The organism is Alkalimonas cellulosilytica, from assembly GCF_036325985.1.
Lineage (GTDB): Bacteria > Pseudomonadota > Gammaproteobacteria > Enterobacterales > Alteromonadaceae > Alkalimonas > Alkalimonas cellulosilytica.
The window spans coordinates 1-56,861 of the sequence record NZ_JAUHLI010000018.1; the positions used below are offsets into that span (position 1 = coordinate 1).

Sequence of the window (56,861 nt, forward strand, 5' to 3'; positions counted from 1 at the left end):
TAACCCAAGATACGGCAGCATGACTCAAACAAATCCGCCTCCGAATTTACCGGTACGATTCATAAAACCCTGAAAGGTATCAAATGGTACAAGGTTTACAACGCCACCTGTTGCATCGGCTCCGTAAAGGGCAGACGCACCATCCCGCAATACTTCAATACGTGAAATTGCTGACGAAGGGATGCTGTTGACATTGTAGAGTATGGATGGGACCCCATTTTTATTTTCAAAAGTTGGGTGTACCACCATTCGCCGCCCATTTAACAGAGTAAGGGTATTACCTGTTCCTAAACTACGAAGGTTGACGCCAGCAACATCTCCACGGGCACCATTTGTCCCTGTATTGGCATCGTTGAACTCAAAGTCACCAACTGACGGAATAAAAGAAAGTAGATCTTGCATATTGGTAACACCTAATGATGCAATCTCATCGCTCGACATAATCGATACCGGAAGCGCGTCCTCTGCTAACCCCTGAACACGTGAACCCACCACGGCAATTTTTTCAATTTTCTCCTCTTCTGCTGTGATGGCTCCAACTTCCTCTGTAATGCCTGGCATTGCTGCCATAATCAGTGATACTGAAGTGAGAACTTTAAAATTGGCTCTTTGTTTTGATTTTTTCGTCATTGTTGCCTCCGCCGCCAAACCTGAGTGAGTGTCTGAAGTTTTAAGCTGAAAAATGGCTAATTTTTCTTCAGCTTTTCCAGATAAACAGAAGATTTTTCTATTTGCAATAAAAAAAGCATTTCCATAATCTCAGGTTATGGAAATCGATAAAATGAGTATGGCTATCTTTATTTACGCAGATTCTGGCTCAATAAAGCGTTGATCGATGCTTTAACGCAATCAACGAAGTATCGCATCGGATAAGAGAGGCTTCGTTTTTGGGAAAATACTGCGGTCACAGGTAACAGGTGACTGGAGGCGAGCTCAAAAATAGCAATTTGATTGTCTTGATTGCCGATGCTGTTTATTACCAGTCGGTCCAGGATGGCAAACCCAATCGCATTATTTACCAGTGATGCTGCCATGTGATGATCATGCACGCGCACAACATTATTAGGCGATCCGCCCGAGGCAAGCCATGCCGAACGTGCTCGTTGTCCTAAGGGTTCATTTTCATAAAGCTCAATAAAAGGCAGCTCCTGTAACTGCGCAAGGTTTACTTTTCCATCCGGTCCAATCGCTTTGGATACTTTGTTAAGCCACTGTTTTGGGATAGCGCAGACAATCGGTAATTCTGTAAGTAAGATTGAAGCTATGCCATCCAAGCCATCCTGACCAAAGGTAAATCCCATATGGTAGGCGGTAGGTCGTTCATCCAGATTTGAAAGAATGACCGGTGAGTGCTCTGATGAGATATCAAATGTAAAGCTTTTATGGTGTTGCTGGAAAATTGTGATGGCGGCAGGCAATACGCGTTGGCAGATAGCAGGTGTAGCTGCTATGCGTATATGACCAGCTGCGCCATCCTTTAAGCGATGGCACAAGCTTTTTACTGCAACAAGGGAATCATGAGCACGGTTTACCTCTTCAAACAGGACTCTGGCTTCGGCGGTCGGTGACAGTCTGCCACTTACTCTCGAAAACAAAGCAAACCCTATTTCTTCTTCCATTTGTTGAATGCTGGTTGTGACCGACGGTTGTGAAACCGATAGTTTTTTTGCTGCTTTGGTGACTGTCCCTGAAGTCATTACTGCATGGAAAATCTCTAACTGTCTGAATCTCATGCGATTTACCTTTGTGCTTTTCTTAAGTATAGCCTGTGATTATTTTTAAGTAAAATAAAACAATTTGACTTATACCATGAAAGTGCCAAATATGTCGAAAAAAACGGCAATAGGATTCGGTATGTCACAGGTTTTTTATCGTTCACCAAAAACGAGTTATCCCGTAGCTGTCAGAGGTGATGGTGTTTACTTGTATGATGAAAAAGGCAAGGCATATTTAGATGCTAGTGGTGGTGCAGCAGTTTCTTGCTTGGGGCATCAACACCCTTATGTGATTGATGCTATAAAGTCACAGCTCGATCAACTCAGTTTTGCACATACGGCATTTTTTACTAATGCTCCACAGGAGGCCTTGGCTGAACGATTATCGGCCCGTTTTCCTGAAAAAAACTCACGGGTATATTTTTTATCTGGCGGTAGTGAGGCGAATGAAACAGCCATTAAGTTGGCCCGGCAGTTCTGGGTTGCTGGCGGAAAACCAGATAAATATCTAATAATCAGCCGTGAGCAAAGTTATCACGGTAATACATTAGGCGCTTTGTCATTAAGCGGAAATCCACAACGTCGTAAAGTATACCAGCCCATGCTTTTCGATTGGCCCCGAATTGAGCCTTGCTATGCATACCGACATCAGTTTTCCACTGAGACTGAGCAAGACTATGGCGAACGGGCCGCTAATTATTTACAGCAAGAAATTGATCGTGTCGGGGCAGAAAACGTGGCGGCCTTTATTGCTGAACCTGTGGTAGGAGCGACCCTTGGGGTTGTTCCAGCTGCAAAAGGGTATTTTGAGCGGATTCGTGAGATTTGTAATAAAAATAATATTTTGCTTATTCTGGATGAGGTGATGTGTGGTGCTGGTCGAACAGGCCATTATTTTGCTTTTGAAGCGGATAACATAGTACCCGATATTGTGACACTTGCAAAAGGCTTAGGAGGAGGGTATCAACCCATTGGTGCTGTGATTTGTCGAGATCATATTCATAACCAAATTGTTGACGGTTCAGGTAGTTTTGCCCACGGACACACCTATATTGGTCATGCAACAGCATGCGCTGCTGGTTTAGCGGTTATGGATGTAATTGAGGCAGAACATCTACTGCAAAAAGTTAAAACATCAGGTGAAGTGATACGCACAGATTTAGCTGCAGCTTTTGGGGAACACCCTTTTATTGGTGATATCCGAGGGAGAGGCTTGTTTATTGGCATTGAGTTAGTGCAGGACAAAGCAGATAAAACGCCTCACGCCAACGGCGGGAAAGTTGCAACTTCGATAAAGCAGCGTGCTATGTCAGAAGGTTTAATTTGCTATCCAGGGAGTGGGGGAGCCGATGGTATAAATGGTTGTCATATTCTGCTCGCTCCGCCTTTTATTTATACCTCTTCACACATTGATGAGCTGGTTACCAAGCTTAAGCGAGTTTTACATGTCACACACTTTTAAACAAATGCCTGATAATAAACTGATTCTGATGTCGGCACCAAATGGTGCTCGACGACTTAAAGGAGATCATAGTGCGCTCCCTGTGAGTCCGAAGGAACTGGCTGAGTGTGCCAAAGGCATTGTGCAGGCGGGGGGCTCAGTGCTTCATCTCCATGTACGCGATAGCGATGGGCATCATAGCCTCAATCCGTTGCACTACAACGAAGCAATACAGCGCATTAAGTTGTCGGTGGCAGATGAGCTGATTCTTCAAATTACCACAGAGGCAGTCGGTATTTATAGCATTGACGAGCAGGTTTACTGTGTTAAAGAGGTAAGGCCTGAGGCGGTTTCTATAGCTTTGCGTGAAATTTGCCCGGATGAATCCAGCCTTGTAAAAGCTGAAGGGTTCTTTTCATGGTGTGCTCAAGAGGCGATATGGGTGCAAATTATTTTGTATAGCCTAGATGACATTCATCGTTATAAAGAGCTAAAACAGCGTGGAGTTCTTTCAGGCTTAGTGCCCAGCGTCTTGTTTGTTTTAGGACGTTACAGTCAAAACCTATTAGGAGACCCTAATGATTTACTGGGTTATTACAATGCGTTAGGTAATGACGTTCAATGGGCTTGCTGTTGTTTCGGGCAAACTGAGCTTGCGGCAATGGCCATTGCCGCGGAGCTTGGAGGACATGTCCGAATTGGATTTGAAAATAATCTTTGGCTTCCGGATGGGACACGTGCACACGATAACATTGAACTGTTGAATCATTTCGTTGGCAGCTGCTTGCCTGGAAATAGGACGCTGGCAACTGCCGATGATATCAGGCAATGGCTTCATGCAAATCAAACGTCGGTAGGGAGCAGCTAATGGCAGGGTTTAATAAAGTCTTAGAGAGTTACGAAGCAGCGATGGCAGGGCTGGAAGACGGCATGACGGTCATTGCCGGTGGTTTTGGCCTGTGCGGTATTCCGGAAGGCTTGATTGCCCAAATCAAAACAATGGGTACCCGGGAGCTGACGGTGGTGTCCAACAACTGCGGGGTCGATGGTTTTGGCCTGGGCATTTTGCTGGAAGATAAGCAAATCAAGAAAATGGTCGCCTCCTATGTTGGTGAAAACGCTCTGTTCGAAAAGCAGCTGTTAAACGGTGAGCTGGAAGTTGAATTGACGCCTCAGGGCACCCTGGCAGAAAAAATGCGGGCAGGCGGTGCCGGTATTCCGGCCTTTTTCACCGCCACCGGTTACGGCACCCCGGTCGCCGAAGGCAAAGAGACCCGTGAAATTGATGGCCGCCATTATGTGCTGGAACCTGCCATTACAGGCGATTTTGCCATCGTCCGCGCCTGGAAAGCCGACCGTTACGGCAACCTGGTGTTCCGCCACACTGCGATGAACTTCAACCCAATGGCCGCCACCGCTGGGAAAATCACCGTGGCTGAAGTGGAAGAAATTGTCGAGCCGGGCGAGCTGGAACCCAGCCAAATTCACACCCCGGGTATTTATGTGCAGCGCGTGATCAAAGGCAACTTTGAAAAACGCATTGAACGCCGCATGGTTCGTCAAGGTTAAGGAGGCAGCAATGGCTTTATCACGTGAACAAGTCGCTATGCGAGTGGCGCAGGAACTGCAAGATGGCTTCTACGTAAACCTTGGCATTGGTATCCCTACCCTGGTCGCCAACTACGTACCAGCAGGCATTGAGGTAATGCTGCAATCAGAAAACGGCTTGCTGGGCATGGGCCCTTACCCAACCGAAGCAGAAATCGATGCCGATATGATCAATGCCGGCAAAGAAACCGTGACCGCAGCGACCGGTGCCGCTATTTTCAGCTCGGCCGAAAGCTTTGCCATGATCCGCGGCGGCCATGTCGATTTAACCGTATTGGGCGCGTTTGAAGTCGACCAACACGGCAACATCGCCAGCTGGATGATCCCGGGTAAACTGGTCAAAGGCATGGGCGGCGCTATGGATTTGGTAGCCGGTGCCCAGAACATCATTGTCACCATGACGCACGCCGACAAACACGGCAACAGCAAGCTGTTACCGGACTGCACCCTGCCCCTGACCGGCGTGGGCTGTGTGAAGAAAATCGTCACCGATTTGGCGGTACTGGAAGTGCGCGATGGCGCTTTCCATCTGCTGGAGCGGGCGCCTGGCGTCTCGGTTGAAGAGATTCAGCAAAAAACTGCTGGAACGCTGATAGTTAGTAAGCAAGTACCTGAAATGGAAATTTAATTTATGGTTTTAAACACAAGCGCTGCTATTTCACTATGGAAAAAGTACTTTTGGCTCTCAGTGCTGTGTGTCGTTTCTACTGATGTTTTCGCGAGGCAAAGCTGTGAGTTTGAGAAGACTTCTTTTGATTCAAATTTTCCTGCTGGACGCTTAACAAGTTGTCAGAAATTGTCAGAGCAAAACTATCGTCTGATAATATCACCAGCATTTAGCCCGGTAAATCCAAGCGCCTGGTATGCATTCAGGGTTCGAGCTAAAGAAACAATTGAGTTGGATATTGAAATTGTGTTTAGTACGGGTTTTGCTCGCTATTCACCAAAGTTATTGATGAGTGATCAAAGTTGGAAGGTACTTCCGTATCAGAAAACTGAGCGTACTATCAGCTTCAGTTTAACTGTACCAAAAGAGCAGAGCCAATACATTGCAGCCCAGCCGATTCTCGATAATGCCTATTACGAATCATGGTTAGAGCACGTGTCAGCAAGTACAGATGCTGAGATTTTTTCAGTGGGCTTTTCTGAACAAAACAATGAGTTGAAAGCCTTGCAGGTATCCCCGGAAAGCGCACTTTTATTTCTGATCATTGGAAGACAACATCCACCTGAGGTGACCGGTGCTTTAGCATTATCAGCATTTGTGGAGCGTTTATTCGAGAGAGAGCCGCTTGCAGAGCAATTCAGACAGTTTGTGAATATTGTAGTTATTCCGCAGGTTAACCCGGATGGCGTTAAAGCGGGTAAGTGGCGGCATAATAGTCATGGTATTGATTTGAACAGAGACTGGCACCAACGATCTCAGCAAGAAACACAGAGCATTCATGGATTTATTAAAGAGCGCTACGAAAGCGGTCAGCAGTTGGTTTTTGCACTAGACTTTCACTCAACGAATAGAAATGTCTATTACACGATGCCTGCAGAGAAAGAACTTTATTGGCAAGGGCTTACCCAGGAATGGTTGGCCGATCTTACCGCACGAATTTCTTATGACGTAATTGATGCACCTAGCGATCGCCCTGGAAATGGCGTATTTAAACAATACATTGCAGATTATTTCCATGTGCAGGCGGTTACCTACGAAGTAGGGGACGAGACTCTGATTGAGGAGATTAAAAAAACTGCACATGCAGCGGCAGAGGCGCTTATGATTCAGGTTCTGAGCAGAACTACTGGTGAAAAGTTTTAATTTTATGTGTGAAGTTTTATTGCTGATTCGAGAATCAGTTTTAAGCTCTCGGTATTATCATATCTCTTCCTTTGAATTGACAATTATCAGTCTGCTGATGACTGCTATCCAGTAAGATAGAGATAAATTTGCAGTCCGTTGCAAGCGTCCAACGATGATTACGAGGTGTCCGGTGAGCCAAGCCATTTTAGCCAATTGGGATGATATTTTGCTGCTGAATGATCAGCTGAACGAAGATGAGCGGATGATCCGCGATATGGCGTATGACTTTTGCCAACAAGAGTTGATGCCTGGCATTTTGCAGGCCAACCGGCAGGAGCATTTTGACCCGGCCATTATGCGCAAGTTTGGTGAAGTCGGGCTGTTGGGTGCAACCATCAAAGAGTACGGTTGCTCCGGGGTGAATTACGTCAGTTATGGCCTGGTGGCGCGGGAAGTCGAGCGTGTCGACAGTGGTTATCGCAGTGCCATGAGTGTGCAGTCGTCCTTGGTGATGCACCCAATTTATACCTTTGGCAGCGCGGCGCAAAAAGAAAAGTACCTGCCAAAGCTGGCAACCGGCGAGTGGGTTGGCTGCTTTGGTTTAACCGAACCCGATTCAGGCTCTGATCCGGCCAGCATGACAACCCGCGCCAAAAAAGTGGAGGGCGGTTATCGCCTGACCGGCAGCAAAATGTGGATCACCAACTCACCCATTGCCGATGTGTTTGTGGTCTGGGCTAAGAACGAAGCCGAAGACAATGCCATTTGCGGCTTTGTGCTGGAAAAAGGCATGGCCGGTTTATCGGCGCCGAAAATTGAAGGCAAATTGTCGCTGCGCTCGTCCATTACCGGCGAAATCGTGATGGACAATGTATTTGTGCCCGAAGAGAATATGTTCCCAGAAGTACGCGGTTTAAAAGGCCCGTTCAGCTGCCTGAATATGGCGCGCTATGGCATTTCCTGGGGCGCTTTGGGTGCGGCAGAGTTTTGCTGGCACGCTGCCCGGCAGTATGGGCTGGATCGCAAGCAGTTTAACCGGCCACTGGCACAAACCCAGCTGTACCAGACCAAGCTGGCCAATATGCAAACGGAAATCACCCTGGGTCTGCAAGGGTCATTGCGGGTGGGCCGTATTATCGACAGCGGCAGCTGGGATCCGACCATGATATCGTTAGTCAAACGCAACAACTGCGGCAAGTCGCTGGACATTGCTCGCATGGCGCGCGACATGCACGGTGGTAATGGCATTGCCGATGAGTTCCATGTTATTCGTCATATGATCAACCTGGAAACCGTCAATACCTACGAAGGCACCTACGATGTGCATGGCCTGATCTTGGGGCGCGCTCAGACTGGTCTGCAGGCTTTTTTCTAACTTCACCGTAAACCTTTCCCCGCAGCAGCCTTATCCTCAGATAAGGCTGCTTGCTTTTTATCAATGGCGCCCCCGACCGCTTGCGGCATAGTGAAAACCCTTCTTTTTTGGAGTTTTTCTCATGCTTCGTATTAGATTTATTTCAGTTGTTCTTACCTATGGTCTCTTTACCAGCGCCATGATTAATGCGGCGCCAGTGCCCGACAGTGACCGGTTGCCGGTAGATATTCGACGTACCACCTTTATTGTTGAAGACGTTGACACGTCATTGGCACTGTATCGCGATGCTCTGGGGTTGCGGGTGATTTACGATCAGGTGTTGGTCTCCCCGATGGACAATGGGGGCGAACGTAAGCGTCGCCTGGTATTGCTGCAGGCGAATGACGATTTTATCGGTGCGGTTGGGTTACTGGAGTACATGCATCCGCGTAAACCTCAACGGCAAGAGCATTTTTCCGAGCCAGTACCAGGTGATCCTATCGTGGTGATCAATGCACAGGATTTAGACAAGCGTTGGGCCAAAGTGGCAGCATCCAAAGGGGTGCAGGTGATTACAGCACCGCATTTAGTGCATTACCCGCGGGCCGATGGTGGCCAGATTGGCGTGATGATGTCGATGATTCGTGATGCGGATGGCTATTGGCTGGAAATTAATCAGCTGTTGGATGCACCTGCACGGGCTGAGGATGCCTCAGACGCGCAGTAACCGACTGCAGGCCTTAGCAGGCCTGTACCAGCTCGATCAATTCACCGGCGCTGCCTTTTAACAAGATGGCCCGACTGGCTGGGTAGTACGGATCATCCAGTGAATGAATGGTTGCGTTCATCCGTTTGGCAATGCCATCAAGATCCCGGGTGATACAGCTTATCATCGCGATACCAGATGGTAGTTGACCCGTTGCCGTTTGCAGCGGTTCGGCTTCAGGCAATTGATCAATTTCAAACAAGGAGTTGCCAGCCAGCTGCAAGGTAGCCACCGGGTACTGATGCTCTATCGGGCGTTGCCAGGCCTTATTCAGTACAGTGATCTTGGTATCAAACAGCAGGGCAGGTTCGGCCTGGTTCAGTTGCTGGTAAAAATCGACCGCCTGCTGGCGATCCGGTACCGCTAGTACTGGAATAAACAGGCTGCCGCTAAAACTGTTGGTTTGCGGCAATTGGAATGGTGGCACTGGCCTTTGCACTTCAGTCAGGTAACTGACTTCCTCTGCCGGGCCTATCAGCTGCATGGCTTTGATGGCATCACTGATTTGCAGGTAAGCAGGCTCACCGATGATAGCAAATTCATCGGTTTGAATGGTATGTCGTACTGCTTCGACATCGGCAACATTGACCTCCAGAGCCATCCAGCCCTGACGTTTTAGCGGCTGGACTGGTTGGATATCTTGCTCCGATGGCATCTGAATTACCCGCAGCCAGGCATCGCCATTGGCGGCTGCTAAAATCAACATCGGTTGATCAGCACAAGCGGGTGCTTGCCAGAAATCAGCTAGTTGCGGGCTAACCCTTGCTTCACGTACCAGGCTAAACCCCAGTTGCTGGCAATAGGCCTGTCGAACCCGCTCTAAATTTGCGGTCACCAGGGTTGCGCCCAGGATAGGGCCCAGCTGAGGCCCCGATAGGTTTTCAAGCTGACTACTCACGGGGTTGCCTCGTAGTTTTTGCCAAGTTCCAATAAGGCATTGGTGCCCAGCAGCTGGTTCAAGCTGGTTAAATCCAGCATCCGATCGCGCCAGCTGGCAGTATTGCCATGGGTTTTCATATCAGCCAGAAATTGCTGCGCCATAAAGGTGTAAGCCCGTACCATGGCTCCAGGGAAGATCACCATCTGGTAGCCCAGCTGCTGCAAATCTTTGGCCGATTGCAATGGGGTACTGCCACCTTCAACCATATTGGCCAACAATGGGATTTTTTTCTGGAACTGGCTGTTCATATGCTGCATTTGCGCCAGCGACTCCGGCGCTTCGATAAAGAGCACATCGGCGCCGGCCTGGTAATACTCATAAGCCCGGTTCATTGCAGGTTCGAAGCCTTCGACCGCTATTGCATCGGTGCGGGCGATGATCAGGGTGTCCGCGCTCTGGCGGGCATCAACCGCCGCTTTAATTTTACCGACCATCTCGGCGCTACTAACCAGCGATTTACCTTTCAGATGACCGCAGCGTTTCGGCATTTGCTGATCTTCCAGCTGAATGGCCGAGGCGCCCGAGCGTTCAAACAGCCGCACAGTGCGCTGCACGTTTAACGCATTGCCAAAGCCGGTATCGGCATCGACGATCATCGGCAGGGCAGAGCGCTCGCGAATGAGGCTAATGGTTTGTGCCACTTCGTTCATCGATACCAGGCCGATATCCGGTCGGCCCAGCCGGGTGTAGGCGATGCTGGCACCCGACAGGTACATCGCCTGAAAGCCGGCCATTTCAATGAGTGATGCACTTAACGCATCAAAGCCGCCCGGTGCAAAAAGTATTTCCGGGGCCTGAATCAATTCTTTTAACGAGGCTGCTGCCATAAAAGAGTCCTGAGCTGTCATTGTTTAAAGGAAGTGTGCGCCTTGCTGATTGCGCACTGTCGCTATAATATCCGAGGCCGAAGCACTCCAGATGGCCTGGCCGCTGAGATAATCCAGCAGCTGCTCCAGATAGCCAATCCGGTGAGGCTGGCCCAGCAGCCAGGGATGAATGTTCAGTGCCAGCATCCGGCCGCCTTGCGTTTGGGCCTCCTGCAACAAAAAGTCACAGCTGTCACTAACTTGCTGCACATAGGAAGCTTCACTGTGCAGGTTGTTGCCTAAGATGAAGGCATCTTCCAGCTCGGTCGAGAGCGGCATCGCCCAAATCGGTTGGCTTTGGGTCTGCATTGGGTAGGGCAGGTCATCATTCACCCAGTCGCACAGATAGTCGATCCCCTGTTCGGCCAGTAGATCCGGCGTGCGGGCGCTTTCATTGCGCGCCGGGCTAAGCCAGCCGCGAACGGCCTGACCGCTCAGGTTGCGCAGTGTATCGAGCGAGCGCTGAATCAATTCACGCTCGTCCTGTTCACTTAGGCCTCCGTAATGCAGGCTGTCCATATTCCAGCCATGGCAGATGATTTCCTGCTGTTGCTCTTTCAGCACATCCACCAGGTAAGGAGTGCGCAGCGCCAATTCGCTATTCACCGCAAAGGTGGGGGTAATGTGGTAGCGATCCAGGGCTTTTAATACCCGGAACAAACCTACCCGGTTGCCGTAATCGCGCAAACTGTAGTGGCGCAGGTCCGGGTAGGGCATGGTCATGCCGCCGGGTACCTTGTAGGGCTTGCCCTGTTGATTCAGCGGGAAAAATTGCAAGCAGACATTGACCCACAGCGCCAGCGGCTTGCCGTTTGGCCAGCTCAGTTTGGGCCGGTCGGTCAGCATCGACCAGCGGTAGCGCTCATGGTCCATGCCGTAGCCACGTTTCGGGTAGTTTAAATGGGTCGGATCAAGCGCCATCAGACACCTCCTGCTTTGCTGGCAATGTCGGCTTGCACGGCATCGTAATAGTGGCTGCGAAAGTAATCGGCAATCTCACGACCTGTGGTGACCCAAACATCCGGATGACTGGTGATGTAATCCAGCGCCTCTTCAAAGGCTTTCATCCGATGTGGGCAGGCCACCTGATAATTGTGGGTGGGGATGCACATAATGGTGCCGGATTCCTCACCTTCCTGATACAGCCGGTCAAAGTTGTCTTTTAGCATCTGGCCATAGCGTCTGGGCTCGACTTTATTCACCACATAGGCGATGGTGTCGTTCATTTCCAGCGAATAGGGGATCGAGACAAAGCGCTTGTTGCTGCGCAGCGCTATCGGCGTAGGCTGGTCGTCGTGAAACAGATCGCAGGTGTAAAAACCGCCGTCTTCGCCAAACAGCTCGCTGCCAACCTCGGCAAATAAGTCCAGCGTCAGCTCCGAATGCGATAGCGCCGGTGCCAGATAGCCAGCACACTTTTGGCCGGTATGGCGGTAGATGGTTTCTATTGAGTCGCGGATCATCGTCCGCTCTTGCTGCTCCGACATGCCATAGGTGTAACGGGTGTTGTAAATGCCGTGGCTGAAAAACTCCCAGTTGCGCTCTTTGCACATGGCAATGATTTCAGGGTGGTGCTCGCATAGCGCGGTGGACAAACTGACCGAACCGCGAATGCCGTATTTATCCAGCAGCGCCATCTGGCGGCTATGGCCCACTCGGTTGCCGTAATCGCGGATGCCGTAGCCCTGAATGGCCGGGTAAGGCTGAGGCCAGGCTTTTCGATGCGGGTTCTCCGGCGGATCCAGTTCGTAGAACTCAATATTCGGCGCCACCCAAAATGCCAGCTTTTTGCCATCGGGCCAGCGGATTTTCGGCCGGTCTTGATAGGGCCAGTACTGATAAAACCCGGGATCTGCTTTCATGCACGGCTCCTTAGTCGCTTTGCTGCGCTGCCAGCCAGCCGATGACTTCATCGATATCCAGCACATCGGCGTACTTCAGCGCCAGATCGGTCAGGTTGGCGTAGTGGTAACTTTCGTGTTTATCGGCCACGCACTGCTCCGGTACTATGGTGCGGTAGCCGCGCGACAGCGCATCCACTGCGGTGGCACGAATGCAGCCAGAGGTAGAACCGCCGGTAATGATCACGGTATCGACCTGATGCCAGACCAACAAGGACTGCAGCTGTGTTTCAAAAAAGGCCGAGGGCATTTTTTTGCAGTAAATGATGTCGCGCTGCCGGTCGATAACAAGCCGCTCGTCAAACTTGGCCCGCTCGGAGCCAAATTTGATGTTTTGCAATGAGTCTGGGGTGTTGGTGCGGGTGCCCCAGATGCCGGCATCTTCGCCGGACTCCATGTAAGCAACATGGGTCCAGACCACCGGCCAGTTCAAGGCGCGAAAACGCTCAGCCAGCTGATTGGTGTATTCCAGCTGTTTCGGATCGGTCTCGTAAGCCGTGGCAAACTGGCCAACGGCGGTGTAGGCCTTTTGCGGGTCGACATTCACCAGCACGGCTTTGCGGCCAAAACCAAAGCGCTTGCGGGCCGGGTTGTTTTTCACATCGAAGTAAATTTCTTTGGCGGTTTTCGTGGTGGTTTCCATGCTCTGCTCTCTTGTTGCGGATGGTGAAGCACCCAGGTGTTTGGTTAGCCTAGTAAGCTTCAATCATGTTGTCTTTGACGAAAAGCATTTTGCTGTTAATGCCCTTGCTATTGGCCCGGTAGGGCTGCGTAATAGGCTGCCAGTAAGGCAATATCCTGATCCGATAAACTTCTGGCCTGAGGTGACATCAAGGCATTGACCTTTTCGCCACTGCGGTAGGCAAGCATCGATTGCAGCAAATGGTTTTCATCCTGTCCCGCCAGAGACGGATACATCGGATTATTTGAGATCCCCTGTGGGCCATGGCATGCCGCGCAGCTGGCGGCACGAATACGGCCTTTTGACAGCAGTTCTTGCTGTGCCGCGGCAACAGGATCCAGTGGTTCACTGCTTGCACTGGTCGCAGTTTCCGGCTCAGCACAGCCGCTCAGTAGTAAGACGCCGCTGAGGCTGCAAGCAGAAATCAAGGCTTTTAGTTGGAAGGCTGCTTTGGTGAGCATAAAGTACCCCTGTGGTGATGTTTCAAACACCTTTACGTTAGCATGGCTCTACTGGCAGGTAGACCATTATCCAGCTGTAGTTTTGACATCCATCAATAAGCGTCAGTAAGGCAGTGTTGTAACCGGAGCTTGAATAAACTCACGCATTGCTTGTGGAACTATCGGCTGATAAGGAACGCTGTAACTGAAATTAAACAGTTCTTCTGTCCATACATTGATATGAGCACCTCCGACAAACCGAATCAGACTGAAGCTACCACCTTTGCTGCCATAAGGGCCGTGGGCGATGCCTGGAGGACGCCAAAAGTAAGCCCCAGCTTGCATGGTTCCATATTCCCCGGTTAGATCTCCGGCGATCAGAAAGGCTTCTTCGGGTGTTGGGTGCATCTCCTTCGGCCCTCGCCAGTTTACCGGGTGAGTTTGAGGCGAGGTCATAAACAGAAAGGTTCGCTGGCCCGTAATGGGGTCCTGCCGCAGATTTTTCCGTCCAAGCCCCAGGTGAGCGAGTTTGATGTCATGAATGTGCCTGTCCCATTGCATTCTGTAGGTATCAAGAAAAGGAATGGCTGGCAGATGAGCTGCACGCTGAATCGCATCATCTTGTTCTTCAAATGGCAGCGGTGCACTGTCAAACATTCGCAGAACAATGGTATCCTCCATCACGATGCAGTTCGTTCTGGGGTATCCTGCGGGCAAAAAGGCATAACAACCAGCGGCATACTCGAATCCATTGAGATGAAAGCTACCAGCCAGTACATAAAACTCTTCATTGGCTGTGATGGCATGATTCTCCAGCCATTGCTGTCCGTTACGAAGACGGTGCAATGTTGTATAAGCGCAGCTTTCAATGTCCCTGCTGAGTAATCGCGACTCTATGTCGTTAAAATACCTGTCTTGTTGCCATGGTAAGCATTGATTCTGAATAAACTCAATGTGATCCCGGGTCATGTCTGTATGTCGCTCTTTGAAAAACGCTGTTGTAAGAAGGGCATGAGCCCGCCAGCTGCCAGAATACCCATCAGCTCTTCTGGGATGGGCTCACATTGAAACTCCTCACCGTTGCTAAGGTTATGCAACAAGCCGCTGCTTAGATCGAGCTGCAATTTGTCGCCGGGTTGAATGGTGCCAAGCTCTGGACAGAACAGCACCGGCAGGCCGAGGTTTAACGCATTGCGGTAAAAAATACGGGCAAAGGATTTTGCAACAATGGCCGAGACACCCAGCTCGACCAGGGCCTGGGCGGCCTGCTCGCGCGAGGAGCCTATACCAAAAGCATCGCCGGCAATCATGATGTCGCCTGGTTGCACCTGACTGGCGAAGTTCGGGTCGACTGCTTCCAGGCAATGCGCGGCCAGTTCGGCGATGGAGCCCTTCATGTAGGCACCGGGTGCCAGCACATCGGTATCAATGTTGTCCCCAAAGACCCAAGCGGCACCGGTTAGACTGTGTTTCATTGGCTGCTCCCTGCTAAAAATTGGCGTGGATCGGTGATTTCACCGGTAATGGCGGCGGCGGCCACGCTGTAAGGCGAGCCTAAATACACGTTGGAGTCGGGCGAACCCATCCGGCCTTTAAAATTGCGCGATGTTGACGACAGGCAATTCTCGCCATTGGCAATGGCACCGGCCCCCATGCCGGCACAGGCGCCGCAGCCGGTCGGCAGTAAAATGGCGCCGGCTTCGGTTAAGGTCGCCAGAGTCCCGTCTTTGGTGGCGGCTTCGGTGGTTTTCACTGAGGCTGGCGCAATCAGCAAACGGGTACCGGTCTGCACTTTGCGGCCTTTTAACACCTCGGCAGCCATATGCAGATCCGACAGTTTGGCACCGGTACAGGCCCCAATGTACGCCTGATGAATGGGTGTCCTGGCAAACTCGGTCACCGGATGGGTATTCTCCGGGCTATGCGGTGCGGCGATTTGCGGCACCAGGGTGCTGGCATCAAAGTCATGCACCGCCTCGTAAGGGGCTGCCGCATCGCTTTGCCAGCTGAGGGCATCCCCGGCCACTGGCTGGCCGGTCTGGCGGATCCAGTCGGTAGTGGTTTGATCAGCGGCAATAATGCCGGTTTTCCCGCCCAGCTCCGCCGACATATTGCACAGCACCATCCGCTCGTACATCGACATGGCGGCAACGGTGCTGCCGCCAAACTCCATCACTTTATAATTATTGTTCATGCCAAGGCGGGCACAGAGGAACAGCATAATGTCCTTGGCGCTGCAGCCATGTTGCAGCTCGCCATGCCAGTTGATGTGAATGGTGTGCGGCACTTTGATCCAGATCTCGCCGGTGGCCAGCACGCCGGTCATTTCGGTGGCACCAATGCCGACCATAAAGGTGCCAAAAGCGCCGCCAGTGGGCGAGTGCGAATCACCGCCAACCAAAAACATACCCGGCTGCAAATGGCCTTGCTGCGGCAGCATCACATGGCAAATGCCCTGCATGTCGTAAAAATGGCCAATTTGCTGCTCTTTGGCCCAGCGTCTGGTCAGCGCCAGGATCTCTGCACTTTCCGGATCGGTGGCCGGCACAAAGTGATCGCTTACCAGCACCACTTTGGAGGGATCGAACACCTTAGCGCCCAGTGCTTCCAGCCGGCTTTTTACCCGGCGTGGACCACTGGAGTCGTGCATCAGCACCAGATCCACCTGACAGGTGACAATCTGGCCGGGTTCAACCCTGGGCTGCTGACTGGCACGGGCGATGATTTTCTGGGCCAGAGTTTGGGGTGCGATTTGAGCTGGGGTCATGGTTTTTCCTGTAGCCTGCAACTTGCCTTTTGGCATACTTCTACACGGCCAGACTTGTCGCAGACCGTGAATGCGTGCTATCACAATAAAAGAAAAGTGCGGCCGATGGTATGGAGCCAGAGCGCTAATTTGGGCTGGAAGCCTTGTCAGATATAGGAATTTTGATAAATGTCAACTGTGAAACTGAGCGTGGATGGTGCGGTTGCCACCCTGTGTATTGATCGCGCCGAGAAACGCAATGCGCTGAATCAGGCCATGTGGCAGCAATTGTCCGATCACTGCGATGCCTTGCAACAGGACATCAAACCGAAACTGGTGCTGGTGACGGCTGCCGGGGAGCAGGCGTTTTGTGCCGGGGCAGATATTCAGGAATTGCACCAGCTGCTTGAAGATAGCCAGGCGCTGGCCGCCAATAATCAACTGGTGCAACAAGCTCAGCTGAAGTTGCAACGGCTGCCGTGCGCCACCATCGCAGTGATCAATGGCCTTTGCGTCGGGGGTGGTTTGGGCATCGCCCTGTGCTGCGATTTCAGGCTGGCGTTGCAGGACGCCAGATTTGCCATTACGCCATCGAAGCTTGGCTTGTTGTACAGCATTGAAGATAGCCGCCGTTTGGTCAATCTGGTAGGTGAAGCCCGTGCTAAGCAGCTGCTTTACACCGGCGCCATGCTGGATGCAGAGACCGCGCTGAAGTGGGGGCTGGTGCATCAGATCACGGAGCGCGCCAACTTAGCTGCCTGTGTGCGTGACTGGCAGCAACAACTGCTCGCAGTAAGCCGGGTGTCGATAACAGGTATCAAGCAAACCATAGCGCATTTGGGGGGAGATCCTGAGTTTGGAGAGGCTAAGGTCCGCCCCTTATTCGATGCGGCGTTTCAGCAAGCAGACTTTCAGCAGGCTGCCGCTGCCTTTATTGCAAAGCAACAGGTGGTTTTTTCATGATGGAAGTGAAGGGTTTTATTCGCTGCGATCAAGACAGCGGTTTTAGTGCGCACATTGGCCCTTTCTACCAAAAGCCGCAGGGGGAGGGCTTTGTTCGTGCGCTTCAGCTTGGAGACATTCATTTAAACCCGGAAGGGGTGGTGCATGGCGGCGTGCTGCTGTCCTTTGCCGATTATGTTATTTACCGCGCCATTGGCGATATCACTGGCCATCAGATGAAGTTTGCCACCATTCAACTGAACAGCCAGTTTCTGGCCGCCGCCAAAGCCGGTGAGGTGCTGCTGGGGGAGGGGCGTATTGTCCGGCAAACCCGGAGTGTGATCTTTGCCGAAGGCCGTCTCTTTACGGAACGCCGCGAAATTATGGCTGCCAACGGTATCTGGAAAGTTCTGGGAGCCTGAAATTCGTTTTTGCCAGTAAGTCGATGTTGGGTTGATTTACGCTTCTTGACAAAGATCAACGCATTGATACTTTGGCTCAGCCACTATCGGGTTATGAAATCCATAACTAGATAAGGGGTATGGCATCATGAAGCATCGGACCATACGCGGCACCATCCGTTACACCAGCAAAAAACCTGAGCGGCTGGATCAGGAACGAGGGCGTGAGTTTTTTTCGCTCACCCGACAATTTGATGGCTGCATGGTGTTGCAGGCGCACTGCGAAATTGATGACGAGCCCAATGTGATTCGTGATGTGGTGCTGGCGATGCAGCCGGATGCCAGCCCAATTGATTGCAGCGTACGCCTGACAGTAGGTGACAAATACGAAGGCAGCGGCTGGATGCGTTTTGCCAAAGGCTATGTCGAGTGTGAAAGCCACAATCAGCGTGACGGCCGCATCCGACAGCAGGTAGAGATTGATGCCCCAGTGCGCTGGCTGCAGGCGCATCCGATAGTCGGCGATGCACAGCTGTTGCGGATGTACGATCTGACGCAAGGCCCTGGCAAAACTTTCTTCCCAAACCTCTTTCTGACCTCCCCCGATCACCGCGGTGCCACCGGCCCCTTGCTGTTTAAAACCGGCTTTGGTCTGCGCTATGTTGGTGAAGAAGCCATCACTGTTGCGGCAGGCCACTTTCAGGCACGCCACTTTCAGCTGGTCGATACCGCCGGTAACTTGCCCGAAGAGCACCCGCCTTACGATCTTTGGTGCACTGCGGATGACGACTACCTGTTTTTAAAAGGCGGCGTCGCTGGATACATGCAAACACATTACGAGTTGGTGGACTATCAAATCATTGAACGGGGGCTGTCATGAGTGCACTTAAAACCTTACCTTCCTGGCAAGCATTAACTCAGCATGCGGTTTTTCCAAAAGCCAATCATGATGAGGTAGCACGGATGAATGTGCTGACCCATCTGAATTACCATTTAAGTGCCAGAGTGTTGCCTGGTGTCAAACTAAGTTATGAGCAGCGGGTCAAGCCTGCCTTTGTCAAGAGCCAGGGCCGTGAGCCAGCAAGTCGCCACGAAATCCGACAGGCGATGTTGCAAGACTCTTACTTTCAGTTTTGGAGTGCGCTGCGTCGTAACACTATGGAAATGCGCCATCAGGCAGGGCGTTCCATGGTATTGCGACAAATTGATCGCATAGTCGACCAAGTTGATGCGTTAAATCAACACGCATCAACATTGCAACTGAATGACTCCATTGAGGTTCCGCACAATATTTCCGATGTGGATATACATTGCCAACCGGGTTGTTACTACACGGAGTACTTTGAAAATGATGTCACTGTAGCGGCCAGTTATGATGCCGGACTTTTTGTTACCACAGCCGGCCTGTTGGGCGCGCTGAGCGATGGTGGTGGCCAAGGCATTGCCAATTGGCTGGCAACAGAGCACCCGGATTTTAAACCTCGCCGGATCCTGGACATTGGCTGCACCATCGGACACAACGTAGTGCCGTTGGCGCAGGCGTTCCCGGATGCTGAGGTGATTGCTGTTGATGTGGCCAGGCCCAGTTTGCGCTATGCTCATGCCAGAGCTAAAGCGCTTGGAGTCGATAATATTACTTTTGTGCAGGCTAATGCTGAGCAGCTGCCGCAGTTTGCCAATGAGAGTTTCGATCTGATCACCACGGCTATGTTCTGGCACGAAACCTCGCACCGGGCTATGCCAGCTATTTTAAAAACCATTCAGCGATTGCTTAAACCCGGCGGCTTAACTCTGCATCTGGAACAGCCTCAGTATCAGGGAATGGGCCTTTATGAGCAATTTATCCGCGATTGGGACACCTATTTTAACAACGAGCCCTACTGGGGGCCGATGCATGACCTGGATTTAACCGCAATGTTGGCTGCAGCAGGCTTCAACGCAGAGGATTTGTTTGAAATCGGCGTGGTGTCCAAAGTAGATGAAACCATTTTTGGTAAGCGTGAAGCGGGCGATTCTGGTGAGGATTATGGTCGGGCACCGGTCTGGAATGCTTTTGGGTTATGGAAAAAATAACGAAGCGGGGTGAGTCATGAAACAACAAAGCATTGACGCGATTGATTTGGCCGGTACGAAAGCAAAAGGCACACGGCCTTGGTTTTTGGCTGATCAGCAGACAGAGCAGGTACTATCCATTGCTATGGCACTGGCAACTGAACTGGCAGTGACGCGTGAGCGGCTAACCACACTGGAGGCGATTTTGGTACAGCAACGCGTGCTGTCCAAAGATGCTATTGAAGAATACCGTCCTTCAAAGCAGGAAACTGCAGAGCGCAGTGCGGCCATGCAAGAGTACCTGGCGCGCATTCTTCGTATTGTTCAGCAAGACAAAGAAAGCATTGGTGCTCAGGATAAAAGCATGGAGCAAATCCAGGCCGAATTGACCCGAAGCTAGTCCTATGTCCATGCTATCAGGGACTAGCCTGACAGAGCAACTGGTGACAGCTTTACTGGCGAAGCCTGTTCAACAGGAAGATCGTCTTCGGGCCTGTTATCACTTGCTGGACTGGCTGGGCTGTGTTGCGGCCGGCAGTCCATCGGAGGTGGCCGGGATTTACCGCAGTTTGCTTGCGAGCGAATCCGGCAGTAGTACGGCGTTATGGCAAGGCCAGAGCAGTTTTGATACGGCGCTGGCTTACAATGCAGCTCTTGGCAATGTATTGGAAATGGACGATGTGCATCGTCGCTCTATTCTACATCCTGGCCCTGTGGTGATCCCAGCTGCCTTAGCCGTGGCCGAGCAGCAGAGTGCTTCGCTGGAGCAACTGCTGGATGCCATAATAATAGGGTACGAAGTCACCATTCGCATTGGATCAGCCATCGGTCGCAGTCATTATCGCTTTTTTCACAATACTTCCAGCTGTGGCGCTTTTGGGGCAGCCATGGCCGCAGGGCTTTTGTGGCAATTAACCCCGGCACAATTGGTGGCGGCCCTTGGCAATGCCGGCAGCCGCACCGGTGGTTTGTGGCAAATGCGTCATGAAGGGGTGCACACCAAGCAATGGCACAATGCTGAAGCGGCCAAAAGCGGTGTGGCTGCCAGCCGCTTGGCCAAAGCGGGCATGACCGGGCCGGTGGCTATTTTGGAAGGGCCCCAGGGGCTCTTTGCTGCCATGTCGGACGATGCTGTGCCTGAACGGGTGCTGGATGACCAGCCGCACTGGTTGCTGCATGACTGCACCTTTAAACCCTGGCCAGCCTGCCGTCATGCCCATCCGGCGCTGGATGTGGTGAGCTCTGTGTTGGCAGAGCACGCTGTGACAACCGCTGAGGTGCAGCACATCCTGATTGAAACCTATCAGGATGCGCTGACTTTTTGCGATAAGCCTATGCCTGTCACGGCTGCCGAAGCACGTTTTAGCATTCAGCATGCGGTTGCTGCACGAATGATTTGGGGCGAGCCAGAGCTCTGGCATTATCAACCCGCACATCTGGCTGAGCCTGCTGTTGCCGCCTTGCGACAGCGTATCCGGCTTCAAGTGGCCGACGATTTGGAGCAGGGCTATCCAATGCATTTCGGCGCCCGCTGCCAGCTTACCCTCATCGATGGGCGCACTTTAACCTACCAATTGGACGACACCCTGGGCGATCCGGAGCGGCCTTTATCGACCGAACAGCTGGTGGCCAAAGCCCGACGTTTGTTTGCTGTGGCAGGACTGTCAAAAAGCTGTATCGACGATTTAACGTCCTTAGGCTGGGCGAAAACATCAGAACTGTCGACTTTATTTGGTTTGTTACAACAGGAGCCGTGCCATGACTAGTGCCATGAGTAGCGCTGCGAGTACTGTCAACAGCAGCGCCATTGACGCCATTTTGGATCATCTGACTAGCGTCACTTATGAACGACTCCCCGACAGCAGCATCCTGGCTGCCAAAGTATTTTTAAAAGACAGCTTTGCTGTGGCGCTCAGCGGCAGTCGGGTACCGACTGTTGCGGCGGTGAAACAGGCGGTGCAAGGCTGGGGGCAGGGGCAGCAGGCGCAGGTCTGGGCCACCGGCGAATGGTTGCCTGCCGGCAATGCGGCCCTGATCAATGGTTTTCAAATCCATAATCAGGAATGGGATGCGGTGCATGAAAAAGCGGTAGTTCATCCGATGGCTACTATTGTTTCTGCCTTAGTAGCTTATGCCCAGCAGCACGAGCTAACCGGCAAGCAGCTGCTGCTAGGGTTGATTTTAGCTGTGGATGTGGCCACCCTGATTGGTAGTTGTGTGACCTCTGGTTTGCGTTTTTTTCGCCCAGCCTGTTGCGGTGCTTTAGGGGTAGCCGCTGGCATCAGTGCCATGCTGGGGCTAAGCCGTGAACAAACCCATCAGGCGCTTGGCATTGCCTACAGCCAGCTCAGCGGCACGATGCAGGCCCATGTTGAAGGCTCACCAATGTTGGCGATGCAAATTGGTATCAATGCCAGGGCTGCAATGCATGCAGTGGATCTGGCCAGAGCAGGCTTTACCGGGCCGAAAGATATTCTGGAAGGGCCTTTTGGTTATTTTAAGTTGTATGAGCAAAGCTATCAGTTGTCCGAGCTATTTGATCGTTTAGGCCGGCAGCATCAGATTGAACAAATCAGTCATAAACCTTATCCAACAGGTCGGGCCGGTCATGGCGCGGTCGATGCCATTCTGACGCTGCAACAGCAGCATCGCTTTTCTGCAGCGGATATTGAGCAGATCTATATTACGGCACCACCGCTGATCCTGCGCCTGGTCGACAGACCCGTGCGAGCGGATATGGACAGCAGCTATGCCAAACTATGCCAGGGGTATATTGCAGCCTGTGCCTTGCTGCATGGCCAGGTTAGTGTCACTGATTTTGACGAAGCGGCACTGCGTGACTCAGAGCGCCTGGCCCTGGCTAATCGGGTATCCATGGCATTAAGCGATTGCTCGGATCCAAATGCATTGGCGCCGATTGATGTAAAGCTGCGGCTGAAAGGTGGATCGGAGCTCGGTTTGTTCCTGCCAGCGGTGTTGGGCCATCCACAACGGCCATTATCGCCTGACCAGCAGCAGCAAAAATTCCTGGCGGCTGTTGCCAGCTGCGTTGTGCCGTATTCGCCACAAGACTGGCAGCAATTGATAAATGCCATAGACCAGCTGGAGCAGCTCGCCAATAGTAGTGACCTTGTTTCCTTATTAATTAGTCCGACACACAGGTAAATTCATGCAAGCATCTTATCCAACCTACTTTGAATCCTTTGATTATCGGGCCATGCTTGACGAGTATCCACTGGGGCCAGCGTTATTAACCCACTTTCAGCAAATGTCAGCTGAAGAGCTTCGGGTATTGCAGAATCAGCGGTTTATGAAGGTGGTGGCTCGGGCCTGGCAAATTCCGTTTTATCAGCGGATCTGGGGGAGTGCGGGCATAACTCCAGCCGATATTCAAAGCCTGGACGACCTTCAGAAGCTGCCACTGATCTCTAAAGCCGATATTATGGACAGTGTCGAAAAGTTTCCACCCATTGGCGATTTCCATGGGCTGGATTCGATCCCTAAAGAGCAGCGCCCACCCCTGGTGTTTCACACCACCAGTGGCACCACTGGCACGCCGCAGCCCTTACTCTTTGGGCCCAAAGGCCGGGAAGTCCAGTCTTTGTTGGTGGCGCGTAGCTACCGCTTTATGGGGCTTAAGCCGGCCGCCACCATTCAAAGTTGCTATGGCCACGGCATGATCAATGGTGGTCATTACATCCGTGAAGCCGTGACCCGTTACACCAATGCCATTTTTCTGTCGGCTGGCACTGGGGTCGAAACCCGCTCGGCCCAACAGGTGCAGTTGATGAAAACCTTTGGTGTGAATGTACTGGTGGGTTTTGTGGATTACATCAAACGGCTGGCCGATGTTGCCATGGATGAAGGTTTGGTGCCAGGCAAAGACATCAAGATTGATATGATCATTGGTCATCTGGGTATGGAAAGCCGCGACAGCATTGCCAAAGCCTGGGGCAACCCGGAGCTGTTTGACTGGTATGGCGTCGGTGATACCGGCTGCATTGCGGCCGAAGGGCCAGATCACGATGGCATGCATGTGTGGGAAGATGCACATTTTCTGGAACTGCTCGACCCAGACACCAATCAACCGGTTGCAGTGGGCGAGCGGGGTAATATGGTGGTGACTTGTTTGTACAAAGATGATGTCTATCCCATTATCCGTTTTAATACCCATGATTTAACGGAACAATTGCCTGGTGAGAATAAGCTTGGCTTGCCGTTTAAGCGCATTCGTGGCTTTATGGGGCGCTCCGACAACATGGTAAAGTTGCGCGGCATTAATATTTACCCGCAAGGCGTTGGTCCGATGCTGGATGAGCGGCCGGAGTTTTTGGGGGAGTTTATTTGCAAGGCGGTGCGGGATGATACTGGTCGGGATGAAATGATCGTCTTAGTGGAAGTCAGCAGCCCGCCGGCGCAGCGCTCAGAGCTGCTGGAGATTTACCAAAGCCTGTTGAAACGGAAAATAGGGATTGAGGTGCAGGTTGAGTTGGTTGGAGAGGGTGAGTTAACCCCGCTGACCCAGGTGGATGTGCGGCAAAAACCGATCCGCTTACTGGATCAGCGCTTTGGCGGCTAAAGCGGAAAAAGCGGATAGAAGGAGCGAGCTGTGAAGCTGGATACGGAGGTGCTGGCTGCGGATTTTTGTCAGCAGCGACAGTGGATAGAAGCCGGAGCGCTGAGCGCAGCGGAATTGTTGCAATGGCAATGGCAGGCTGCCGGGCAGCTCAATCCAAAGCTCAACTGTTTTACCCAGCTGGCAGCGACGGCGCCTGAGCCTCAGCCGCACGGTGCTTTGGCCGGGCTGGCATTGGCGGTAAAAGACAACATTGATGTGGCCGGCTTTGCCACCACAGCCGGGCTGGAAGTACGCCGGCACCACCAGCCCGCGCAGAATGCTTTTGTTATCGAGCAGCTCAAAGCCGCCGGTTGTAGCATCATCGGCAAGCTCAATATGCATGAAGGTGCGCTTGGTGCCAGCAACCACAACAGCCATTTTGGCGATGCCCACAATCCGCACCGTTTGGGCCATACCCCGGGCGGTTCGTCCGGTGGTTCAGGCTCAGCCGTGGCCGCGGGGCTGGTGCCGATAGCGCTTGGAACTGATACCATGGGATCGGTACGGATCCCGGCCTCTTATTGTGGCGTTTTTGGTTTTAAACCGAGCCGCGGTGCAGTCAGCAATCGAGGCTCGGTGCCCTGTGGCCGCAGCATGGATACCATAGGGCCGCTGGCGCGCTCGGCGAGGGATTTAAGCCTGGTCTATCGGCTGATGGCCACTTTTGATGCCAGGAGCCCGGAAGCCATTCGCTTGCCGCCTGAATCCACCACCGACAACCAGCACATCAAAACCCTGCGGATTTTAGTGCCGGAGGCGCTGGATACTTTGGGGGTGGATGACGCTATCCTGCGCGATTTTAACAACAACCTTCAGCTTTTTCGTGAGCTCGGCTGTACGCTGCAGTCCTTTTCCTTTGGCGATTACCCGTTCGCGGCGGCGCGCCGGGCCGGGCTTTTGCTGTGTGAAACCGATATGCGGCTGGAATACCAGCAGGAATGGCAAAACCAGCAGGCTCTGTTTTCCGACTATCTGCGTGCTTTGCTGGCCTACCCGGATCGCAAGAGTCCGCTGGATTACAGTGCGGCGCTGCTGGTGCTGGAGCAGGCTGTAGTTTCTGCCCGGCACTGGTTTACGCAGGGGGATCTGATCTTGCTGCCGACCACACCGCAGCGGGCATTTTCATTAGCTGATCCGGTGCCTGCCAATCAGGCGGATTTAACCAGCCTGGCCAACCAGGCCGGGCTGCCGGCGCTGAGTTTACCGATGCTGAGCGATCAGGCATTGCCGGCCGGCATGCAGCTGATTGGCCCAGTTGGTAGCGACTGGCAATTACTGGCACTGGCCGAGCTGTGGCAACAAGCCAGTGGTTTTCGATATCGTTTGCCTGCTATGGTAGATGAGATAGCGTAACGAGGTGACAGAATGGCAGGTCCGTTAGCCGGGGTTAAAGTATTGGATTTAAGCCGTATTCTGGCAGGTCCCTGGGCAACCCAGGTGCTGGCTGATTATGGCGCTGAGGTCTGGAAGATTGAAAAGCCTGGTGAAGGGGATGATACCCGGCGCTGGGGGCCACCGTTTTTGCACGATGAAGCCGGGCAGAATACCGGTCAGTCGGCCTACTTTTTGTGTGCCAACCGTGGCAAACGCTCTGTCTGCATTGATATCACTACTGAGCAAGGCCAGCAGCACATCAGACAGTTGGCTGTCCAGGCCGATGTGCTGGTTGAAAACTACAAAGTCGGTGGCCTGGCCAAGTATGGGCTGGATTATTCCAGCCTGGCGGCGCTAAATCCCCGACTGATTTATTGCTCGATCACCGGTTTTGGCCAGACGGGTCCTTATGCTCAGCAGGCCGGTTACGATGCGATGATCCAAGGGTTGGGTGGCTTAATGAGCATTACCGGCGAGCCGGATGATAAACCCGGTGGTGGTCCTCAGAAAGTGGGCGTTGCGGCTGCTGACTTGATGACCGGTATGTACGCTGTCTCGGCCATTTTGGCTGCCTTGCATCATCGCAACCAGACCGGCCAGGGCCAATACATCGATTTAGCCTTGCTGGATACCCAGGTGGCCTGGCTGGCCAATCAGGCCTCCAATTATCTGGTCAGTGGGGAGGTGCCACAACGTCTTGGCACAGCCCATCCGAATATCGTGCCCTATCAGGCGATGCAATGCCGCGATGGCTTTATGCTGCTGGCGGTGGGCAATGATCGCCAGTTTCGTAGTTGTTGCACCGTGCTGGGCTGCCCTGAGCTGGCCGATGATGCGCGTTTTATCAGCAATGCGTTGCGGGTACAGCATCGGGATGCACTGATCCCCTTGCTCGCCGTTCAGCTGTTGCAGCATGGGGTCGGGCATTGGGTTAAAGCATTGTCCGAGCAGCATGTGCCTTGCGGGCCTATTAATAATCTGGAGCAGGTGTTTGCCGATCCGCAGGTCCAAGCCCGCAGCATGCACATTCAGGCCAGGCACAGCAAAGGCTATCAGGTGCCTATGGTGGCCAACCCAGTGAAGTTTTCTGCAACTCCGTTGTCGTTTGACCAGGCGCCGCCAGAGCTTGGTGAGCATACCGATGCTGTTTTGCAGCTGCTAAAAGGCCGTTAACCTCTTTTAGCAGCCGTTTTTCCCCACCTTTTGTCAATTGTCAATTTCCGCTGCCAAGGCGCATGGACTAGGGCAGTCAGGCCCGTTAGATTTGTCCGTACAACTTGATAAAGGAGTGGGCTATGACAACGCTAGTGGTCTTGTTTAATCTGAAATCCGACGCCGATCAGCAGGCTTATGAGCAATGGGCCAAAACAACTGATTTACCAACAGCCGGCGCTTTGCCTTCGGTCGATGCATTCAACCTCTACAAATCGCAAGCGCTGCTGATGAGCGATGAGCGGCCACCTTACCAATACATCGAAGTGATCAAGGTGAATGACATGGCGCAGTTTGGTCAGGATGTGACCACAGAAACCATGCAAAAAGTTGCCAGCGAATTCCAAAGCTTTGCGGATAACCCGCTGTTCATTTTAACGGAACAAATCTAAGGAGGGGGTATGGCACAGTATCCGGATCTGGCAGGCAAAGTCGCGGTGATAACCGGTGCCGGTCGTCGTCAGGGATTGGGTGAGGCGATGGCCAAACGCTTGGCTGCAGAAGGCTGCACCGTAGTGATTACCGATCTTGGCCAGGGGCAGGGAGAGCACTTGCCAGACAGCGCCATTGGAACCACGGATGAAATGCAGGGCATCGTGCATGACATAGAGCAGGCCGGGGGAAAAGCTGCTGCTTTTGTTTGCAATGTGCTTAACCCAGATGAGGTCGCGTCAGCCGCGCGTTTTGCCGTGGATACTTTTGGTCGGCTGGATATTTGGGTCAATAATGCCGGCGTCGGCTACCTGATGAAACCCATTTTAGAGATGAGCGTTGAAGAATGGGATACGGTGCTGAACGTCAATCTGCGCGGCGCTTTTTTGGGCACCAAGTACGCCGCAGAACAAATGGTCAAACTGGGCAATGGTGGCAAAATCATCAACATCGGCTCTCAAGCCTCCAAATCGGCCTTTGCCCATGCCTCGGCCTACACCACCTCCAAGCATGGTATGACCGGCTTGACCCGGGTGGCGGCGCAGGAACTGGGACCGCATGGTATCAACGTCAATCAAATCTGTCCCAATCATGTTACTACCGGTCTTGGTGCCTGGCAAAACGCCCATTTTTCTGAAGTCACGGGTAAAGGGTACGAAACCTATATGGCGGATATGCGTGCCCGAATTCCATTAGGACGGCCTGGTTTGCAGGAAGATATTGCCAAAGTATGTGCTTTTCTTTGCTCTGAGCAAGCTGCGTACATCAGTGGTGAAGCAATGAATGTCTCGGGCGGTGAAGAGTATCACTAGCGTTGTGGCTCATGTTAACAGCAGTAAGAACAGGATTATCGCTATGAAGCAACAATACAAGTGGCCGGAGCAAGCGCGTTTGGCCTTATCCATAGTTGTTAACGTGGAAGAAGGTTCCGAATACAGTATTCGTGACGGCGATGCCGGCATGGAGCCGGTCGATGAATTGCAGGTGCATTTGAAAAAGCCCATTCGCAATTATGGCAATGAGTCAAATTACCAATATGGTCTGAATGAAGGGGCCGGGCGCATTATTGCTTTGCTGGATAAATACCGCATTCGCGCCACCTGGACCGCTGCGGCATTAAGCCTGGAGCGTGCACCTGAGCTGGCAGCCGCGATACGCCGTCGTGACGATGAAACCTGCTCACACGGCTATCGCTGGGTACATCAGTTCCGCATGAATGAAGATGAGGAGCGGGCCTTTATTCGGCAAGCTGTCAGCAGCATTGAGCAGACGACCGGCAAACGGCCGTTAGGCTGGTTGTCGCGCTATCTGCTGACCGATAACACCCGTCGTTTGTTGCAAGAGGAAGGCTTTCTGTACCACATGGACGATTACAGCGCCGATGCGCCTTTTTGGGCCAAGGTGGACGGCTCTAACGAGCCGATGGTCATTGTTCCTTATGCATTGGACTCGAACGATATGAAAATGTGGGTGGCGCCTGCCTATACCCCGGAACAGTGGCTCAAGTATGCCAAAGACAGCTTTGATGTGCTTTATGCCGAAGGTGAGCAGCAACCACGGATGATGAGCCTGGGGCTGCATTTACGCATCATTGGCCGTCCTGGTCGTATTTGGGCGCTGGAGGAGTTTTTCCGTTACGTCACAGCTAAACCCGGTGTCTGGTTTGCCAGCCGTGAGCAAATTGCCCGTCATTTTCAGTCGGTGGTGCCACAATCTGAAGTGAAGGAGAATAAATGATGGCATTAATTCGTAGCTTGTTATTTGTTCCTGGCAACCGGCCCGATCGTTTTCATAAAGCTTTGGCTAGTGAGGCGGACTTGATCTGTATTGATCTGGAGGACGCCGTGCCGCTGGCGGAGAAAGATACCGCTTTTTCTGCAGTGCAGTCCTTCTTGAGTACACTTGACCCGGCGCAGCGCAATCGGGTAGTGGTTCGGATAAACCCACTGTCGACCCAGTTGGGAGAGTGTGAACTGGCAGGGTTTAGTGCTTGTCCTCCGGCTTATCTGATGCTGGCAAAGTGTCAGAGTACGGAAGAAGTGGAACGGGCTGTCCGTGCTCTGCAAGGGCGCAGCAAGTTAATAGGTTTGATTGAGTCGCTCTCAGGATTGATGCAGGCTGCTGAGATTGCCCGCTCCAGTAAATCTTTAGTTGCCCTGATGTTTGGTGGTGCCGATTTGGCAGCAGAGCTGGGTTGCGATTTTAGTTACGAGCCTCTGTTGCTGGCGCGATGTCAGCTGGTTCAGGCAGCAGCACTTGCCGGTGTTCAGCTGTTGGATGTCCCCTTTGTTGATTTACAAGACCAGGAGGCGTTGCAGCAGGAGACACGCCAAGTACGAGCTCTTGGCTTTACTGGTAAAGCGGCGATTCATCCGAAACAAGTTCAACTCATTCACCAGGCTTTACAGCCAAATTCAGAGCAGTTGGTTTATGCCAAAAAAGTCGTAGCTGCTGCATTTTCTGATTCTGCCGAAGCTGTGCTGGTGGTGGATGGAAAAATGGTCGACAGGCCGGTTGTGCTGACCTGTCAACGGATATTGGCGTATGCCGGAGAAGATTCCAGTGATGGAATCAGTAGTCAACATTAATTCAGGTGGAACTACCATGGTACAAAATGTAAAAAAAATCAGTGAAAACCGTTTTCGTGAATCTTTTGGCCGTCACTACGAAGACTTTCATATTGGTGAAATCTACGAGCATCGTCCGGGACGCACCATCACCAAAACCGACAATACCTGGTTTACGCTGCTGACCATGAATACGCATCCGATGCACTTTGATGATGAGTATGCCAAAGCCAGTGAATTTGGCAAATGCATTGTTTGCTCACCTTTAACGGTGGCTTTGATGGTCGGCATGAGTGTGACCGATGTGAGCCAAAAAGCCATCGCCAATCTGGGGTGGGATGATATCAAGCTGACCCATCCACTGTTTGAAGACGACACCTTAACGGCCGAGTCTGAGGTACTGGATAAACGCGAGTCCAAGTCACGCCCAGGGGCAGGCATTGTCACGGTTAAAACCACCGGTTTTAACCAGCATGGCACCGTGGTATGCAGCTTTGTGCGCAAAATGCTGATTGCCAAGCAAGGTCACTCGGTTGAAGACAAAGTCAATTATTAAGCGGAGAGAATTATGTCCGAGCTATGGAGTAAAGAAGACGAGCAGGCCATTCTGGATATGATTGAACGCTGGGTCGAGCAAGATGTTCGTCCCATTGCTCAGGAATATGATCAGGCAGATAAGTACCCACACCAGCTGGTCGAGCAAATGAAGGATTTGGGACTGTTTGGTGCCACCATTGGCCAGGATTATGGCGGCATGGGCTTACCTGCAACCATTTACGCCAAAATCGTCCTGAAAGTGGCATCGGCCTGGATGGCACCCAGTGGCATCTTCAATTCGCACCTGATCCAGGCCTCCGCCATCGAACGGGCGGGCACCGAAGAGCAGAAAAGCCGCTTCTTGCCCCGCATGGCCAGTGGCGAGCTACGCGGTGGCATCGCCCTGACCGAGCCTAACGCAGGCACCGATCTGCAGGCCATACGTGGCACGGCGGTGCGCGATGGTGAGGATTACATTTTAAATGGCACCAAAACCTGGATCACCAACTCGCTGAACGGCAACTCGCTGGCAGTGCTGATGAAAACCGATGCCAAAGCGGTGCCGGCCCACAAAGGCACCAGCATGTTTATTGTCGAAACCAAGGATGCTGACGGCAACTTTAAACCGGGCATTAAGGTTTCAAAGCTAAAGAAGCTGGGTTATCGCTCCATTGATACCTGCGAAGTGGTGTTTGAAGACTTCAGAGTACCGGCTGCCAACCTGATTGGTGAGGTGGAGGGCAAAGGCTTTATCCAGGCGCTTGGAGGGTTAGAGCTGGGCCGAATCAATGTGGCCGCCCGTGGTGCTGGCATCGCCAAAGGGGCCCTGGATTTGGCGGTCCGTTATGCGCAGGAGCGGGAAACCTTCGGCAAAGCCATCTGCAATCATCAGGCGATCCAGCTGAAACTCGGTGAAATGGCAGTGCAGGTCGAAGCAGCGCGGCTGTTGATTGAGCAGGCAGCAGCAAAGTTTGATGCCGGTGAGCGTTGTGATATGGAGGCGGGTATGGCGAAATATGCCGGCTCTGAAGCTGGGGTGTTTTGTGCCAATGAGGCGATGCGCATTTTCGGCGGCTACAGCTACTCGGTTGAGTACGATATTGAGCGCTACTACCGCGATGCCATGCTGATGTGTATTGGTGAGGGAACGAACGAGATGCAGCGCATCATCATTGCCAAACAGCTTATTGAGCGCTATAAAATCTGAGGGAGTATGGTATGAAAGCACTTCCTCTGCAGGGGATACGCATTGTGGCCGTCGAACAGTATGGAGCCGGACCTTATGGCTCCATGTTTCTGGCGGACTTAGGTGCCGAGGTGATCAAGATTGAAAATCCAGCCATTGGCGGTGATGTTTCGCGACAGACTGGACCTTTTTTTCTTGGGGATAACGACAGCTATTTCTTTCAAACATTTAACCTGAATAAAAAAAGTCTGACGCTGGATTTAAAGCAGCCTGAAGGCCGTACTGTGTTTGAAAAGCTGGTTGCATCTGCTGATGCGGTGACGAATAACTTGCGTGGCGATCAGCCCGATAAGTTGGGTTTGACTTACCAGGCACTTCAGCACATCAATCCAAAAATTGTCTGTGGTCATTTATCGGCCTATGGTCGTGACAACGACCGTAAAAGCTGGCCGGGCTACGACTATTTGATGCAGGCGGAAGCCGGGCTGATGTCACTGACCGGTGAGCCCGGTCAGCCACCGGCACGCTTTGGTGTCTCGATGGTGGATTTTATGACGGGGGCTGTTGCCTCTCTGGGTTTGACCGCAGCCTTGCTCGGTGCTCACCGCACCGGACAGGGGCGTGATGTGGACGTCTCCTTGTTCGATGTTGCCCTGCATCAGTTGTCCTACCCGGCTACCTGGTATTTGAATCAGGGGCATATTACTGAACGGGTTGCACGCTCGGCGCATCCCGCTACAGTGCCCTGTCAGCTTTATAAAACCGCAGATGGATTTATTTTTCTGATGGCGATGACTGACAAGTTCTGGCAAGTATTGGTTGGCATCTTGCAAGATGAGGCGCTGCTACAGCCTCGTTTTAGCTCAGTGGCAAACCGGCGCGAGCATCGTGATGCCTTAACGCTTGAAATGGACAGGGTGTTGAGCCAGCAAAGCACAGCCTACTGGCTGGAAACTCTCAAAGGCCAGATTCCCTGTGCACCTGTGCTGGATTTACCCCAGGCACTGCAAAACCCTTACATCCGGGACATAGGTATGGTTCGCACTGTGCCTCACCCTGAAAAAGCCGATATGCAAATCCTGGGCTGCCCCATTAAGGTAGATGGCCAGCGGATGGCCGGCAGAGCTGCAGGTGCTATGGGAGCAGACTCCGTCAGTATTTTATCTGAGCTGGGGTATAGCGGCAGTGAGATTGCCAAGCTGAAATTGGCGCATGTGATTTAAGGGAGGCGTGATGAAACTGCAAGGGATACGGGTGCTGGATTTGTCGCTGTTTTTGCCAGGACCACATTTTACCATGATGATGGCCGATCACGGTGCCGAGGTGATCAGCCTGGAGCCGCCGGGCGGCGAACCGGTGCGTCAGATCGGTTTGCAGCAAAACGGCCAGTCGGTCTGGTTTCGTAATGTCTATCGCGGCAAAAAGAGCATCAACCTAAATTTGAAATCGCCGGCTGGCAAAGCGGCCTTTTTAAAGCTGTGTACCACGGTGGATGTGCTGGTGGAAGCGTTTCGACCGGGAGTGATGCAGCGGTTAGGGCTGGATTACGATACCATCAAAGCGGTGAATCCTGGCATCGTCTATTGCTCGATTTCGGCCTATGGCCAGCATGGCCCGAAAGCTCAACAACCAGCCCATGATTTGAGCATTCAGGCCGATAGTGGTGCTGTTTCTATCAATCAGGGCCTGGATGGCAAACCCGCGATGCCCGGCATGCCGGTCGCTGATATGGCCGGTAGTTTGATGGCATTTTCCGGCGTGCTGATGGCGCTGCTAAAAAAGCAGCAAAGTGGTCAGGGCGATTACCTGGATATCTCGATGCAGGACGCACTTGTTGCCTGGTATCCAAATGTAATGGGTCCGCCTTTTGCAGAGCAGCGTTCGCCTGAGGTCAAGCAAGAACGCAGCTGGGGTGGGGCGGCCTTTTATCAGATTTACGAAACCAGTGATGGTCAATTCTTAACCCTGGGGGGAAGCGAGCTTAAGTTTGTCAACAACCTGCTGGTGGCTTTGAACCGACCTGATTTAATCGAGCTTTGCAAGCTCCCCCCGGGCCAGGCACAGCAGCCGGTCAGGGACTTTTTGCAAGAGTGTTTTGCTCGACAGTCGTTAAGCTACTGGCAGGTGTTTTTGTCAGAAATTGATGTCTGTTGGGCACCTGTCCGGAGCTTGTACGATGCTGTGCATGAACCTCACTTATCGTATCGGCAGATGCTTGTTACCGACGACGAAGGAAATCAGCACTTGGGAGTTCCGATCAAATTCTTACAGCAACCGGCCCAGCCTACCTGGCGCCTTCCTGAGTTTGGCGAGCATACAGAAGCTATTCTGATCGAGCTGGGTTTTAACCAGTCTGAGATCCTTTCGATGAAAGCGGATGGTGTTTTTTAGTCAGTGACTCTGAAAACTTAGTAGACTTGTGTTTGAGAGGAATTCAAGTGCTGAATAAACAAATCCGGCTTGCCAGAGATATCTCCGGATTTCCCCGGGAAAGTGACTTTTATCTGGTTGAGGAAGGCTTGCCCGAATTAATGGACGGACAGGCACTGTGCAGAGCAAAATATTTATCATTGGATCCTTACATGCGCAGTCAAATTGCAGGGAAGCATCTGCAGGGTGCTGTAGCGGTTGATGACGTCATGCGCGGTGAAACGATCAGTGAGGTGGTGGCATCAAAAGAGCCAGCCTTGCCGGTTGGCTCACTGGTACGTTGTATGGGAGATTGGCAAACCTACAGCATACAACAAGCACAGTCCGTTCAGCCGGTTCCCGCAGGCGTTCCTGCCCATTTCGCGCTGAATGTTTTGGGAATGCCCGGTCTGACTGCTTATGCCGCTCTTATCTGGCTAGCCCGAATTCAACCTGGTGAGTTGGTTGTCATCCCGGGAGCTGCGGGTGCTATTGGCTCCATTGCTGGGCAGTTGGCAAAAAAGCGCGGCTGTACTGTTATTGGTATTGCCGGTTGCAACATGAAGTGTGACCTTGCAGTCAGCCAGCTTGGTTACGATGCATGTATTAACCGGCGACAGGAAAATGTTGCAAGCCGATTATCTGAGTTGGCTCCTAATGGCGTTGATGTTTATTTCGACTTGGTTGGTGGTGACATGCTGCACACCATCAGTCAGCAATTAGCTTTACATGCGCGCATTGTGCTTTGTGGGCTTAGTTCAGAACTGCATTTGCCTCATCGTTCACCCGGACCGCCGTCAGCCTTGTGGATTAAAGCCAGAGCAACCGTGATGGGACTGGTTGTGTATGATTTCGAAACAAGGCGTCAAGAGTTTATTGAGCAATGCTTACCAGCGATCCGCGCCGGTGATTTTTATCTTCCGGTGGATTTAAGCTATGGTCTGGAACAGGCACCTGCTGCATTTTGCCGCATGTTAGCAGGCAATACCATAGGCAAAACTTTGATCAAAGTCTGAAATATTTATTTATGAATATTGTTTAACTTCATGTTTTTATTTGTTTTGTTTTTTCCTTTCACTGATACCATCGTGTAATAGCACTAAAAGTCATTCGCCATTAAAGTGATTTGCTTGTTTAGCTGACCGGTTGAACTGAGCAAAGAATCACCTATTTGATAATTGTCAACGCGCAATACCCAGTCAGTAGAAGTTTTGGTTTATAACAGAGTAGAGATTTGTCCATACATATACCTATAAGCTCAACAACAGGGGAAACCAATGAAAAAGAGCAAACTCTACATCGCTGTCACAGCAGCCTGTTTCGGTTTAAGCGCCCAAACTATTTTGGCGGATGACACTGAAACTGCACCAGAGGTACAGGAAGATAGCATCGAAATTATTGAAGTGACTGCCAGACGGCGGGTCGAGTCTTTAAATCGTGTACCTGTGATGGTTTCAGCATTTAATGAACAAATGCTGGAGCAGCAAGGCTTTCAAAGCATTGATGACATTGCGCGCTTTGCACCCGGTTTAAGTTTTTCCAAAGCCTTTGGTCGTGCCACAGAGCGACCTGTCATTCGGGGTATGAGCAACGTTCTCGCCGGTGTGCAATTTGGTGTAGAGTCTGGCGCTGCTTACTTCATTGACGGTGTCTATTATGCCGGCTCAGTACAGAGCCTGGATATGGCCGATATTCAGCGTGTGGAGGTCATTAAAGGCCCACAAAGTGCTTTGTATGGTCGTAACTCCTATTCTGGTGCTATCAATTTTATTACTAAAGGTCCTGATCAGCATGAGTTTGGAGGTCGGGTAAAAGCTTCGATAGCCGAACACAATGAACACAATGTACAGGTTTATCTGACTGGGCCAATCAACGACTGGTTAGCAGTGGCTTTATCCATACGGGATTATTCCTATGGTGGAGAGTGGACCAACCTGGTCACTGAAAAAACCATTGGTGACGAGTCTTCCCGTACTTATAGTTTTGTTGCCGATGCCGAACCAACCGATGCATTGCATGTACGGTGGCGCATTCAGAACTCCAAAGACGATGATGGCACCCGGCCTTTTTTCCTGCAATCGGCTGAAATGAATAATTGCTTCCCTGGTTATCGTTCACTGGCTTATTGGCCAACCAGTGGGTCCAGCAATAACAACATGTATTTTTGTGGTGAAATTAAACCACAACCAATTGCACTGAATGATGGCCCTTCTGCCAGTGGGCAACCTATTCTGGTTCCTGGTGTACCACAGGATGGTCCTTTACCAGGAGGCCCGGTATTTTTTGGTAATCTTTATGATACCGCCAATGGTATGGCTTTCAGTGGTATGGAGCGTGATCTGTGGCTTACCAGTCTTGCTGTTGATTACCAGTTTGACAGTGGTTTTACTTTAGATACTGCTGTGACTTACCGACGCGATACCATTCGTACCGGCTCGGACAGTGACCATTCACCCATCAACTTTACTTTTGCTCCCGGTGATCAGGCTTTCTTTGCGATGTCGGATCGTAATGAAGTCATCGATAAGTCGTTTGAAATTCAATTGCGCTCCCCAATTGGTGATTTTGAGTGGATGCTGGGTGCCTTTTATTATCAGAAAGATGAAAAGCGTTACGAGCTCAATTTTGCTTCACCACGTGATGGTGTATTCGCAGAAGAGAACGATCTGACCAACAAAGCGGTGTTTGGCTCGGTGGAGTATACATTTAATGATCAATGGAAAGCTTCTTTGGAGCTACGTTGGTCGGAAGAAGATAAATGGCTGGAGCAGTTTAACCCTGCGGGTGTCAGCACCTTTGAGGAAGAGGGCAGCTGGCGTAACTTTACGCCCCGTATGACAGTAAACTACCAATACAGTCCTCAAACCATGCTGTTCGGTGTTCTCGCTCAAGGGGTGAAGCCTGGTGGCTTGAATGGTGCGGCTGGAGCAGTGGGTGGTATTCCAAGGTACGAGCAGGAAGAAACGACCTCCGTTGAACTGGGTGTTAAAACACGTTTGTTTAATAGGTTGAACCTTGCTGCATCGGTGTTTAGAAACGAAATTACCGACTTGCAATTAACAACGGCAGTGCCGAATCCAACCAGCCAGGCATTGATTTCAGTCGCTACCAATCAGGGGAAGGGTCAGGTTCAGGGCTTGGAGCTGGAAGCCGCAATGAATTTTTCTGCCAACCTGATTGGACGCTTCAATTATGCTTTGGCTGATACTAAGTTCACCAATGGTTGTGATGATTTCCAGTGGTCTTTGACCAGTGGTGGTGGTCAGTTCAATGATCCGCTCAACCAATCGGGCGTTGATTTTAGTGCTGACTTTAATCTTGTCGGTGCTCCGAGCTGCTCAATCAATGGCAACGCATTTCCGATGAGCTCCAAGCATCAAGCCAGTGCTTTCTTGGAGTACATGGCGGCTGTTAGTGGGGATATTGAGGGGTTCGTTAACTTTGACGTAAGTTATGAGTCGAAAAAGTATGTACAGGTCCATAACCTGGCTTACGTACCTGCAGCGACTATTTTTGGTGCTCGGGTAGGGGTGCGGGCGGATAACTGGAGCCTGACCGCCTACGGGCGCAACCTTGGTAACGAAGACAGCACCATTATCGCTACCCGTTGGCTGCAAACGCCCTACTTTACCTTTGCTGCGCCTTATGGTGGTCCGGCAGGTGCTGAGTCAGGTGCACCACGGGCATTTTTTGGAACGCCACGACGTGGGCGCCAGGTAGGTCTGGAGCTGATGTATCGCTTCTGATGGCTTAATAGCCGGGCTTATGTCAGCCCGGCGGTTTGATTGAGGTAATTTTATGCGACTTTTAATCTCTGCAGCACTGGTGATTGGCGCTGTTGGTTGTTGGTCCGACACGGCGGATGCCAAAGCGTCAGTGGATGGCTGGACATCGGCTTCCACTATTTTTTATTACCAGCCAAGCACCTTAGAAGGAGAGGAGCTTTGGCGAGTGATTCGGGAAATGCGTGCAGCGGTAGCTATTGCCACGGTCAACCCTGATGGCAGCGCCAATGGTGCTGTGATCCGTCCTGGTATCACCCATGACAACAAATATCTGATGTTTGGCCTGGGTCATAACCAGACCGGGCAAAATTTCCGAACAGGTCAGCCGGCCATTATCGTGGTGTACAAATATGCGCCAGATGAAGAAGACAAGTTTAAACGGAATCAGGGAGCCAGGCTGGAAATTCAGTATGTCTCTGATGAAGTTTTGGTGAAGCGGCTGATAGATGAAAATAAAGCCCATGGTGCCAATGAAAACACTACTTTTATGCGGATTAACCGCGTTTTTCCCTTGGGTTAATGTTAAGGAATATTTATGAAGTTAAAGCAAATTGTACTTTCCTGTGGTTTAGCGCTGTCCCTTGCTGCAACCGGACTGGTTGCAGATGAGCGACTGGATTTAACCGATAGCAATGACGCTTACAAAGCCATGCTGCGTTTGGTAGGGGATCTCAATGGTGCACCAGTATTTAAAGATTGGGATGCCACTATTTTTATGGCTTTGCCTGGTGAAAAACCAGAACCTATTATCCGAACCATCGGCTTTAATGCCGGCAAAATGATACCTAAAGACGATGGCAGTTATGAGTGGGTTACCCGTGAAGTGTCTTATTACGTGGATTTAAAAACAGGTGAGATTACAGAAACCTGGTTTAACCCGGTGACTGAGCAAACCGTGTGCGTATTGCAGGTTGCCAATGACCCGGTCAGTAATGTCTTTCCGGCACCAGCGCAAGACGGCTCAAACCCTATGGCTTTCTTTACCAGCTTCGATGTGATGGGCGATGTCGCAGCCTTGCGTTGGGATATTCCTTTAAAATACCCCAACCCATTAAGCCCTGAAGAATTTCCTAAAGAGTCTACCGGGGATACCTACATTGCATCGGAACACTTTTTCTTTTTTGCCAGAACCGAGGATTTAACTGATCCAAGCTCTACCAGTACGCCCACTCACTATGCCTGGGCCCGGACTGGCCCTTGGTTGCCCTGGATGATGCTGGCAGATACGCCGGGACACCTTATTTACAGTGGTCATGGCCGCAAATACGACAGCTTTGATGACTTATCAGAGCAATTGAAGAGCTATACTTTAAAACACTTCCCTGAATATGTGACGGCACCGGATAGCTTTTATCAACCGAATGAAACCAGTTGGACTTATTACGCCAAAATGAAACGGGCCAATAAATTACCCGAATGTAAGTAGTATTTGCTGTTATACAGCAACCTTAGGGTTGCTGTATTTTTTTATGAGGTAGTTATGTCAAGTTTATCAGCAGTTAAAGCATGGGATTTGGAGACTGATGTATTAATTTTTGGCTTCGGTTTAGCCGGGGCCAGTGCCGCAATTGAAGCTTTGGCCGCAGATCCTTCGTTGAAAGTTACGATTTGTGAGAAAATGCCGGAAAAATATGCTGGCGGCAACTCTCGTGCTGCCGGCCAATCTCTGCTTATTGCGAAGAATCCGGCTGCATTGATTGAGTACCAGCGAGCTATGAGCACTTCAAACCCAATTCCGGAGGAGATGCTGCATGCGTGGGCGCACAGAATGTCAGAACTAGAGCCGTGGATTAAAGAGCGTGCTGAAGAAGCCGGTTCTCAGTATATTCAAGGGACCGGTTTTACTGACCGTCAGGCTGTGTTGGAGTTCCCTGAACTGGGGGCTGCAGATGCTGTAACCTATACCGCTACCATTTTACCTATTCCGGCAGGCGTTTGGCTGGCGTTTAAAGCCAATGTCGATAAGCGGCCAATTGAAGTGTTGTATGAGACACCAGTAAAAGATTTGATTCAGGATCCTGATACCCTGGAGGTATTTGGTGCCTGGGTTGAACGTGATGGACGCTTGCAAGCCATCAAAGCGCGTCGTGGTGTGGTGCTTGCCGTGGGTGGCTATGAAGCGAATCTTGAAATGCAGCGCAACTATTGTGGCTATGAAAAGTTGTTCCCCCTTGGAACCCCGGGCAATACGGGTGATGGCATACATATCCTGCAAAAAGCCGGTGCCGATTTGTGGCATATGCGTAATAAAGGACAGTCCGGCGGTATTTGGCCAGGCTTGAAAGCGCCTGGCTATGAAACCGTGTTTTTGCGTAATTTATTTTGGCAAAGTTTCAGCTGGCTGGAAATTGCGGCAGATAATAAGCGCTTTTACAATGAAACAGCAGAGCTACAGCTGACACATTATAAAGAAAAGAAACACAATCACTGGGTGGATACACCGCACATCAATGCTGGCCCTGTGCACATGATTTTCGATGAAACAACCCGCTCATACAACTGCCTGGCATTAAAAGCGTTTACCTGGAATATTGCGGCAGAAGGCCTGGATTGGAGTGATGATAATTTAAAAGAAATTGAGCAGGGGCGAGTTCTTAAAGCCGACAGCATCGAAGAACTGGCTGAAAAGATGGGACGGGACCCGAATGCGGTTGCGGCGGAAGTGGAACGTTATAATCAAATGTGTGCACAAGGCGAGGATACGGATTTCTGTCGAAACCCGGTAACCTTACAACCCATTGCCACCGGGCCGTTTTACGCGGTTGAGATAGTTCCTGCCGTGGTTTGTACTGGTGGAGGAGGGCGGCGCAATATCGAGTCACAGGTATTAACCCCTGCCGGTCAACCGATCCCCCGTTTGTACGAAGCTGGTGAGTTGGGCTCAATGTTTTCTAATTTATACCAGAATGGAAGCTATCTGACTGAGGCTATGATTTCTGGTCGGGCAGCTGGACGTAATCTGGCCCAAACCAAACCTTGGTCTGAGCAGGAGTAGTTATGCAGGTTAATACCGTATCGATGAAGCTTGGTGTGCGGATCGAAAAAGCAGAAGCAAAGGACAACACCATTGTGATGAGTGGCTACGCAGGTACCATGCCCTGTGAAACTATCGTCACCGCGGAAGAGGCTGCAAGCTTATTTAGAATGTGTTTTAAACCAGCAATCTTAAAGCTGGTAATCAGAGCTTTCTTTAGGCGAAATAAGCAGCCAGATAAGGCATAATCCTACTTACGGAAAAGCTCTGGAAAACCAGAGCTTTTTTTGGGCTAAATTTTTTGCTTGATAAAGCGGTAAGTTAAACGTGCTTTTTAACCTGACTGATTAAAGCCAGGGCGATGGCACACAGAACGACATAGATGACAAATGCATGGTGGTAACTGCCGTAAATATCAAAAATTAGGCCTGTCAGATAAATCCCTAAACCACCGCCAAGTGCATCCAGCACAGTAATAGTCCCCAAGATCTTGCCCGATGCTTTAAGGCCAAAGTTATTCACTGCGTTAAGTTGTAGCAGGGTGTAAAAGCCTCCCCAGGCGAAGCCAATAATGACTACCGCAGTTAATACCGTCGCGGTACTACTGAACAACAATCCAAGCAAACCAAAAAACATCAACAATAAGTTAGCGTAGAGGATTTTTTTGCCATGAAACTTATCGGCAAAAAGTCCAAACAAAAACTTGCCTATCAACGCTGGAATAAACAACATGCTCAGCCCGGCTGCTGCAGCCTGAATATCAAAACCAATATCCTGCAGGTGCAGCACCAAATTGGCTTGCAGTCCCATCAGAATGTAAAAAGTACACATCGCAATAAAAGTAATGGCCCAGAATGATCGGGTTTTAAGTGCCTCGACATAGGATAAGCCATGCTGTGAAATATCATGTGTCTCAGTATTTGCTTGTTGCTGGTAGCCGTAAGGGACCAATCCGGCTTCTGCAGGTTTGCTTTTCACCAGGAAAACAGCCAGCAATAACAGAAAGGTAGGGATAATGGAAGCCAGCTGAAACCCCTGGCGCCAGTCCATGCCTGCTGCCATCCAGCTACCAAAGAGTGGGGCGAGCAAGGCGCCACCCAAGGATGTACCAACGATGGTAATACCAATCGCTGTGCCCCGATTCTTAACAAACCAGTTGGATACCAGTATAACACCAACATTTAGGCCGCATGACACCATCACCAGTGCAAAAAAACCATGGATGATGTATATGTGCAGTAAGTTCGTGACATAGCCATAGGCAAAATAACTTGGGATCAGAACCAGGCAACCAACGATCATCAGGACACGTACGCCCAAGCGATCAATAAAAATGCCTATAAACGGAGCGAGTAAGCCCAGCAAAATTAAGGTGATTAATTCACGAAGCTTTAGATCGGCCCGTGACCACTCAGGAAACTCAGCTAAGATGGAGCTGTCGAAAGCGGTTATCCCGGTAAAAATCATCCCGTTGGAGACCATCAGGCTGATCATGGCGATGAATACCATTAGCCAATGCTTGCGGGTTCGTTGTTGGGTGAGCGGAGGCTGAACTTCAGTGGTCAACATCAATAAGTTCCTTCGGTTCATGAACAGTTATACTGTTATAAGGCAGCATGGTCTAATCTAGAATTGATTTTTATCAAACAGACTGGCCCAGGTGACTAAATGCGATAAGTGGTTGCTGTGTTAAGGTGGTTTCAGGTGGTGCTTGCGTTAAGAGCACCACCCCGGTGATTACAAACCCAGGCACCCCGGGTTCATGCTGCTGGTTGGATCGAGGTGCTGCTTAATGGCTTTTAGTAGCTCAAAATTTTCGGCCGCCAGCCCCTCTTTGAAGCGATAAGACTTGCCAATTTGCATATGAATAAAGCCTTGTTGACTGTATGCCAGTACCAGGTCTGCACGGATCTTTTCCATGGCTTTTGTTGCTTCGGGGTTTGGAGGGAACCCTTTGAGTCGCTTCAGATGACTTGTTTCAACCGCATGTTTGTGCAATTCATTCAACTCATCGGGCCAGAAAAACACTGGTTCAAGCACAAATGCCATGCTGGAGACGGTTGCAACCAGATAGCCAATGCCAATATTAAATTTTTCGATAAGCTCGCTATTCTCAGAAAACACTTGCTCGGTGACTTGATAAGCTTGCTGTGTTTTAGAATGAGGAACGACCGCATGAACAGGAACCCAACGCTCACCCTGAGGACCTATCATGTTATTGACCGGACCAAATGGGTTTGCCCGAAGTATTTTGGGAATGCTGTTTTCAATCGCTTTGACATCCAACTTGCTGGCAATAGCCTCAATGGCTTGCAACTTATGCTGCATCCCAGCTTCAGTTCTGTCTTCAACCATGAAGTGTGCAGACCAGCTTTCTGCTTCAACGAAATTTCTGCCGGCAAGGGCAACTTTAGTGCCCGACTTAATGGCCTTGCTCAGGCTGCCTGCTGACTTCATTACGCCAAGCAGGGATTTTACATCTTTTCCCAAACTTTCTCTTTGCATGCGCTGTGCTTGTAAAAATGGATCAAAGCCAAAACACTCGCTGATAAGTCCTTGTTTCGATGCTTCGCTCATCAAGCTGCTCAGCGCTGCAAAACTGCTTGCACTAAAGGATAAGCCATCGTGGTATTTGAGTGATGGAATTAACCGAAATGTGGCAGTCGCTTTGATGCCAAAGGCGGAGTTGTCGCAACAAAACAACCCGGTTAAATCAGGACCAAAATGCCGTGCAAAAGGAGTTGCATGCAGTTGACCTGCAGATCCTGTTCGGATGATGTGGCCGCTTGCAAGAACTACCTCTACCGAGAGCACAGAGTCCACTGCGAAACCATGCTGCCCGGAACCCCAGAAAATTGAGTTTTGCGATAACCCTCCACCGACAGTAGCATAGCGGCCGGACAAAGTGCCCCAGAATGGTGTGCGAAAGCCGGTTCCATCCAGAGCCTTGTGTAGCTTTTCCCAGCTGCATCCGCACTGCACTGTGACATACATGTCATCGGTGTTGATCTCAATGAGCTGATCAAGTGCCGACATATCGACAATAATCGAGTTTTGCTGAACCGGAACATAGCCTTGAGTGTAGGACATCCCGCCGCCGCGAGGCAGAGCTGCGTAACCATGTTTCGTGCTAATTTGCATCAGAGAGGCTAGCTGTTTGACTGTCTCAGGCTTTACTACCAAAGCGGCAGGCTCCTTCTTGCAAAAAACATCCTGTGACATCAAAGTGCGGCTGCTTAGGTCGCTTTGAATAGACTGGGGCGAAAGTACTGCGCTCAGTTCTTCTATCAAGGCGGCCAGTTTGTCGGCTGGGTTAGACTGCATCATCATGAGCTCCATTACACTGCAAAAATATTAAAGGCATGGCTCGTAAAACTCTAGCCAGGCGCCATCAGGTGTCTGTATCGCCAGAAGCTGGACAAGGCCATAGGGTGCCAATTCGAGCTTGCTTAGCGTTACTGGCATAGGCACTTGATGTTTCAAAAGATGTTGTTCAAGTTGCTCGATGCCTTGAACCGGGAAGCGAATCCCTAACATGCCCAGGTTCGGGGGAGTATTGCCCTGGGTGTAATCCTTTCCTTTGGTTTGCTCAAAACAAACCAGTTCAATAGAGCCTCGCATTTCTCCATCAGGCTGCAAAATAGCCAATTGATAAGGCTCTGTGTGAGCTCGCTCAAAAGGAATACCAAGAACGTTTGGTCCGGGTTGTTCGGTCAGGTTTCCACTTTGGACTACGCATTGAAACCCAAGTATATCCTGATAAAAGGCCATACTTTTGGTAAAGTCCTGCACGATTTGGCTGGAGTTAAATATCTGGCTGATTGGCTGCATATGCTCCCAGCCTTGCAGTGGAGGTGATACCCGTTCGATAAAGGCAAAGCGAATATGGCTTTGATTGATAGCCAGCCACTCTTTTACCCGGGAGCTGCCTAAAAAAAACTCAACAGGTTCAGAGGCGCCACGCCAACCGAGTCTTGATAGTGCTGGCTGTAACGACTCCATTGACTTAATCCTAAGATTAAAATCGAAGGTGCCGCCATAATCCCAGCTTAGGTCATTGGCTCTCATCACGCTTTGGCTCAAATTGCTAAAGCGAATTAGTCGCAGGTATCCACTATCAATGCCTGTGTTTCCCAGTACTATCTCTTCAGCATTGGCTTCTGGGAATAGCTGCCATGCTCGAAGTAACCCTGGCTCTACCTGGCCCCGGTGGAGTTCTTGCCAACCACCATACTCGCAGAGCAGAGTCATCATAGGTGCAAAATCGTTTACAATAGCAATGGCTTCCTGAAAAGCAGAGATTTTGAACGTCATGCTTCTTATCTCCCCTCTACGCTCAGAATTGAGCGACGTCATCATAGGCGCTTTGAGTGTTTTCGTAACTTGCCCAATCTTTGGTGATAAACTGCTCATCAATCAGGGTTCGCTGCAACAGCTTTCCAGCCTTGAACCACTGCCATACACGCGAACGGTACTTGCCACAATCAGATAATTGAATCATTTCGTAAAGGTGTAAGTCATCTTCATTGGTGCGAACCCAGTACAGCATGACAGTTCGATTAAAATCATCCAAGGGTACTTCCGCAGCCCAGCCCTGTACTTCGGTATAAAAAATGATTTTGTTCCCTTCAATTTTGGTCGGAAAGTCACGCACTTCTTTACGGCCATCAGCCCAAAAGTAAAAGTTGGTCTGGTGGTAGACATCATCAGAAGGGAAACGGCACAAGAGCCTTGAACGGTGCTCATCAATTTTATCACCTTCAGGGCTGTAGTAGCGGTAATAGCCTTCCCAAACCCCTTCATGGCGAGACAGCAGCGGCATACGTTCTTTCAGTTTCATAGTGATTTACCTGCGATTATTAGCAACCCATTGATGCTAACAACAACCAGAATTATGCCATTGACAATTGGCAATCGAAGCGGCGCTGTTACTAAAGGTCCTTCAAAACCATGCTAAAACAATGGATATGCTTGATGATTGATATCTGTCAATGATGGAAAAAAGCGCCACTTCTAAGCTTTGCTGGTAAATACAAACAAAGGTGATTGGTATGGAATTTATCAGTATGTATGAACTACCCATCCTACGATGGTTTCATATTGTGGCGATGGTGTATTGGTTGGGCGGTGAGTGGGGCGTTTTCCAGACTTCATTTCATGTCGTGAACCGTAAGCTTCCAATGCCAGAACGAAAACGGCATATGGAAACGGCCTATCGGATCGATATTTTAGCGCGCACCGGCATCATTATGTTGTTCCCGCTGGGGATGCATATGGGGTACTTGTGGGGAGTTCAGCCTTATGGGGGAGCCTGGCTGACAGGTATGTGGGTTTTCTTCTTTGGCTGGCTGGCTTTGTGTTGGGCTGCCTTTATCTACCGTGAAACTGATCGGGGATTGGTACTGACCAAGCTTGATGAAGCTATTCGGTATTTTGTGATTCCCGCCCTGGCAATTGCAAGTATTGCCTCGTTATTGGGGTATGGGCCTTTTTCTGCCGGTGATGGCCAGAAGTGGTTTGCTATCAAAATGTTGATTTTCTCCGGTTTGCTGGTGATTGGTTTGCTGCTGCGTTTTATTATGCGAGAGTGGACGGTCATGTTCCGCAAACTTGCTGTGGATGGAGACAATCCTGAGGTAGAGAACCGGCTGGAAGAGTCTATCCGCTTCGGTCGTCGCTTGGCATACATCTACTGGATTGGTATTTTAACCACGGCGTTTTTCGGCGCGGTCAAGCCATTTTAACTGCTGATGTGCTTTGTTTTGCCCATGTTGCCGCTGCAAAGCGGCTTTTTTTGTGCTTTATCCTATTGAATTGACAAATATCAGCCAGGATTGAATTCTTGCTTTACTCGGCCTTTATAATTCAGCAGTCTTAATGAAAGCACACACTCCATGCAATGAGGTTTTATTATGGCGTCCTATCTGGTGATTCAGGCAGATGTGACCGATTGGGAGCGATTTAAAGCATACACCAGTCAGGTCCCGGCTTTGGTTCGTGCTTACGGTGGTGAATACATCGCTATGGATAATCAGCATGATGTATTGGAAGGCGACTATAAACCTGGCAGTGTCGTCATTTCAAGATGGCCGGATGAGGCAACTATACGTGCCTTCTGGCAATCGGACAGCTACCAGCAACTGATTGCTTTGCGTGACGGTACTGGGCATTTTCACGTCATGTTGGTTCATGGCTTAAACGGGAATAGTAAATGAACGCATATACAGCTCTGGCACTGCAAACCAAATGTTTTGCTGTAAACGCACTGGGAGTTGATGACGCAAGAATGCAAATAGCGCAGAACCTGGAGCGGGTTCAACAGCAAGTTCGCGCCAGTAAAGCGTTTATCCGAACCCTGACTGGTGATGATGTCCGCTTGGTTGTTCTACCAGAGTATTTTTTGACGGGTTTCCCAACTACCGAATCGGTGCAAGAATGGCAAGCAAAGGCTGTACTATCGATTGACGGCCCTGAGTACGAACGACTTTCGAAGATTGCTCAGGAAAATAAGCTGTATCTATCCGGTAATGTTTATGAAGCCGACTCTTACTTTCCCGAATTGTATTTTCAGTGCTCTTTTCTGATCAATCCTTCGGGTGATGTCGTGTTGCGTTATCGACGCTTGATTTCAATGTTTGCCCCGACGCCGCATGATGTTTTGGAGAAATACCTGGACCACTATGGTTATGATGGGCTTTTCCCTGTCGCTGAAACTGAAATTGGTTGCATGGCTGCCATCGCTTCGGAAGAGATCCTGTACCCTGAAATTGCGCGTTGTCTGGCGATGAAGGGTGCTGAAGTATTGCTGCACAGCACTTCTGAAATTGCTGCTCCTGGCCTGACACCAAAAGATATCGCCAAGCGAGCAAGGGCGATTGAAAGCATGGCCTATCTGGTGTCCGCCAACAGCGGTGGCTTTTCAGGCATTCAATTACCACAACAATCATCGGATGGCATGTCAAAAATTATTGATATGAAGGGCAGGGTACTGGCTGAGGCGTCGACGGGTGAAAGCATGGTAGCTCATGCCGAGTTGGATCTTGAGGTTCTGCGCCGCTACCGGGCAAAACCAGGTATGTCCAATTTGCTATCTAGGCAAAGAAATGAGCTTTTTGCACCCACTTATCAGCAATGCGTCTACCCAGCCAACAACATGTTGGATGAGCAACAACAAGTCATCTCAGTGAATCGTTCTCATTTTGAGGCGACGCAACTGGATGTTATTCGCTCTTTGAAAGCATCTGGCATCATTAAGCCAAACGGAGTTGTAATAAAATGAAGATCCGTAATCCGAGGACTGGTCATTTAGATTTTAGTTTACGTGTTGTCTCGCATGATGAGGTAGCCCAGCTGGTTTCGCAGCTACGATCTTCTCAGCCCCAGTGGTGGCAACTTGGCATGGCCGGACGTGTCAAGGTGATGCATAATTTTTCCGAGCAGTTAGTTGCCCATCGCGAAGCGCTCATTGCTGCTGTTGCAGAGGATACTGGCCGCTGGGCTGAATCTGAGCTAGAGGTGGATGTGACAATCAACACTATCCATCGTTGGTGTAAAGATGCACCAGAGCTGCTTGCTGAGGCTCCACCAAGAAAAGCGCACCTTCCTTTTTTAGAGATTCAGCCAAGCTATCTTCCCTTTGACGTCGTGGGTGTGATTAGCCCTTGGAATTTTCCTCTTTTATTATCATTGGTCGATGCCATTCCCGCACTGTTGGCGGGGTGCTCGGTTATCATCAAGCCCAGTGAGGTCACCTCTCGATTTGTTGCTCCATTGCAAGAGGTCATCAAATCAACACCTGAACTATCTTCGGTTTTGAAGCTTGTGACTGGCGCTGGCGAAACTGGCCAAGCTGTGATTCAGCATGTCGATACCTTATGCTTTACCGGCAGTGTTGCTACCGGACGTCGTGTCGGGGAATTGTGTGCACAACAGTTTATTCCAGCTTTTTTAGAGCTGGGTGGGAAAGATGCAGCTATTGTGTGTGATGATGCCGATATTGAAGTGGCAAGCAGTGCGCTGTGCTGGGGAAGTATGGTGAATGCCGGACAATCCTGTATGAGTCTGGAACGTATCTATGTGCATGAAAACATTGCGGATGAATTTATTAGCCGTTTGGTTGAGAAAGTAAAAAAATTACGCCACAACTATCCGGATATTAAAGTTGGTGAAATCGGGCCTGTTATCTCAGATAAACAGGTGGCTGTGATCCGTCAGCAGCTTGACGACGCACTGCAAAAAGGAGCGCGTGCGCTTTGTGGAGGTCACTTGTTGCAGCTTGGTGGCGGTTTCTATTGTGAGCCTACGGTGCTTGATCAGGTAAACAAGGATATGCTGATAGTTACCGAGGAAACCTTCGCCGCTATTGTGGTGGTGCAGCGGGTTCAGTCCAATGAAGAAGCTGTCCAGCTGGCCAATGACTCCAAGTATGGTTTATCTGCTGCCGTATTTAGTCAGGATATGGCGAATGCCTATCAAATAGCGGCTGCCTTGAAAGCGGGAGGTATCAGTATCAATGATGCTTCTTTGACGGGGTTTGTGCATGAAGCTGAAAAGCAGTCTTTTCAATGTTCTGGTATGGGAGGTTCCCGGATGGGTGCTGAATCTATCCGTCGTTTTATTCGGAAAAAGTCATTCATTCGAAATACCGGGGTTGCTTCGCCCTGGTGGTTCAAAGCCTGAAACAGCTAAGGAAAGCTACGAATGCAAAATAAGCAGGCAAAATACATTGAGTTAGGGGAGCTGCTTTTGCAGCAAATTTTGCGGGGCCATTACCCTCTCAGTGCTTTGTTGCCTACCGAGAAAGAGCTTTGTGCGCAGCATGGGATTAGTCGCCATACTGCGCGTGAGGGGTTGCGTTATATAGAGCGTATTGGTCTGGTGGAGCGTCGGCAAGGAGCCGGTACCCGTGTGATCCGAACCAATCTACCTGAGCAGATTAATCAGTTCACCCAATCGGTGCAGGAGCTGTTAGAGTTTGGTCAGCAAACGCGCTTTAGTATTGATGTCTGTCAGTTACTCATTACCGATAAAGACGAGATGTCGCGTTTGAAGTTTTCCCATCCCAGAGAGTACATTTATTTAGCGGGTGTTCGTTCTGAAGTGCATGACAAGAAGCCCATTTGCTATTCGAGTATTCAGCAGTTTCGTTACCACACTGACCTTTATGCAAAAGATTTGGATAAAAAAACAGCGCTAAAGCAAATGATGCATTTGCTTAGCAGTTCAAATATTGGTCGGGTAGAACAAGAGTTTACCGCATGTCTTTTGACCAGTGATATGGCACAAAAGTTAAATGACCAGGCTCACTCTGCTGGGATGAGGGTGGTGCGAAAATATTTCTCGAAGCAAGGCGAGCTGGTGTTACTTGCTGAAAGTATTTATCCAGCCCATCGATATCGTTACATTAATGTGCTGACGCCTGCATCCAAAAAACTGTGACTTAATCATCTGCAAAATGATGAAGTGCTTCTTCATCCAGAATTGTTATTCGGTAATTGTTTTGAATACTGATCATGCCTTTCTTCTTAAGGCTGCTAAAACCCCTGCTTGCAGTTTCAAGTGACATACCTAAATAATCAGCAATATCCTGGCGACTCATTGGCAGATAAAACTTACTTGTACCATGACCAATCCGATTGGACATGTCTAGCAGGAAGTGAGCCAGTCGCTGGTGAGCTGACTTTTGCCCCATAATAAACAGCTGATCCAGGATATAATTCAGCACATGATTGGTAAACTCATGGAAGCGCTTCGCAATGGCCGGATAGCGTTCAAAAATGCTTTGGATAAGCTGTTTATTTATTTTAACGACGGTTCCATTACTTAATGCTCTGGCACTGAATGTGTAAAAAGAGAACTCAGAAAGGCCTAGTAGATTGCCGGTAAATAAAAAAGCAAACACGTGGCGGGACCCTTTGGAAGTAGAGCGTTCGAGCATAATCACCCCTGAGATGGGGATGTAGATGAAGTCACTGGGATCTTTTTCTTTGAAAATGTAACAGTTTTCATTGATATGGATCTCTTGCGCGTGTTTCGATAGCTCTTCTAAGAAGCTGTTAGCACCTTCCAGTTCCTGAAAGTTCCGGCCAAAGCAGGATGCCAGTGAAGTTTTTATTGAAACTTTCGAGGTATCAATCGTCATGGGCAGTCATCATCAATCCGTCAGTTTGGTATTTTGCATGAATTACCCTGCTAAGCTAGCAACTGGGTTGATAAAAAGCAATTCGTTTGAGTTCATCTTCCAGCTCTCTGTGCATTGAATCGATGTTTGCATCTAAAGTGTTGGTTGCTTGATAAATGTCAATGGGGATAGCTGGTGGGCTGTATAGGATTTTTTCTTTTGCCATTAAATCAACATCTGATGCTATGAAGGAATCAGTATGAAGTTATTCAGTTACGTTTTACTGGGGGGCATCTTGCTGGCTAAACCTGTTTATGCCAGCAATGTGTTGCATGAGTATTTTGAGTTGGCTATCGGTTCTTTTGATACGGCTCAGCAGGCAGTAAAAGATGATCGTTATGCTGAAATAACCTGGCATATTGCTGAGATTTGGCCAGGCAATAAAGATGTACGCTGGACCTACGCTGAAAACTGGGCTCCAAATGCCGAACGCCCTTACCGTCAGCGTATTACTCGCTTTAAGATAGCTGAAGACGGAAGTATAAAAGCGGATGGTTTTTTTCTACCTGACCCTGAAGCGTTTATGGGCGCCTGGCAAGAGCCAGAGCGTTTTGCAACTCTGTTACCTGAGATGCTGCAGCCGGTTGCTGGATGTACTGTCTTGCTGGTGAAAACGGGCGTACAACGTTTTGAGGGCTCGACCCAGGGGCGACAGTGTCGCAACAATCACCGCGGTGCCAGCTATATGATCTCGCAAACTCAGGTTAGTGTTGAAGGCTTCGTAAACTGGGACCGTGGCTTTAATGCCGATGGTGAGCTGGTCTGGGGGCCTGCGGCCGGTGGCTATCAGTTTCGCCCTGTTGGCGTAAACCAATGCAATGAGCCGGTGATTATGGTGGTCTATGGTGAGATTGCAGATCGTGCAGGTTTTGGCCGTTATGTAGGCGCTTTGGCGGAGAGTGGTTTGTACCAAAAGTACCAGGCTTATCATTTGGCATTTAGTCCGGCACTTGCGCAAATGGAAGGCAATCCACCAGCCAGTCGTGGCATGGTGTTAGCTCGTTTCCCCTGCCTGCAGGCTGCTAAGGACTTTTGGTACTCCGATGCGTACCAGGCCATTATCCCTTACCGGCAAGGCGTTGCAGAGTTCGAGGTGTCCTTCTTGCGCGAATTGCCTATACCAAACTACATTCATTAATCACTAACTCACACGTGATGCTGCCGTGACCATTAAGGTTGCGGCAACTTTCTATTCGTTGTTTCTACATAAAATAACCCCAATTGACTTTTATCAATCAGAGCTTGTTGTTGGCGGGATTTGTGCGGACAAATTCGGTATACATGGTTTGTCCATAAAAAACACTTAACTAGCTGATGTTTTAATCAGGCTAAGTCAGGAGCACTTGATGACCACATTAAAAATCGCGGGAGTAGCTGCTTCACAGCAAACCCGCTTTCATTGGATTACCGTCTGGATAGCATGTTTTGCATTATTAATATCAAACGGCATGACGTTGACCGCGATCACTGCTTTTGACAGTGCTATCCTGGCTGACTTTCCCGAATGGACCCGAGGCCAACTAAAGTTTCGAGAGCTGATTACCTTAGTTCTGGCAGGCCTGCTAGCCCCTGTGGTTGGAATTCTCATTGATAAAGTCGGGGTGCGTATCCTGATGATGATCGGCTCTGTTATTTTGGGCATCGCTTACTTTGCCTATGGCTACATTACCGATCTGCGTCAAATCTATATGGTGCATGCCGTCTTTGCTGTGGTCTTAGTGGCCTGTGGCCTCAATGTTGCCGTCATCCTGGTGTCAACCTGGTTTGTAAAGCTGCGTGGTACTGCCATTGGTATTGTGGTGGTGGGAACTTCGCTCGGAGGTGCCTTGCTTGGTCCCCTTTATGGCAGCTGGTTGGCCTCTGGCATGAGCTGGCAGCAAGGCTTTCAGTTGGCCGCCTTTATACCGGCATCGCTGTTTTTGCTGGCGTTGTTTTTGGTACGCAATAAACCATCGGAGCGGGGGCTGTTGCCCTATGGTGTTGAGGCCAGCCCAACAGATAGTCAGGCCGATATTTCCAGTCATGGTTTGGGTTATTGGGAGGCGTTGAAAACCCGTTCTTTCTGGGCCATTGCTATTATCGCTATGTGTACTTTTTATACCTTGCTTGGTTTACAGGCGAACCTGGTGTTGCATCTGCAAGATTTGGGTTTTGATATACAAAGCGCATCAGCTGGGCTTGCGATGCTGTTTACACCGGCACTGGTCGGAAAGTTTTTGTTTGGCATGCTGGCAGACAAAATCCCCGGGCGGGTGATCCTTTACGGCAACTTGTCGGTAATGTTCCTGGGTTTGATTGGCCTGTTGTTTGCTGGCGCTGGGACGGTTATGGTAGTGATTTTTATCATAGGCCTTGCCTGGGGAGGATTTTACACCTTGCTGCAACTTACCGCCATCAATAGCTTTGGCTTAAAAGCCTCCGGCCGCTTGCTTGGCACCATTACTATTTTGGATGCGATTGGCGGAGGTCTCGGTATTTATCTTACCGGCAAAATTTTCGATGTGTATGGCAGTTATCAAAATGCATTCATCATTTATATTGTGCTGGTTGCTATCGCATTACTGCTTATTAGTCAGGTCAAGAAACAAGCTTAAAGTTGTTATTTGGTGTGGGCATGTGTTGGCGCATGCCCGGCTTTTCATCAACTGACCTACTCATCAATAAATTCCAAAATGGCAGCACGGTCGTTAATAATGATTTTGTGGCTGCTTTCGATTTCAATCAGCTTGCGCTTTTTCAGGTTGCTGAAACTGCGGCTGGTAGTTTCCAGCGACATACCCAGGTAATCGGCAATATCAATGCGATTCATTGGCAAATAAAACTGCCCTGAACTGCGGCCAAGCCGGGTATCCATATCCAATAGAAAATGAGCCAGCCTTTGCGGGGCGGTTTTTTGTCCCAGTATGTACATTTGGTCGAGCACGTAATGCAACACATGGGTGGTGAAGTCATGGAAGCTTTTGGCGATTTTGGGATGGCGCTCAAAGATATTCTGGATCAATCGCTTGTTAATCTTGACTACTGTGGCTCCGGTTAAGGCCACTGCACTAAATGAGTACACAGTAAACTCCGACAGCCCAAGCAAATTGCCAGTAAATAAAAAGGCAAACACATGGCGAGCGCCTTTGGGTGAGCTGCGCTCCAGCATAATTGCCCCGGAGATGGCTATAAAGACATAGTCGCTGGGGTCGCCTTCTTTAAAAATATAGCCACCTTGCTGGATATTCACTTCCTGCGCAGATTGCGACAGTTCCTGCAGAAATTCATGGGCTCCCGGTTGCTCGTATAAATTACGGCCAAAGCAGGCTGCCAGGGAGGTTTTAATCGAGACTTTCGAGGTATCCAGTGCCGTCATAATGGGGTCCTGTTCTTCACTGATTGTTGGTTGATGAAATCACTCAAAGGAGGGTCCTTCATCATCCATTTTCAAGTATGCTGTGAGGATTCTTATTCCACTTCTACCATGCTTTTAGCCCAAAGGGTAAGGTATTATTGAACAGCATAAAAAAATTTTTAGGCTTAAGCCTTTGTTTTATATTTGTTTTAACAAAAAATCTGGTTGATTAAATTTTGCCCGTTGACAAATGATATATAATGATATCATTATATCAATGAGGCATGCCAGTGCAGTATCGGCTGCCACGAGACGAAACACTAAAAATACGATAAGAATATTGAAGTCAGGAGGGTGTTCCGATGAAACAGATACCATTCAAATTACGGTATCCGATACTGCTAACAGCATTAGGCAGCATGCTGATGGCATCGCCGGCGATGGCAGACGATGCCGAAGCACAGCAAGACGAAGCAAAAGATCCAATCGAACGCATTATTGTGACGGCGCGTTTGCGGCAAGAATTACTCAACAAAATTCCGGTCTCAGTCAGCGTGTTCAGTGGTGAGCAGATGGAGCGTACCGGTATTCGCAACATCAACGACATCATCGAAGCGACCCCCGGCGTCACTTACGACTCCATCGGCGGTATGGCTTCGGGCTCTCCTGTGATCCGTGGTCTGGCACAGCCAGGCCTGGTGGGTGATGAAACCAACGTGGCTGTCTTTATCGATGGGGTCTATGCCTCTGGCCGTGATGCCAGCTTCCTGCCGTATGGTGGTTTGCAGAGGGTGGAAGTGGTGCGGGGCCCGCAGTCAGCGATTTATGGCCGCAATGCTTTTGCCGGGGCTATTAATTACATCACCAGAGAGCCCTCGGATCAGTTTGAGTTTGGCATTAATACCTCGGCCGGTACCCATGGCATGCACGATGCACATCTGTACTTGAGTGGTGCTCTAACTGAGCGCTTTAAAGCCCGGCTGGATTTAAGCGATAGCAGCTCCGGCTCCACGATTCGCAATGTTAATACCATCACTGGCGAACGTATTGATAACCGCCGCCTTGGTGAAGTCGATAACCAGTTGGCGCGTTTGAAGCTGGTGTACGATGGTGACAACACCAAGGTGAGTCTCGCGCACACCTACATTGATACCAAAGAAACTCCGCGTGCCACCGCCCATGTGCAGCACAATGGTGGCTTTGGCATTCGCAATGCTCAACAGGAGTTTGGTGTACTGGTCAATGGTACCCACATCACTTTTAACCCGGCCACCGGCCAATGGGATTTGCTGGGGGATTGGGTCTTTACCGGTGATCCACAAAAGTACCTTGGCGTGGTGGATAATGATCTCTGGCGGGCCAGCTTTACCGGTATTGCTCCAGAGGCTACCGGTACCGAACGTACTGTCAACCGCACCAGCTTGGTGATCGATCACAACTTCGATAACTTCTCGGTGACTTACCTGGGTGGTTACAACAAAACCGATTACGAAATCAACTTAGGTCAGCTTAAGACCCATTCGGGCATGGCTATATTACCAACCTTTGTTGCAGAAAACCTGCCGCCAGCCAGTGCTTTTCCTGACGCGCCAGCAGGCCTGCAAGTGCAAAACCTGGCTTTTGGGACTGTCTACATGGGCATTCAAGGCTATGACTTGGGTGGCCAGCCAAACGATGAGCGGGAAGAGTACAGCCATGAGCTTCGTTTTGTCGGCAATCACGATGGCATGGATTGGGCTTTTGGCGCTTTTTACAGCAAATTAAAGTTGGATCAGTTGACCACCATCGGCGTGGTCGGCGCCGATAGTTACTCCAGCATGATCTTTAATGCGGCTGGCAATGGCTTTGAAGATAATGGTCTCATCCCTCTGCAGGGCACCTACTACGAAACAACTACCAAGTCCGCTTTTGCTGCCGTTGATTTTAGTATTACCGATCAACTGACCATGGCGCTGGAAGGACGCTTTACCCGTGAAGACAAATTTGCTAACAACCATACCGACAATCGGGCGCCTGGTGTGTTGTTTCCAACCGGTGAAATGGATGGTTCCTGGAGTTATTTCACACCGCGTATCACGCTGGATTGGGATGCCAATGAAACCACCCTCTATTACCTGAACATTGGTAAAGGTGCCAAATCCGGTGGCCTCAATGGTTCGGCTGAAGGGGAGGAAATGACTTTCGATCCTGAGCAAAACTGGACCTACGAAGTGGGTATGAAATCCTTCCTGTTCGATAGCAAGCTGCGCTTTAACATCGCGGCCTACTACATTGATTGGGATAAGCAGCAGGTGCGGGATTTCTCTACCCTTGGCAATCAGGAAAATGCGGTTCCAGCGGTCATTGTTACCAACCTGGGTAAAACCGAAGTGAAGGGCCTGGAGCTGGATGGTCGCTGGCAGATCACCGATAACTTTGGCTGGAACTTTGCTGCGGCATACAACGACGCCACTGTCAAAGTGGGGGGATTAGGCCCTGAGTTTGGTTTCCTGGATTATGAAGCACAGGGCATGAGCCCTACCGAGTATCCGGCCAGTCAAACCCTGACCATGGTCAGTACCCGCCCGCCGTTTTTTGGCGTGGTTGGGCAAATGACCTTGCCACCTG

Annotated in this window: 56 protein-coding genes (1 of these 56 running past the window's edge); 39 read left to right on the forward strand and 17 right to left on the reverse strand. The window is 50.4% G+C overall.

The genetic code is table 11. The features are described 5' to 3' along the window. Positions 1-24 precede the first annotated feature (24 nt). Both QWY20_RS15635 and QWY20_RS15640 read right to left on the reverse strand, forming a co-directional pair. Positions 25-630: a TonB-dependent receptor plug domain-containing protein gene (locus QWY20_RS15635; protein WP_330129933.1), complete on the reverse strand. Its 606-nt coding sequence runs from the start codon at positions 628-630 to the stop codon at positions 25-27. A 167-nt stretch (positions 631-797) separates the two neighbouring features. Beyond that, positions 798-1,733, reverse strand: coding sequence for a LysR family transcriptional regulator (locus QWY20_RS15640; RefSeq protein WP_330129934.1), 936 nt, complete (start codon positions 1,731-1,733; stop codon positions 798-800). Between the two features lie 91 nt (positions 1,734-1,824). Between QWY20_RS15640 and QWY20_RS15645 the strand changes: the two genes are divergently transcribed. The 7 genes from QWY20_RS15645 (at position 1,825) to QWY20_RS15675 (ending at position 8,637) form a co-directional block, all read left to right on the forward strand. After that, entirely contained in the window at positions 1,825-3,177 is a 1,353-nt protein-coding gene (locus tag QWY20_RS15645) for an aspartate aminotransferase family protein (RefSeq protein ID WP_330129935.1), read from the forward strand. Then, the gene (locus QWY20_RS15650) at positions 3,161-4,024 is read left to right on the forward strand and encodes a BKACE family enzyme (RefSeq protein WP_330129936.1); all 864 of its coding nucleotides are present in this window, start codon (positions 3,161-3,163) and stop codon (positions 4,022-4,024) included. Before QWY20_RS15645 ends, QWY20_RS15650 begins: the two co-directional genes overlap by 17 nt. Further along, entirely contained in the window at positions 4,024-4,725 is a 702-nt protein-coding gene (locus QWY20_RS15655) for a CoA transferase subunit A (RefSeq protein WP_330129937.1), read from the forward strand. Before QWY20_RS15650 ends, QWY20_RS15655 begins: the two co-directional genes overlap by 1 nt. A 10-nt stretch (positions 4,726-4,735) precedes the next feature. Continuing rightward, positions 4,736-5,392, forward strand: coding sequence for a CoA transferase subunit B (locus tag QWY20_RS15660; protein WP_330129938.1), 657 nt, complete (start codon positions 4,736-4,738; stop codon positions 5,390-5,392). A gap of 3 nt (positions 5,393-5,395) precedes the next feature. Then, positions 5,396-6,574: a M14 family metallopeptidase gene (locus tag QWY20_RS15665; protein ID WP_330129939.1), complete on the forward strand. Its 1,179-nt coding sequence runs from the start codon at positions 5,396-5,398 to the stop codon at positions 6,572-6,574. A gap of 172 nt (positions 6,575-6,746) precedes the next feature. Beyond that, positions 6,747-7,931: an acyl-CoA dehydrogenase gene (locus QWY20_RS15670; RefSeq protein WP_407935439.1), complete on the forward strand. Its 1,185-nt coding sequence runs from the start codon at positions 6,747-6,749 to the stop codon at positions 7,929-7,931. A gap of 121 nt (positions 7,932-8,052) precedes the next feature. Beyond that, entirely contained in the window at positions 8,053-8,637 is a 585-nt protein-coding gene (locus QWY20_RS15675; RefSeq protein ID WP_330129941.1) for a VOC family protein, read from the forward strand. Between the two features lie 13 nt (positions 8,638-8,650). Here QWY20_RS15675 and QWY20_RS15680 read toward each other — a convergent pair whose 3' ends face one another. The 9 genes from QWY20_RS15680 to QWY20_RS15720 all read right to left on the reverse strand — a co-directional run bounded on the left by QWY20_RS15680 (position 8,651) and on the right by QWY20_RS15720 (position 16,272). After that, positions 8,651-9,574, reverse strand: a complete 924-nt coding sequence (locus QWY20_RS15680) for a hypothetical protein (protein ID WP_330129942.1) — start codon at positions 9,572-9,574, stop codon at positions 8,651-8,653. After that, positions 9,571-10,443 (reverse strand): isocitrate lyase/PEP mutase family protein, encoded by an 873-nt coding sequence (locus QWY20_RS15685; RefSeq protein WP_330129943.1) that lies wholly within the window; start codon positions 10,441-10,443, stop codon positions 9,571-9,573. Before QWY20_RS15685 ends, QWY20_RS15680 begins: the two co-directional genes overlap by 4 nt. A gap of 24 nt (positions 10,444-10,467) precedes the next feature. Then, the gene (locus QWY20_RS15690; protein WP_330129944.1) at positions 10,468-11,403 is read right to left on the reverse strand and encodes a polysaccharide deacetylase family protein; all 936 of its coding nucleotides are present in this window, start codon (positions 11,401-11,403) and stop codon (positions 10,468-10,470) included. After that, positions 11,403-12,344 carry a polysaccharide deacetylase family protein gene (locus QWY20_RS15695; RefSeq protein WP_330129945.1) on the reverse strand — a complete coding sequence of 314 codons (942 nt, stop codon included), beginning with the start codon at positions 12,342-12,344 and terminating at the stop codon, positions 11,403-11,405. Before QWY20_RS15695 ends, QWY20_RS15690 begins: the two co-directional genes overlap by 1 nt. Positions 12,345-12,354: 10 nt before the next feature. After that, entirely contained in the window at positions 12,355-13,026 is a 672-nt protein-coding gene (locus QWY20_RS15700; RefSeq protein WP_330129946.1) for an isochorismatase family protein, read from the reverse strand. Between the two features lie 107 nt (positions 13,027-13,133). Then, positions 13,134-13,526: a c-type cytochrome gene (locus tag QWY20_RS15705; protein ID WP_330129947.1), complete on the reverse strand. Its 393-nt coding sequence runs from the start codon at positions 13,524-13,526 to the stop codon at positions 13,134-13,136. 102 nt (positions 13,527-13,628) lie between these two features. Beyond that, positions 13,629-14,474, reverse strand: coding sequence for a cupin domain-containing protein (locus QWY20_RS15710; RefSeq protein ID WP_330129949.1), 846 nt, complete (start codon positions 14,472-14,474; stop codon positions 13,629-13,631). Continuing rightward, positions 14,471-14,980, reverse strand: a complete 510-nt coding sequence (locus QWY20_RS15715) for a 3-isopropylmalate dehydratase small subunit (RefSeq protein WP_330129950.1) — start codon at positions 14,978-14,980, stop codon at positions 14,471-14,473. The genes QWY20_RS15710 and QWY20_RS15715 overlap by 4 nt, the downstream gene beginning before the upstream one ends. After that, entirely contained in the window at positions 14,977-16,272 is a 1,296-nt protein-coding gene (locus QWY20_RS15720) for a 3-isopropylmalate dehydratase large subunit (protein ID WP_330129951.1), read from the reverse strand. The genes QWY20_RS15715 and QWY20_RS15720 overlap by 4 nt, the downstream gene beginning before the upstream one ends. A 168-nt stretch (positions 16,273-16,440) precedes the next feature. Between QWY20_RS15720 and QWY20_RS15725 the strand changes: the two genes are divergently transcribed. The 24 genes from QWY20_RS15725 (at position 16,441) to QWY20_RS15840 (ending at position 40,988) form a co-directional block, all read left to right on the forward strand. After that, positions 16,441-17,214 (forward strand): enoyl-CoA hydratase/isomerase family protein, encoded by a 774-nt coding sequence (locus tag QWY20_RS15725; protein WP_330129952.1) that lies wholly within the window; start codon positions 16,441-16,443, stop codon positions 17,212-17,214. Beyond that, positions 17,211-17,615, forward strand: coding sequence for a PaaI family thioesterase (locus QWY20_RS15730; protein ID WP_330129953.1), 405 nt, complete (start codon positions 17,211-17,213; stop codon positions 17,613-17,615). Before QWY20_RS15725 ends, QWY20_RS15730 begins: the two co-directional genes overlap by 4 nt. 127 nt (positions 17,616-17,742) lie before the next feature. Beyond that, positions 17,743-18,474 carry a hypothetical protein gene (locus QWY20_RS15735; RefSeq protein ID WP_330129954.1) on the forward strand — a complete coding sequence of 244 codons (732 nt, stop codon included), beginning with the start codon at positions 17,743-17,745 and terminating at the stop codon, positions 18,472-18,474. Beyond that, positions 18,471-19,667 carry a class I SAM-dependent methyltransferase gene (locus QWY20_RS15740; RefSeq protein ID WP_330129955.1) on the forward strand — a complete coding sequence of 399 codons (1,197 nt, stop codon included), beginning with the start codon at positions 18,471-18,473 and terminating at the stop codon, positions 19,665-19,667. Before QWY20_RS15735 ends, QWY20_RS15740 begins: the two co-directional genes overlap by 4 nt. Positions 19,668-19,683: 16 nt before the next feature. Then, positions 19,684-20,046: a hypothetical protein gene (locus QWY20_RS15745; protein WP_330129956.1), complete on the forward strand. Its 363-nt coding sequence runs from the start codon at positions 19,684-19,686 to the stop codon at positions 20,044-20,046. A 4-nt stretch (positions 20,047-20,050) separates the two neighbouring features. Beyond that, on the forward strand, positions 20,051-21,412 hold the full coding sequence (locus QWY20_RS15750; RefSeq protein WP_330129958.1) for an MmgE/PrpD family protein: 1,362 nt from the start codon (positions 20,051-20,053) through the stop codon (positions 21,410-21,412). Continuing rightward, complete coding sequence (locus tag QWY20_RS15755; RefSeq protein ID WP_330129959.1) at positions 21,405-22,811, forward strand: MmgE/PrpD family protein; 1,407 nt, start codon at positions 21,405-21,407, stop codon at positions 22,809-22,811. Before QWY20_RS15750 ends, QWY20_RS15755 begins: the two co-directional genes overlap by 8 nt. A gap of 4 nt (positions 22,812-22,815) precedes the next feature. After that, positions 22,816-24,225: a phenylacetate--CoA ligase family protein gene (locus QWY20_RS15760; protein ID WP_330129960.1), complete on the forward strand. Its 1,410-nt coding sequence runs from the start codon at positions 22,816-22,818 to the stop codon at positions 24,223-24,225. Between the two features lie 30 nt (positions 24,226-24,255). Then, on the forward strand, positions 24,256-25,617 hold the full coding sequence (locus QWY20_RS15765) for an amidase (RefSeq protein WP_330129961.1): 1,362 nt from the start codon (positions 24,256-24,258) through the stop codon (positions 25,615-25,617). Positions 25,618-25,629: 12 nt separating this feature from the next. After that, entirely contained in the window at positions 25,630-26,811 is a 1,182-nt protein-coding gene (locus tag QWY20_RS15770) for a CaiB/BaiF CoA transferase family protein (RefSeq protein WP_330129962.1), read from the forward strand. A gap of 122 nt (positions 26,812-26,933) precedes the next feature. Further along, entirely contained in the window at positions 26,934-27,242 is a 309-nt protein-coding gene (locus QWY20_RS15775; RefSeq protein WP_330129963.1) for an REDY-like protein HapK, read from the forward strand. A gap of 9 nt (positions 27,243-27,251) precedes the next feature. After that, complete coding sequence (locus QWY20_RS15780; protein WP_330129965.1) at positions 27,252-28,094, forward strand: SDR family NAD(P)-dependent oxidoreductase; 843 nt, start codon at positions 27,252-27,254, stop codon at positions 28,092-28,094. A 43-nt stretch (positions 28,095-28,137) separates the two neighbouring features. Further along, the gene (locus QWY20_RS15785; protein ID WP_330129966.1) at positions 28,138-29,019 is read left to right on the forward strand and encodes a polysaccharide deacetylase family protein; all 882 of its coding nucleotides are present in this window, start codon (positions 28,138-28,140) and stop codon (positions 29,017-29,019) included. Further along, positions 29,016-29,870 (forward strand): HpcH/HpaI aldolase/citrate lyase family protein, encoded by an 855-nt coding sequence (locus tag QWY20_RS15790; protein WP_330129967.1) that lies wholly within the window; start codon positions 29,016-29,018, stop codon positions 29,868-29,870. Before QWY20_RS15785 ends, QWY20_RS15790 begins: the two co-directional genes overlap by 4 nt. A gap of 16 nt (positions 29,871-29,886) precedes the next feature. Next, entirely contained in the window at positions 29,887-30,405 is a 519-nt protein-coding gene (locus tag QWY20_RS15795; RefSeq protein ID WP_330129968.1) for a MaoC family dehydratase, read from the forward strand. A 12-nt stretch (positions 30,406-30,417) separates the two neighbouring features. Next, positions 30,418-31,593, forward strand: coding sequence for an acyl-CoA dehydrogenase family protein (locus QWY20_RS15800; RefSeq protein WP_330129969.1), 1,176 nt, complete (start codon positions 30,418-30,420; stop codon positions 31,591-31,593). Positions 31,594-31,604: 11 nt separating this feature from the next. Continuing rightward, positions 31,605-32,795, forward strand: a complete 1,191-nt coding sequence (locus QWY20_RS15805; protein ID WP_330129970.1) for a CaiB/BaiF CoA transferase family protein — start codon at positions 31,605-31,607, stop codon at positions 32,793-32,795. Positions 32,796-32,805: 10 nt separating this feature from the next. Further along, the gene (locus QWY20_RS15810) at positions 32,806-33,963 is read left to right on the forward strand and encodes a CaiB/BaiF CoA transferase family protein (RefSeq protein WP_330129971.1); all 1,158 of its coding nucleotides are present in this window, start codon (positions 32,806-32,808) and stop codon (positions 33,961-33,963) included. 47 nt (positions 33,964-34,010) lie between these two features. After that, the gene (locus tag QWY20_RS15815) at positions 34,011-34,997 is read left to right on the forward strand and encodes an NADP-dependent oxidoreductase (protein WP_330129972.1); all 987 of its coding nucleotides are present in this window, start codon (positions 34,011-34,013) and stop codon (positions 34,995-34,997) included. Positions 34,998-35,258: 261 nt separating this feature from the next. After that, positions 35,259-37,727 carry a TonB-dependent receptor gene (locus QWY20_RS15820; RefSeq protein WP_330129973.1) on the forward strand — a complete coding sequence of 823 codons (2,469 nt, stop codon included), beginning with the start codon at positions 35,259-35,261 and terminating at the stop codon, positions 37,725-37,727. Positions 37,728-37,779: 52 nt separating this feature from the next. Beyond that, positions 37,780-38,286: a hypothetical protein gene (locus QWY20_RS15825; protein ID WP_330129974.1), complete on the forward strand. Its 507-nt coding sequence runs from the start codon at positions 37,780-37,782 to the stop codon at positions 38,284-38,286. Positions 38,287-38,301: 15 nt separating this feature from the next. Next, on the forward strand, positions 38,302-39,192 hold the full coding sequence (locus tag QWY20_RS15830) for a DUF1838 family protein (protein WP_330129975.1): 891 nt from the start codon (positions 38,302-38,304) through the stop codon (positions 39,190-39,192). 54 nt (positions 39,193-39,246) lie between these two features. Beyond that, complete coding sequence (locus tag QWY20_RS15835) at positions 39,247-40,761, forward strand: FAD-dependent oxidoreductase (protein ID WP_330129976.1); 1,515 nt, start codon at positions 39,247-39,249, stop codon at positions 40,759-40,761. 2 nt (positions 40,762-40,763) lie between these two features. Continuing rightward, positions 40,764-40,988 (forward strand): hypothetical protein, encoded by a 225-nt coding sequence (locus tag QWY20_RS15840; RefSeq protein ID WP_330129977.1) that lies wholly within the window; start codon positions 40,764-40,766, stop codon positions 40,986-40,988. Positions 40,989-41,061: 73 nt separating this feature from the next. Here QWY20_RS15840 and QWY20_RS15845 read toward each other — a convergent pair whose 3' ends face one another. The 4 genes from QWY20_RS15845 to QWY20_RS15860 all read right to left on the reverse strand — a co-directional run bounded on the left by QWY20_RS15845 (position 41,062) and on the right by QWY20_RS15860 (position 45,580). Then, positions 41,062-42,309, reverse strand: coding sequence for an MFS transporter (locus QWY20_RS15845; protein ID WP_330129978.1), 1,248 nt, complete (start codon positions 42,307-42,309; stop codon positions 41,062-41,064). 168 nt (positions 42,310-42,477) lie between these two features. Beyond that, the gene (locus tag QWY20_RS15850; RefSeq protein ID WP_330129979.1) at positions 42,478-44,079 is read right to left on the reverse strand and encodes an FAD-binding oxidoreductase; all 1,602 of its coding nucleotides are present in this window, start codon (positions 44,077-44,079) and stop codon (positions 42,478-42,480) included. 15 nt (positions 44,080-44,094) lie between these two features. After that, entirely contained in the window at positions 44,095-45,054 is a 960-nt protein-coding gene (locus tag QWY20_RS15855) for a VOC family protein (RefSeq protein ID WP_330129980.1), read from the reverse strand. 22 nt (positions 45,055-45,076) lie between these two features. Continuing rightward, complete coding sequence (locus QWY20_RS15860) at positions 45,077-45,580, reverse strand: DUF3598 family protein (RefSeq protein WP_330129981.1); 504 nt, start codon at positions 45,578-45,580, stop codon at positions 45,077-45,079. A 211-nt stretch (positions 45,581-45,791) separates the two neighbouring features. Here QWY20_RS15860 and QWY20_RS15865 point away from each other — a divergent pair, with 211 nt between their 5' ends. The 5 genes from QWY20_RS15865 to QWY20_RS15885 all read left to right on the forward strand — a co-directional run bounded on the left by QWY20_RS15865 (position 45,792) and on the right by QWY20_RS15885 (position 50,178). Further along, on the forward strand, positions 45,792-46,484 hold the full coding sequence (locus QWY20_RS15865; protein WP_330129982.1) for a hypothetical protein: 693 nt from the start codon (positions 45,792-45,794) through the stop codon (positions 46,482-46,484). 168 nt (positions 46,485-46,652) lie between these two features. Further along, on the forward strand, positions 46,653-46,955 hold the full coding sequence (locus QWY20_RS15870; RefSeq protein ID WP_330129983.1) for a DUF1330 domain-containing protein: 303 nt from the start codon (positions 46,653-46,655) through the stop codon (positions 46,953-46,955). Further along, positions 46,952-48,019, forward strand: a complete 1,068-nt coding sequence (locus QWY20_RS15875; protein ID WP_330129984.1) for a nitrilase-related carbon-nitrogen hydrolase — start codon at positions 46,952-46,954, stop codon at positions 48,017-48,019. Before QWY20_RS15870 ends, QWY20_RS15875 begins: the two co-directional genes overlap by 4 nt. After that, positions 48,016-49,419 carry an aldehyde dehydrogenase family protein gene (locus QWY20_RS15880; protein ID WP_330129985.1) on the forward strand — a complete coding sequence of 468 codons (1,404 nt, stop codon included), beginning with the start codon at positions 48,016-48,018 and terminating at the stop codon, positions 49,417-49,419. The genes QWY20_RS15875 and QWY20_RS15880 overlap by 4 nt, the downstream gene beginning before the upstream one ends. A gap of 21 nt (positions 49,420-49,440) precedes the next feature. After that, positions 49,441-50,178, forward strand: a complete 738-nt coding sequence (locus QWY20_RS15885; protein WP_330129986.1) for a GntR family transcriptional regulator — start codon at positions 49,441-49,443, stop codon at positions 50,176-50,178. Position 50,179: 1 nt separating this feature from the next. On the opposite strand, the gene QWY20_RS15890 is transcribed toward QWY20_RS15885, so the two are convergent. Continuing rightward, the gene (locus QWY20_RS15890; RefSeq protein WP_330129987.1) at positions 50,180-50,881 is read right to left on the reverse strand and encodes a Crp/Fnr family transcriptional regulator; all 702 of its coding nucleotides are present in this window, start codon (positions 50,879-50,881) and stop codon (positions 50,180-50,182) included. Between the two features lie 238 nt (positions 50,882-51,119). Here QWY20_RS15890 and QWY20_RS15895 point away from each other — a divergent pair, with 238 nt between their 5' ends. Together QWY20_RS15895 and QWY20_RS15900 are read left to right on the forward strand one after the other, a co-directional pair. After that, positions 51,120-52,058, forward strand: coding sequence for a CpcT/CpeT family chromophore lyase (locus QWY20_RS15895; RefSeq protein WP_330129988.1), 939 nt, complete (start codon positions 51,120-51,122; stop codon positions 52,056-52,058). Positions 52,059-52,266: 208 nt separating this feature from the next. Next, the gene (locus QWY20_RS15900) at positions 52,267-53,514 is read left to right on the forward strand and encodes an MFS transporter (RefSeq protein WP_330129989.1); all 1,248 of its coding nucleotides are present in this window, start codon (positions 52,267-52,269) and stop codon (positions 53,512-53,514) included. 56 nt (positions 53,515-53,570) lie between these two features. Here QWY20_RS15900 and QWY20_RS15905 read toward each other — a convergent pair whose 3' ends face one another. Continuing rightward, positions 53,571-54,275, reverse strand: a complete 705-nt coding sequence (locus tag QWY20_RS15905; protein WP_330129990.1) for a Crp/Fnr family transcriptional regulator — start codon at positions 54,273-54,275, stop codon at positions 53,571-53,573. Positions 54,276-54,616: 341 nt separating this feature from the next. Between QWY20_RS15905 and QWY20_RS15910 the strand changes: the two genes are divergently transcribed. After that, on the forward strand, positions 54,617-56,861 hold the 5' portion of the coding sequence (locus QWY20_RS15910; protein WP_330129991.1) for a TonB-dependent receptor. 380 nt of this gene lie beyond the right edge of the window; 2,245 of the gene's 2,625 nt are visible here — the first part of the coding sequence; it begins with the start codon at positions 54,617-54,619; the stop codon falls past the right edge of the window.

What these genes read in the sequence shown, in the direction of transcription:
- QWY20_RS15635 (WP_330129933.1), bottom strand. Translation starts at nt 630, where the DNA reads ATGACGAAAAAATCAAAACAAAGAGCCAATTTTAAAGTTCTCACTTCA.
- QWY20_RS15640 (WP_330129934.1), bottom strand. Translation starts at nt 1,733, where the DNA reads ATGAGATTCAGACAGTTAGAGATTTTCCATGCAGTAATGACTTCAGGG.
- QWY20_RS15645 (WP_330129935.1), top strand. Translation starts at nt 1,825, where the DNA reads ATGTCGAAAAAAACGGCAATAGGATTCGGTATGTCACAGGTTTTTTAT.
- QWY20_RS15650 (WP_330129936.1), top strand. Translation starts at nt 3,161, where the DNA reads ATGTCACACACTTTTAAACAAATGCCTGATAATAAACTGATTCTGATG.
- QWY20_RS15655 (WP_330129937.1), top strand. Translation starts at nt 4,024, where the DNA reads ATGGCAGGGTTTAATAAAGTCTTAGAGAGTTACGAAGCAGCGATGGCA.
- QWY20_RS15660 (WP_330129938.1), top strand. Translation starts at nt 4,736, where the DNA reads ATGGCTTTATCACGTGAACAAGTCGCTATGCGAGTGGCGCAGGAACTG.
- QWY20_RS15665 (WP_330129939.1), top strand. Translation starts at nt 5,396, where the DNA reads ATGGTTTTAAACACAAGCGCTGCTATTTCACTATGGAAAAAGTACTTT.
- QWY20_RS15675 (WP_330129941.1), top strand. Translation starts at nt 8,053, where the DNA reads ATGCTTCGTATTAGATTTATTTCAGTTGTTCTTACCTATGGTCTCTTT.
- QWY20_RS15685 (WP_330129943.1), bottom strand. Translation starts at nt 10,443, where the DNA reads ATGGCAGCAGCCTCGTTAAAAGAATTGATTCAGGCCCCGGAAATACTT.
- QWY20_RS15690 (WP_330129944.1), bottom strand. Translation starts at nt 11,403, where the DNA reads ATGGCGCTTGATCCGACCCATTTAAACTACCCGAAACGTGGCTACGGC.
- QWY20_RS15695 (WP_330129945.1), bottom strand. Translation starts at nt 12,344, where the DNA reads ATGAAAGCAGATCCCGGGTTTTATCAGTACTGGCCCTATCAAGACCGG.
- QWY20_RS15700 (WP_330129946.1), bottom strand. Translation starts at nt 13,026, where the DNA reads ATGGAAACCACCACGAAAACCGCCAAAGAAATTTACTTCGATGTGAAA.
- QWY20_RS15705 (WP_330129947.1), bottom strand. Translation starts at nt 13,526, where the DNA reads ATGCTCACCAAAGCAGCCTTCCAACTAAAAGCCTTGATTTCTGCTTGC.
- QWY20_RS15710 (WP_330129949.1), bottom strand. Translation starts at nt 14,474, where the DNA reads ATGACCCGGGATCACATTGAGTTTATTCAGAATCAATGCTTACCATGG.
- QWY20_RS15715 (WP_330129950.1), bottom strand. Translation starts at nt 14,980, where the DNA reads ATGAAACACAGTCTAACCGGTGCCGCTTGGGTCTTTGGGGACAACATT.
- QWY20_RS15720 (WP_330129951.1), bottom strand. Translation starts at nt 16,272, where the DNA reads ATGACCCCAGCTCAAATCGCACCCCAAACTCTGGCCCAGAAAATCATC.
- QWY20_RS15725 (WP_330129952.1), top strand. Translation starts at nt 16,441, where the DNA reads ATGTCAACTGTGAAACTGAGCGTGGATGGTGCGGTTGCCACCCTGTGT.
- QWY20_RS15730 (WP_330129953.1), top strand. Translation starts at nt 17,211, where the DNA reads ATGATGGAAGTGAAGGGTTTTATTCGCTGCGATCAAGACAGCGGTTTT.
- QWY20_RS15735 (WP_330129954.1), top strand. Translation starts at nt 17,743, where the DNA reads ATGAAGCATCGGACCATACGCGGCACCATCCGTTACACCAGCAAAAAA.
- QWY20_RS15740 (WP_330129955.1), top strand. Translation starts at nt 18,471, where the DNA reads ATGAGTGCACTTAAAACCTTACCTTCCTGGCAAGCATTAACTCAGCAT.
- QWY20_RS15745 (WP_330129956.1), top strand. Translation starts at nt 19,684, where the DNA reads ATGAAACAACAAAGCATTGACGCGATTGATTTGGCCGGTACGAAAGCA.
- QWY20_RS15750 (WP_330129958.1), top strand. Translation starts at nt 20,051, where the DNA reads ATGTCCATGCTATCAGGGACTAGCCTGACAGAGCAACTGGTGACAGCT.
- QWY20_RS15755 (WP_330129959.1), top strand. Translation starts at nt 21,405, where the DNA reads ATGACTAGTGCCATGAGTAGCGCTGCGAGTACTGTCAACAGCAGCGCC.
- QWY20_RS15760 (WP_330129960.1), top strand. Translation starts at nt 22,816, where the DNA reads ATGCAAGCATCTTATCCAACCTACTTTGAATCCTTTGATTATCGGGCC.
- QWY20_RS15770 (WP_330129962.1), top strand. Translation starts at nt 25,630, where the DNA reads ATGGCAGGTCCGTTAGCCGGGGTTAAAGTATTGGATTTAAGCCGTATT.
- QWY20_RS15775 (WP_330129963.1), top strand. Translation starts at nt 26,934, where the DNA reads ATGACAACGCTAGTGGTCTTGTTTAATCTGAAATCCGACGCCGATCAG.
- QWY20_RS15780 (WP_330129965.1), top strand. Translation starts at nt 27,252, where the DNA reads ATGGCACAGTATCCGGATCTGGCAGGCAAAGTCGCGGTGATAACCGGT.
- QWY20_RS15785 (WP_330129966.1), top strand. Translation starts at nt 28,138, where the DNA reads ATGAAGCAACAATACAAGTGGCCGGAGCAAGCGCGTTTGGCCTTATCC.
- QWY20_RS15790 (WP_330129967.1), top strand. Translation starts at nt 29,016, where the DNA reads ATGATGGCATTAATTCGTAGCTTGTTATTTGTTCCTGGCAACCGGCCC.
- QWY20_RS15795 (WP_330129968.1), top strand. Translation starts at nt 29,887, where the DNA reads ATGGTACAAAATGTAAAAAAAATCAGTGAAAACCGTTTTCGTGAATCT.
- QWY20_RS15800 (WP_330129969.1), top strand. Translation starts at nt 30,418, where the DNA reads ATGTCCGAGCTATGGAGTAAAGAAGACGAGCAGGCCATTCTGGATATG.
- QWY20_RS15805 (WP_330129970.1), top strand. Translation starts at nt 31,605, where the DNA reads ATGAAAGCACTTCCTCTGCAGGGGATACGCATTGTGGCCGTCGAACAG.
- QWY20_RS15810 (WP_330129971.1), top strand. Translation starts at nt 32,806, where the DNA reads ATGAAACTGCAAGGGATACGGGTGCTGGATTTGTCGCTGTTTTTGCCA.
- QWY20_RS15820 (WP_330129973.1), top strand. Translation starts at nt 35,259, where the DNA reads ATGAAAAAGAGCAAACTCTACATCGCTGTCACAGCAGCCTGTTTCGGT.
- QWY20_RS15825 (WP_330129974.1), top strand. Translation starts at nt 37,780, where the DNA reads ATGCGACTTTTAATCTCTGCAGCACTGGTGATTGGCGCTGTTGGTTGT.
- QWY20_RS15830 (WP_330129975.1), top strand. Translation starts at nt 38,302, where the DNA reads ATGAAGTTAAAGCAAATTGTACTTTCCTGTGGTTTAGCGCTGTCCCTT.
- QWY20_RS15835 (WP_330129976.1), top strand. Translation starts at nt 39,247, where the DNA reads ATGTCAAGTTTATCAGCAGTTAAAGCATGGGATTTGGAGACTGATGTA.
- QWY20_RS15840 (WP_330129977.1), top strand. Translation starts at nt 40,764, where the DNA reads ATGCAGGTTAATACCGTATCGATGAAGCTTGGTGTGCGGATCGAAAAA.
- QWY20_RS15845 (WP_330129978.1), bottom strand. Translation starts at nt 42,309, where the DNA reads ATGTTGACCACTGAAGTTCAGCCTCCGCTCACCCAACAACGAACCCGC.
- QWY20_RS15850 (WP_330129979.1), bottom strand. Translation starts at nt 44,079, where the DNA reads ATGGAGCTCATGATGATGCAGTCTAACCCAGCCGACAAACTGGCCGCC.
- QWY20_RS15855 (WP_330129980.1), bottom strand. Translation starts at nt 45,054, where the DNA reads ATGACGTTCAAAATCTCTGCTTTTCAGGAAGCCATTGCTATTGTAAAC.
- QWY20_RS15860 (WP_330129981.1), bottom strand. Translation starts at nt 45,580, where the DNA reads ATGAAACTGAAAGAACGTATGCCGCTGCTGTCTCGCCATGAAGGGGTT.
- QWY20_RS15865 (WP_330129982.1), top strand. Translation starts at nt 45,792, where the DNA reads ATGGAATTTATCAGTATGTATGAACTACCCATCCTACGATGGTTTCAT.
- QWY20_RS15870 (WP_330129983.1), top strand. Translation starts at nt 46,653, where the DNA reads ATGGCGTCCTATCTGGTGATTCAGGCAGATGTGACCGATTGGGAGCGA.
- QWY20_RS15875 (WP_330129984.1), top strand. Translation starts at nt 46,952, where the DNA reads ATGAACGCATATACAGCTCTGGCACTGCAAACCAAATGTTTTGCTGTA.
- QWY20_RS15880 (WP_330129985.1), top strand. Translation starts at nt 48,016, where the DNA reads ATGAAGATCCGTAATCCGAGGACTGGTCATTTAGATTTTAGTTTACGT.
- QWY20_RS15885 (WP_330129986.1), top strand. Translation starts at nt 49,441, where the DNA reads ATGCAAAATAAGCAGGCAAAATACATTGAGTTAGGGGAGCTGCTTTTG.
- QWY20_RS15890 (WP_330129987.1), bottom strand. Translation starts at nt 50,881, where the DNA reads ATGACGATTGATACCTCGAAAGTTTCAATAAAAACTTCACTGGCATCC.
- QWY20_RS15895 (WP_330129988.1), top strand. Translation starts at nt 51,120, where the DNA reads ATGAAGTTATTCAGTTACGTTTTACTGGGGGGCATCTTGCTGGCTAAA.
- QWY20_RS15900 (WP_330129989.1), top strand. Translation starts at nt 52,267, where the DNA reads ATGACCACATTAAAAATCGCGGGAGTAGCTGCTTCACAGCAAACCCGC.
- QWY20_RS15905 (WP_330129990.1), bottom strand. Translation starts at nt 54,275, where the DNA reads ATGACGGCACTGGATACCTCGAAAGTCTCGATTAAAACCTCCCTGGCA.